At 48.5% G+C, this 57,671-nt stretch carries 26 protein-coding genes (2 of these 26 cut by a window edge); 3 read left to right on the top strand and 23 right to left on the bottom strand.

Annotation, left to right across the window (positions count from 1 at the left end):
- The 17 genes from LJE72_RS14435 to LJE72_RS14350 all read right to left on the bottom strand — a co-directional run.
- On the bottom strand, positions 1–678 hold the 5' portion of the coding sequence (locus tag LJE72_RS14435; RefSeq protein WP_229248380.1) for a DUF6449 domain-containing protein. Its footprint begins 1,341 nt before the window's first position; the window shows 678 of its 2,019 coding nt (coding positions 1–678); it begins with the start codon at positions 676–678; the stop codon falls past the left edge of the window.
- Positions 653–1,552 carry an ABC transporter ATP-binding protein gene (locus LJE72_RS14430; protein WP_229248379.1) on the bottom strand — a complete coding sequence of 300 codons (900 nt, stop codon included), beginning with the start codon at positions 1,550–1,552 and terminating at the stop codon, positions 653–655. The genes LJE72_RS14435 and LJE72_RS14430 overlap by 26 nt, the downstream gene beginning before the upstream one ends.
- A complete protein-coding gene (locus tag LJE72_RS14425) occupies positions 1,545–1,931 on the bottom strand; it encodes a GntR family transcriptional regulator (RefSeq protein WP_229248376.1) in 387 nt (128 codons plus the stop codon). The genes LJE72_RS14430 and LJE72_RS14425 overlap by 8 nt, the downstream gene beginning before the upstream one ends.
- Before the next feature lie 216 nt (positions 1,932–2,147).
- On the bottom strand, positions 2,148–2,723 hold the full coding sequence (locus LJE72_RS14420) for a Uma2 family endonuclease (RefSeq protein WP_229248385.1): 576 nt from the start codon (positions 2,721–2,723) through the stop codon (positions 2,148–2,150).
- A gap of 276 nt (positions 2,724–2,999) precedes the next feature.
- The gene (locus tag LJE72_RS14410) at positions 3,000–4,850 is read right to left on the bottom strand and encodes an acyltransferase family protein (protein WP_229248375.1); all 1,851 of its coding nucleotides are present in this window, start codon (positions 4,848–4,850) and stop codon (positions 3,000–3,002) included.
- A gap of 383 nt (positions 4,851–5,233) precedes the next feature.
- Complete coding sequence (locus LJE72_RS14405; protein ID WP_229248374.1) at positions 5,234–7,426, bottom strand: YcdB/YcdC domain-containing protein; 2,193 nt, start codon at positions 7,424–7,426, stop codon at positions 5,234–5,236.
- A gap of 529 nt (positions 7,427–7,955) precedes the next feature.
- Entirely contained in the window at positions 7,956–9,947 is a 1,992-nt protein-coding gene (locus LJE72_RS14400; protein WP_229248373.1) for a methyl-accepting chemotaxis protein, read from the bottom strand.
- A gap of 686 nt (positions 9,948–10,633) precedes the next feature.
- Complete coding sequence (locus tag LJE72_RS14395) at positions 10,634–11,824, bottom strand: biotin carboxylase N-terminal domain-containing protein (RefSeq protein WP_229248372.1); 1,191 nt, start codon at positions 11,822–11,824, stop codon at positions 10,634–10,636.
- A 47-nt stretch (positions 11,825–11,871) separates the two neighbouring features.
- Positions 11,872–13,437, bottom strand: coding sequence for an AMP-binding protein (locus LJE72_RS14390; RefSeq protein ID WP_229248371.1), 1,566 nt, complete (start codon positions 13,435–13,437; stop codon positions 11,872–11,874).
- Complete coding sequence (locus LJE72_RS14385) at positions 13,438–17,790, bottom strand: non-ribosomal peptide synthetase (protein ID WP_229248370.1); 4,353 nt, start codon at positions 17,788–17,790, stop codon at positions 13,438–13,440.
- A gap of 31 nt (positions 17,791–17,821) precedes the next feature.
- Positions 17,822–18,064, bottom strand: a complete 243-nt coding sequence (locus LJE72_RS14380; RefSeq protein ID WP_229248369.1) for an acyl carrier protein — start codon at positions 18,062–18,064, stop codon at positions 17,822–17,824.
- Between the two features lie 378 nt (positions 18,065–18,442).
- Positions 18,443–19,189 (bottom strand): 4'-phosphopantetheinyl transferase family protein, encoded by a 747-nt coding sequence (locus LJE72_RS14375; protein ID WP_229248367.1) that lies wholly within the window; start codon positions 19,187–19,189, stop codon positions 18,443–18,445.
- Positions 19,173–23,042, bottom strand: a complete 3,870-nt coding sequence (locus LJE72_RS14370; RefSeq protein WP_229248364.1) for a condensation domain-containing protein — start codon at positions 23,040–23,042, stop codon at positions 19,173–19,175. The genes LJE72_RS14375 and LJE72_RS14370 overlap by 17 nt, the downstream gene beginning before the upstream one ends.
- A gap of 21 nt (positions 23,043–23,063) precedes the next feature.
- A complete protein-coding gene (locus LJE72_RS14365; RefSeq protein WP_229248362.1) occupies positions 23,064–27,437 on the bottom strand; it encodes a type I polyketide synthase in 4,374 nt (1,457 codons plus the stop codon).
- Positions 27,437–29,863 (bottom strand): non-ribosomal peptide synthetase, encoded by a 2,427-nt coding sequence (locus tag LJE72_RS14360; RefSeq protein ID WP_229248360.1) that lies wholly within the window; start codon positions 29,861–29,863, stop codon positions 27,437–27,439. The genes LJE72_RS14365 and LJE72_RS14360 overlap by 1 nt, the downstream gene beginning before the upstream one ends.
- A gap of 22 nt (positions 29,864–29,885) precedes the next feature.
- Positions 29,886–35,459, bottom strand: coding sequence for a condensation domain-containing protein (locus LJE72_RS14355; RefSeq protein WP_229248359.1), 5,574 nt, complete (start codon positions 35,457–35,459; stop codon positions 29,886–29,888).
- Positions 35,460–35,497: 38 nt separating this feature from the next.
- The gene (locus LJE72_RS14350; protein ID WP_229248358.1) at positions 35,498–36,253 is read right to left on the bottom strand and encodes a thioesterase II family protein; all 756 of its coding nucleotides are present in this window, start codon (positions 36,251–36,253) and stop codon (positions 35,498–35,500) included.
- Positions 36,254–36,444: 191 nt separating this feature from the next.
- Here LJE72_RS14350 and LJE72_RS14345 point away from each other — a divergent pair, with 191 nt between their 5' ends.
- Positions 36,445–36,648, top strand: a complete 204-nt coding sequence (locus LJE72_RS14345; RefSeq protein WP_229248357.1) for a hypothetical protein — start codon at positions 36,445–36,447, stop codon at positions 36,646–36,648.
- Positions 36,649–36,670: 22 nt separating this feature from the next.
- On the opposite strand, the gene LJE72_RS14340 is transcribed toward LJE72_RS14345, so the two are convergent.
- From LJE72_RS14340 to LJE72_RS14330, 3 genes are all read right to left on the bottom strand, one after another.
- Positions 36,671–44,461 (bottom strand): non-ribosomal peptide synthetase, encoded by a 7,791-nt coding sequence (locus tag LJE72_RS14340; protein WP_229248356.1) that lies wholly within the window; start codon positions 44,459–44,461, stop codon positions 36,671–36,673.
- Positions 44,462–44,780: 319 nt separating this feature from the next.
- Positions 44,781–46,520, bottom strand: coding sequence for an ABC transporter ATP-binding protein (locus LJE72_RS14335; protein ID WP_229248355.1), 1,740 nt, complete (start codon positions 46,518–46,520; stop codon positions 44,781–44,783).
- Entirely contained in the window at positions 46,517–48,289 is a 1,773-nt protein-coding gene (locus LJE72_RS14330; RefSeq protein WP_229248354.1) for an ABC transporter ATP-binding protein, read from the bottom strand. Before LJE72_RS14330 ends, LJE72_RS14335 begins: the two co-directional genes overlap by 4 nt.
- Before the next feature lie 230 nt (positions 48,290–48,519).
- Between LJE72_RS14330 and LJE72_RS14325 the strand changes: the two genes are divergently transcribed.
- On the top strand, positions 48,520–49,110 hold the full coding sequence (locus LJE72_RS14325) for a TetR/AcrR family transcriptional regulator (protein ID WP_229248352.1): 591 nt from the start codon (positions 48,520–48,522) through the stop codon (positions 49,108–49,110).
- A 107-nt stretch (positions 49,111–49,217) separates the two neighbouring features.
- Here the strand turns inward: LJE72_RS14325 and LJE72_RS14320 are convergent, their stop codons facing one another.
- Positions 49,218–50,525 carry an MFS transporter gene (locus LJE72_RS14320; protein ID WP_229248351.1) on the bottom strand — a complete coding sequence of 436 codons (1,308 nt, stop codon included), beginning with the start codon at positions 50,523–50,525 and terminating at the stop codon, positions 49,218–49,220.
- A gap of 160 nt (positions 50,526–50,685) precedes the next feature.
- Positions 50,686–56,319, bottom strand: a complete 5,634-nt coding sequence (locus LJE72_RS14315) for a cell wall-binding repeat-containing protein (protein WP_229248349.1) — start codon at positions 56,317–56,319, stop codon at positions 50,686–50,688.
- A 330-nt stretch (positions 56,320–56,649) separates the two neighbouring features.
- Between LJE72_RS14315 and sfsA the strand changes: the two genes are divergently transcribed.
- Positions 56,650–57,339 carry a DNA/RNA nuclease SfsA gene (gene sfsA, locus LJE72_RS14310; RefSeq protein WP_229248348.1) on the top strand — a complete coding sequence of 230 codons (690 nt, stop codon included), beginning with the start codon at positions 56,650–56,652 and terminating at the stop codon, positions 57,337–57,339.
- 114 nt (positions 57,340–57,453) lie between these two features.
- Here the strand turns inward: sfsA and LJE72_RS14305 are convergent, their stop codons facing one another.
- Positions 57,454–57,671, bottom strand: the 3' end of a protein-coding gene (locus LJE72_RS14305; protein ID WP_229248347.1) for a methyl-accepting chemotaxis protein. Its footprint extends 1,516 nt past the window's final position; only the last 218 of its 1,734 coding nucleotides appear in the window; its start codon lies off the right edge, out of view; it ends in the stop codon at positions 57,454–57,456.

The following is a 57,671-nucleotide window of genomic DNA, read 5'->3' as shown; positions in this document are numbered from 1 at the left end:
GAAAAATAAGGGATGACTATCCTCGATAAACAGTGAGTAAGGGACTTCACCGAAGCCAAACAACAATTGCTCAAGGCTGAATTTAAGCATAACATAAATTCCTATGGGCAGTATTTGGACCAGATAAGTGAACACGATTTGGGCTACGGAAGATCCGGTAAACATCCCGACCAAGACAGCGATACTATAAAAGAACAGACAGAAAAAGATATTGAGTCCAAGCCAGGTGAAAATCTTAGGCAGCGTATAAAAGCTTCCCAGGACCGTAAAATAGTCTAATAATATCATAATCAAAGAATTTAAGACGGCGGGGATTATTAATAGAACAAACCCTGCCAGGCAATGGCTGGCATAATGAGAGCTCCTTTTCAAGGGTAGGCTGTGCAGCATAACGGCGGACTTGTCTACCTGCAAGTAACGGAATATCAAGACTGCCATAAGAACCGGTACAGTACAGATTAGAATTGCTTGAACGTCAGCCTGGAAAAACCTCAGCGTTCTGTCGATAGTGTCTTGGATCCAGGTAATGTTTTGGACCTCCATTCCCATGGCTTTCATAAGGTGACTGAAGGGAATATAGGCCATAAGAGCCAGAGTATAGAGAGCGCTTACCCACCAAAAACGTTTCAAATCGCTTAAGATCAAGGCCTTATTAAATAATGATATTTTGAATGTCATAACCCATCCCCCCTAATTCATAAATAAAAATTTCTTCAAGTGTCAGAGGCAGAACATCCAAAATAACCGGATTCGCTGATTTCATGGTTTGCAGCAATTGATTTTTATCCCCTCTGGCAATCAGCAGCAGTATGCTGCCTGTCTGGGTTCTGTGCAAAACTTCAGGACCTGCCAGGAACCCTTCCGGAATGTCACCGGCAAAACCCAGCTGAAACTTATGAACATCCGATTTCATATCGTCCAGTTCCCTCTCCACAACGATTTTCCCCTTGTGCAGTATGCCGACATGGTCGCAGACATCTTCCAGTTCTCTCAGATTATGGGATGATACCAAGACAGATACCTGCCTTTCCGCTACATCCTGAAGGATAAGGCTCCAGACCTTTTTGCGCATGACAGGATCCAGGCCATCGACAGGCTCATCCAGGATCATGACTTTGGGCATCGCGGAAATTCCCAGCCAGAAAGCTACCTGTTTCTGCATTCCTTTGGACAGTTTGACCACTCTTCTCTTGCTGTCAATGGGAAATACCTGCTTTAATTGTTCATACCGGTTCCAATTCCAGTCAGGATATAGTTTGGAGTAAAACTTTGCAGTTTCATCAATACTCGCTTGAGAAAAAAAGTGCAAATCGTCGGGAATATAAATCATTTGCGCTTTAACCTGAGGATTTTCGTAGACCGGCTGATCATCAATGGTCACTATGCCTTGATCCTGGCGGTATAATCCGCTTAAATGCTTAATCAGAGTGGTCTTGCCGGCACCATTAGGCCCCAGCAGGCCATAAACGGATGCCTTTTTGACCTTTAAATTCAGATCCTCAAGAACTTTATAGTTGCCAAAGGATTTCGTTAGTTTTTGGGCCTCAATCATTGTTCCTCTGCCTCCCTCTTCCATATAGTTCCTCAATTCTGGCAATGAGCTGCTCCTTGGGAATATTCATGTAGGCCAGCTCTGAAACCAGTTTCTCCAGCTCCAGCAGCAAGTCGTCTTTTCTTGCCTGGTTGATTTTATTGTAGATGGGTGTCACAAAACTTCCTTTGGCCCGGACGGAATATATGTATCCTTCCAGCTCAAGTTCTTTGTAGGCCTTATGAATGGTATTGGGGTTAATGGTGAGGGACTGGGCCAATTCACGAACAGAGGGAACTTTCTCTTCAGGTTTCATTGCTCCGCTGATGATGAGAGCTTTTATCTTCTCCTTAATCTGTTCGTACAAAGGGTTATGATCCATATAATCCAATTGAAACATAGTTACCTCCCAACTGTTCTAAATTATATAGTACAGTTAATACAGTTTGTATGCTAGCAGATATTTCCTTTATTGTCAATATGAAATGCCAGTCCCACTTTGAAAGACACCTTTCAAAGTGGGACTGGCATGGTGACAGAGCTGGTTAATTGTTTTCCAACTCCCCATAATATCCCTTGAATTTTGCTGAAACAGGGGTATCAATGTTGTCTAGCTTCAAATACCTTCAAACACAGGTTTTAAATCTACCGTGAAATCTGAGAAAACAGACATTTTCGCTTTATCCTTCTCCGTGTACGCTTCTGGGCGACCGTATCGTTTATTTTCTTGTAAAGTAAATACGCTTATATATTTACCGTCCGGTTCTACGATCCAGTACTCCTTTACACCAACTTTTTCATACTTATTAAACTTTATTACCCTGTCCTGTCTAGTCGTTGATAGTGAAGATATTTCAATGATTAGAGCAGGCACTCCGAAATATCCGGTTTTCCTTAGTTTAGTTTCATCACTCACTATTACAATATCCGGTTGTACAACATTTAAGATGTCATCATCGCTTTCTTCATATTCAACCAGGCATAAGTCAAAAGGAGATGCGAACACTCTGCAAGGTTTATCCATTAAATAGTTGGATATTTGTCTGTATAGCTCGCCAGATATGCTCTGATGTTGCCATTTCGGTGCAGATTGCAAATAAGGTACACCCTCAATTATCTCCCATCTTTCGTTTTCAGGCCATGTTAAGTAATCAGAATAGGTATGTTTTTTGTTCTCTTCTGGTAAAGACATAACCTGATCCTCTCCTTTCGCTTTTCTATATATTACCATAACAATTCCCTCGTTTCCATTAGAAAGCTATTTATAGGTTTTAAATAATAGACAAACTGACTTGAAAAACTATTAGTCCTAGCACGTTTTGTACTGTTATACAAGGCGAAGTAATCCGGTATAGCAATCTGTTTTGGACAGCCCTTTTCGCAATATCTGCAGGTTGTGCAAGGAATTGCAGTATTTTCATTGATAATTTCACTTACCTGATTAAAGTCACATTGCTCGTGTTTTTGATTATTCTCCATCGTTTTGATTAGAAATTAAGGCTTCGATTAGTACCTCCCCATAGGCTTTCATGCCCGACTGGGTCAGATGAACACCGTCTGGATAAAAATAATCCTCATGGCCGCTACTGATCAAATGCCAATCTATCAGCTTAGTATTTGGGTAGGACTCCGCTACCTTTGTCAGGGTCTCATTGACTTCTGTTTCCCAGGGCTTGGGGACGCGGGTATTCACCAGCAAGATTTCCTCGGTTCTTTGCAGGGAGTCCAGAGTTTCCTTTAACTGTTTTTCTGTAAAGGAACCGTTTGATCCTAATTCAATAATTACAATTTTTCCGAGCTTACCTTCTTTTTGGAGCCTGGAAATGAGATCCGGAGCCTGATACATCTGCCTGCCGAGTTGCGCGTCGATTACAATACCAGGCAGGCGATTATGCAAAACAGGCTCTAAATTGATCATTAAGGAATCTCCGATGATCGTAATATCATCCCCATTGATATCATTTTTCCTATCTGTCGCCTTAGGTCCCATGCCGACGATCTCATCTTTGTCAGCTACTTGAGCTTGTTTTTGAGTCACATGGCTCTTCGCTAAAGCTTTTTCTGAAATTTGCATACCTCCATTGAGGGTCACAAACAATATTAAAAACATCAACAATATACTCAATGAAATTTTGGTACTGAGGGCCAATGGCCTGTGCCACCACTGCAGGTCTGACCTCCGCCTCCGAACTTGTTTCCGTCGTCCGTACCGGATGGGCTCCTCGATTAAGTAGCGGGATAGAGCAGCCAGGATAATGCTTATGGCAATTTGCCAAAGTGAGCGGGAATAGTTCAAGCCTTCCCCATTCACAACCGGATTTGTCAGTACGATGACCGGGTAATGCCACAAGTAAATCCCATAGGAACATTCTCCTAGCCAACGCAAGGGGCCCCATCCGAATAACCTGCCCAGATAGCTGGCCGGGTGGGCCAGAACTGTCACCAGGCCAGCCGCCGCAACAGAGTAAAGCAAGAGTCCGCCCTGATAGAGAGAGGTCTGGTATTGGTTTGTTTTCCCGATCATTAAAAGTACGACCAATAACCCCAGGCTTCCGGCCAAATCCAGCGCCATTCTCTTTTTAGCGGACAGATCTGGGTTCATCTTCCAACTGGGCCATACCATCGCCGGGACTGCCCCGACAAGCAAAGCGAAAGCACGGGTATCCGTGCCATAATATACCCTGCTGGGGTCATGACCCGGTATGTAAATCAGCGCCATCGCCGCAGCGGAAGTCAAAGCGACAGCTATTGTTCCCCCGATAATCCATTTGCGCTGACGGAAACAACGTAGCCCCATTACTAAAAGAAGAGGCCAGAATAGATAAAACTGTTCTTCTACCGCCAAAGACCAGAGGTGTCCCAGAGGAGACGGGGGACCGAAGCTTTCAAAATAGGATACCTGATGGAAGATCAGATACCAGTTGCTGGTATAAAATACCCCAGCCAGCGCTTCCTGCTTCAAGACTGCCAGACGTTCCGGAGCGCAAAGCATAACCCAGAACATGACGACTGCCAGCATCACAAAAAAAGCCGGCAGCAGCCTCCGGGCACGACGCAGCCAGAAATCCTTCAAGTCGATCCCTCCGGATTGCTCCCATTGCTTCAGTAAAATATTAGTGATCAAATACCCGGATAGCACAAAGAACAAACTTACCCCTAAGAGCCCTCCCGGCACCCAAGTCAGCTTGAGATGGTAAGCAATCACGGCAAACACCGCCAATGCCCTCAATCCGTCTAATCCCGGCATATAGCCGATGGAATTCTGCTCCAATCCCCCTGAGCGTAAATTCACTTGATTTGTTTTCTTGCTGCAATTCATGTTCTCATCTTCACTCTCCAAATTATGCCAGGCTTCGGGTTTTTTCCATCATAGCCATTTCTCCTTTTCACAATACCAAGTTTAGAGTTTAAGTGCTTTACAAAAAGCTTAAATTTTATTACGAAAAAGTTACAAATATCGAATAAATGCAGATTCTGTAGGATAAAGAAATAAGAGCGTTTTAAACGCTCTTATTAACCTATTTCCTGATTTGGTCAGGTCTTCCTTTGTAATGCAGCCGTCCCCGTCACAATTAATGTGCCGTACCCTTAAGTAGGGCAACACCAGTAATGATTAATCCAGCCAGGGATCCCCCCTTATTGAACACACCTGTGATACTTTGGGCATCATTCCAAGTGATGGCGGTTGTGTTTGTTAAATATTTACTTCATATTAGTATTCTGTGGTTGCTCAACTGCATAAGCATGGACTAAAGCATAAGCGGCTTCAGCTCTTGTTACCGTTTGGTTTGGGTTTAAGGTATTGCCATCAAATTTTAAAATACCCAATCCCCATGCGAGGGCAATATAGCCCAGTGAATCAGGCTTAATTGTGTTGGCATCTGTAAAGGGAAGAGCATAGATACCTTGAGCCTTGGCCGACGGTTCCATTTTAATGAGACGAATCATTATTTTCGACAGATCATCTCGGCTTAATTCAGACTCAAGTTTTAAATCCTCATGGAGCCAACCACGCTCTTTGGCAATCTTCAATACATCCTCATCAGCCAAAACATCCCGATTGTTTCCTTCCAACGTAATCATTGCCCGCAAAAGCGAACCAGCGGTGATTTTTTCATTCGGGCGGAAGGTATCTCCGTATTCTCCAAAGGCCCTCGTCAGAGCCATGATGCCTATTTCCTTTTCTGCATAATTCCCCTGAATATCCGTAAATTTATGGGAACTAGACCACTGTGATTGGGTTTTTCCATACCAATCCATAGGTTCACCAGTTTTAGCGTTAATCATCCCAGGACCGTACATTATAAAGTTAGAATTGGGTTGATAGACCAAGCGGGCTTCCTGTTTTTGCCCATCCTGCTTGTAAATTAAGGTGTAACTCAGCTCTAAGGGGCGCATTTTTAAGAACCGATCTGTTGCTTCGTTAATAGGCAGTACATCAGCGGAACTTGGGAATTCAATGTTGGACCAGTTCATATTATAATTTATTACTTGTTTAGCGACCGTATCTACAGTTAGGTTAATTCCGTTACGGGAAACCGGAATACCATCGACGACCCTAACATAAGAAAACATCTGAATATAAGAAGGGATTTTACTACCATAGAACCTTTCAGATTCCAATTTAACAAGTTCAAAGCGTTCAGGCTGTATACGCTTGAGAAAGTCATCCGCAATTTCTTGCGCTTCTTTACGTGTAACGGTCTTAGCCTTGTCATCTGGTTTTGTATTGTAGGACATATGGAAACTGATCAAATCTCCAGTCTTAGCGTTTACGCTAGCACCAATGAAACGGTGTTCCCCCATATAAAAAGACTCAGTATTCCAATTTAAATCCCAAACTTGTTCACTAGGGTTTTGCCAGTCAGGATTCAGGCTGGAGTTTTGCATCACAAATTCCTTGGGAATTTTAATGGCTTTTTTGACGATCTCAACCGCTTCACTCTGGCTAATTTGTTGGGAATTTTCCGGAGAATCCTTACTGGTTGAAGCTTCTGTAACTTGGGAAGCGACTCCTGGCATTATTGTCGTCGATGTTGCAGCCGAAATACTGCTTACTGCACTCCTGGATTCATAGCCAACTGCCTGATCATCAAGAGTTACAGGCTTCCCGCTTAACGCATCAACGGCTCCTCCGTAGTAATTATTGGACAACTGGTAAACGAGGAGTACGCGTTGGGGTTCTGATATTTCAGGATTCATGAGTGGAGGTATAAAATACTGTAATTCGAGCATGGGAGTATCTGAAAACGTTTGACGCGCCGTTTCAGGGGAGATAACCTTCGACGCCGCGGGGAAATTAAGATCATGCGTCCAATTAAAATTGTAATCCCTAACTTGCCCATTATCACCCCTAACACTCACGTTCACACCGTTACCTGGAAACGGGATACCGTCTACAATCCGGATCCATCGGAAATTGTAGGCAAAGGGCTGTGAGTTGTTTAAATCCAATACCTGTTGGTCATCCTTTACAAGTTTCATTTCTGATTGATATTTACTTGCCAATTTCGAGATCAGATCGGTGGCTTTTTTTTCCGCATCTTCCATGGATAGGACAGGTAGTTTAAAAGACGGACTAAACGATTCTTCCCATTGATTAATGTTTAAAATGTCTCCGGTTGTTGCGTCAACCATTGCATTGAAACTCCCATGCGGTTGTTCCATTGAACTCCAGTCAATGTTATAGGTGGCACGATCGTTATATTTATTATATCCCGTAGACATTCGTGAATATTTCTCGGGTATACTAAAGTTATCCTTGACGATCTGCACGGCCTGTTCAACTGTAATACTTGCTTTTTCACTTCCAAGGGTATTGACGGGATAAACCGCTAATTGTAAAAGGAGAATAAAAATAACCACAATGTTCAAATGGCGAATCTTCCTAAACATTTTATCAATCCTTTCCACTTTGTCTCTATGCAACTATTTCTTTGCTAGTTTCTAAATACGGGATAACCTTGTGCATCCAGAACTTTCGCTTTGTTAATAAGTAGCGAGTGGCTGTTCCCCCCTCCTTCCTTTGTCATTGAATTTAAAAGCTATTCAACATCTGTTGTTCTAGGCTGGAATAATATACATATTCTTCCCTTTCTTATATTTACCTGCCAATTTTTAAACTATTTTCCTTTTCAACTGTTCGACAAAGACTTTCCGGACTTTTATTTTTGATGGCGATAGATAAAATTGAGACTCATCCCGAACACGCTCTAGCCTAATAGTCACTGCTGGCACTTCAGTTACCATAGCCAGAAATTAGTTACGACATCTTCTAGAAACAAAAGGCCGGTTTTCCTTTGAGGAAACCGGCCTTTTGTTTATTTAATACTTACACTATTTTTTTGCCAAGATTATTACAGCTTTGTAATCCCTTGTTTTAACAGTGGCATAGGACTTACTCATTTGATTTACATTCTCATAGTCAAACGACAAATTTCTTCACCATATTTTGAAGATCTTTAGCTGCCTCATTCATCTGCCGGGCGCTAAGGGCCATTTCTTCCATCGAGGAGGTTTGCTCTTGGGTAGCAGCGGAAGCCTCTTGAGTGGAAGCAGCGCTCTCTTCCGCTACTTCAGCAATGCTGTTCATAGTCTGTACCATGTTTTTGACTTCCCGGCCAAGCCCCAGCGCAGCGAAGGAGATGCTGCCGGTTTCCGTCATAACCTTCTCGACGGCACCTTGGATAGCGCGTAGGGAATCTTGTGTTTCATTGACTGCTGATTCCTGAGCGCTCACGGCTTCGCTTGCCAGCAGTACCTCCTCCTCGGTTTCAAAGATCTCTTTCAAGATTTCCTGGATCAGACCGGCAATTTCCCGGGTAGCAGCCGTAGACTTTTCCGCCAGTTTACGTACTTCTTCGGCAACGACTGAGAACCCTTTTCCATGCTCCCCTGCCCTGGCAGCTTCAATAGCCGCATTCAAGGCCAATAGATTGGTTTGAGCGGCAATGGCATTGATAACATTGACGATCTGTCCGATCTCATCTGATTTATTGGCTAAAGCATTAATTTTATTGACTACCACCGTGGAGGCTTTTTTGTTTTTTTCCATGGCGTCAAATTGGGTAGCAATGGCCTGGAATCCTGTTTCCATTGTTTTATGGGTTTCCCCGCTGACCTTAACCAGTTGGCCCGTACTATTTTTGATCGCTATGATTGCCTTATTGATTGCTTCAATCATAGCTGTTCCTTGTTTTACGGACAAAGCCTGGCTATTGGCACCTTCGGCCAAACGAGAGATGGTTAGGGCAATCTCTTCAGCAGCCTTACTGGTTTGTTCAGCATTGGCTGCCATGTGCTCTGAAAAAACGCTTACTTGCCCTGTCGAGCCACCAATACTCTTAACCAAGACCTGTATTTGTTCTACAAACAGGTTAAAGTATTTCCCCAATTCACTAAGCTCATCTTGGGATTGCTCCTCAACTCTTATGGTAAGATCTCCTTTTCCTTCGGCTGCCCCTTTCAGAATAGCCAGTAACCCACCCAGGGGCTTGATGACCAACCTTCGGACAATCAAAGCCATGGCAAGAACAAGGAAAACAGCTAAGACTACAGAAGTCAGCCCTATTCGTTTGGTTGTTTCCCCAATCAAGCTCTTGATCAGTCCGTTATCATCTCCGATGAATATCATCCCGGCAATTTTATTGTCTACATCAACAATGGGTGAGTAAACAGAGCTGTATTCGCTGCCCCTAATCACGGATTGGCCATAATATATTTGTCCTTTCGTTAACACCTCTTCGCTTATTTGCTGGTTATCCAGTTTAGTTCCGATAATCCGATCCCCTTTTTCATCCAGAAATGTAGTCATTATCCTCTCATCGCCACTGAAAACCGTGATTTCCGAATCAAACACTTTCTTGAACCTGTCGACAAAGGCTTCGCTGCCCAGTACATAGCCTGTGGAAATAGCTCCCATAATGTCACCGTTGGCATTTCTCAGAGGATAACCCGCCCGGATAGAAAGCCCAACTTCTTTTCCTTCTTCGATGCCAACACTTTTTTCACCCCGAAGGGCCTTCTGAATATTCATTTGCCCGGCAATACTGTCCCCTAATTTCTCCGGTTCATGAGTCCTGACAAAAACCTTGCCTTCTAAATCCGTAATCAGAAAATAGTCCAGTTCAAAAGACTCCATTGCTAATTCTCCGAGTTCAATAGCCCTCTGGCGGTCGCCCGCCTGATAGGCTTGGGACAGCTGGGCGGAACTTTCCAACCAACCTGCTGCATTCAAGGCCTTGGCTTTCATATTGTCTGTTTCCGACTGTAGTACATCTGCTTTTTTGTTTAAATTCTCCTGATAAAACTCGGAAAGGTTTTCCTTGATACTCCCATGAATGCTGTATCCCAAAAGAAAAACTGCGGCGGCCATTACGAGAACAACGGGGATAATGATTTTTTTACTTAAATTCATGTCTACTCCTTATCTGCATTCCAATACATCAAAACCTTAGAAAGCACCAAAATTTCACTTCAGCAATGCTGTCTGCGTTGATTTTTTCGCAGACGGCCGGGGGCCTGGATAGAAAAAACATTTATGCATAACACTTGATTATGATTCTCAATATCATTAGCAAGTAAATATTACCACTTGCTTTTTATTCCTGTCAATATGTATTTTCCAAAGCTCTTGTGAAATAAAAAAATGTCTACTCCTTTTGGAGTAAACATTGCGTACCAACATTTCTATCCTTTTGACCTAGGTTCACAAAAAATAATGCTAAACAAAACCGAAAGCCAGTTTTCCATACAGTTTTCCTTACGTACAGAAATAACCTTAATCATATCAATATATAACGTTACCCTTAGCCAAACCCCTCAAAAATTTCAACTTTGATATCTATGTAATCCATTCCTTCACTCCTCGTATTAGTAATAACACAATATGATGTATATTACCCATTACGATTCTCAGTTAACTTATGAGGCATAAAAATGCTCCCGGTGGAAGTAGAAAGTTTTTCTATCTAAACTGTCTTGCTTCACTGAGAGCATATCAAAAGTGGGAAAGGCATCTGTAAGGACTGACGGCAGTTATAATTCCGGATAATAATCGTTTAACTGACAGATATCACCTTGATATGTGGTCAATTATTTCTCCTAAGCCGGTTTAAGAATTGTACCGGAAACTAAATTCCGTGCCGGCTTCCTCTCCTCACAGCGACACAGCTCATCCTCCAAAACCTGCAGATGGTAGGGAATCGTAGTATGAATTCCCTTAATGACAAATTCCTCCAGGGCTCGTTTCATCCGGGTGACAGCCTCCTCTCTGCCGGCTCCCCAAACAATCAGTTTTCCGATGAGAGAATCATAGTAAGGCGGCACTGAATAGCCTTGATAAACGGCACTGTCAACTCGCACTCCCGGGCCGCCGGGCACATGATAAATCTGGATCTGCCCCGGTGAAGGCCTAAAGTCGGCGGCAGGATTTTCGGCATTGATCCGGCACTCCATAGCCCAGCCCCGCAGAGCAATCTCCTCTTGGGCATAGCCCAGGGGTTCCCCTGCAGCCAAGCGGATTTGTTCCTTTACCAAATCCAGTCCCGTTACCATCTCCGTTACCGGATGCTCAACCTGAAGGCGGGGGTCTAAGGCCAGGTAATAAAACCTCCCCCGGTTATCCAGCAAAAATTTAACGGTGCCGATATTGGCATACTTCACTGCCTTAACCGCTTTAAGGGCAGCTTTTCCCATTTGTGCTCTTAATTTGGCAGGTAAGGCGAAGGCCGGAGCTTCCGCTAAAAGGTTTTGGCGGTAACCCGGACCAAAGCAGCGGCGCTCTCCCAGGTGAAGGGCCTTTCCATAGCTGTCCCCTATTATCTGGACGTCTATCTGTCTGAGTTCCTGAGGATGTTTTTCAGCAAGCATCTGCTGGCCGATCTGCTCCCAGCCTTCGGGCAGCAGGGGAATACCGGCCTCCAGCAGAGCTTTTCGGACTCCGGCTTTATCTTCTATGGTTTTAAGCGCTGCCGAGGAGGGTCCGATAAAGGTGAAGCCGCACATTTCACAGATTTCGGCAAAACGGGCATTGGCCGCTAAAAAACCGTAGCCGGGATGAATGGCATCCACCCCGGTTAACTCCGCGGCACTGATAATACGGGGAATGTTCAGGTAACTTTTGGAGATTGCCGCCGGCCCAATACAGACGGCTTCCGTGGCGGCTAAGGCAGGCAAAGCATCCCGGTCTGCTTCCGAAAAGACAGCCACGGTCTCAATCTCCAGCTCCCGGCAGGCTCTAATAATACGCAGGGCTATTTCGCCGCGATCTGTGATCAGGACTTTCTTCAGCATACTATTTGCTCCTTATTTCTCCAGCACAAGGTTTAAACAGTATCTTTTCAGCAGCTTAAGGGGACTTGCCGGCGCTTAATCTTTTTCGAGGTGGTTTTTTCAAATTCTGTCTTTCTGACAATTAATTCATGAATATGCTTATAGAGAGGATTGCGGCGGTTGACAGCCTGAATAAGCTCTTGCAAGGCCCGGGAAATATCCGCGATGTTCTGCTCTCGGACATAAACTGAATCCGGAAAAATTTCCGCGATGATCCGGTCCCCTTTCTGATAGACCATGACTTCCCTGACGATCTCCCCTTCTTTCACCTGATTCTCCAATTGTTCCGGGGAAATATTTTCGCCGTTGCTCAAAACAATTAACGCGTTTTTCCGGCCTGTTAAATACAAATAGCCATCTTCATCAAAATAGCCTAAATCCCCGGTCTTTAACCAGCCTCCGGCAATGGTTTCCGCGGTTTTTTCCGTGTCCTTGTAATAGCCCAGCATGACGGTTTCCCCTTTGACCCAGAGCTCCCCGGCCACAATTTTGGCCTCCAGACCGGCTACCACTTTGCCCACGGAACCCTTTCTCGGTTCAAGGCGGTAGGTCTCCGCTATGTTGCAGGAAGACTCTGTCATGCCGTAGCCTTCATTGATTTCGATTCCGTAAGCGGCAATCTCATGTTTCAGTTCGGCTTTGACCAGGGCACCGCCCACGACAAAGTTTTTAATGCTCCGGTCCAGCAAGTCCTCGGCGCTTTCCCGCTTGCTCAAATGCGGATGCTTTTTGGCCGTAAGGCGCAGTTGACTGTTCAGAAATTCCAGAATCATGGGCACCATAATAATGGTATTAGCTTGAAAGCGACGGGCATTGGGAATAATATTCACTAAATCGTCATTGATATTCAAGCACACCCCCAAGCAGAGGGCCCATAGGAAATTCACGGACAGACAATAGATATGGTAGATGGGCAAAACCGCCAAAATACTGGTATCCTCTCCCGTCCAGCCCGTTTGGGCGGAGCAGATTCGGGCATTGACCGCCAGCCCCCTGTGAGTCAGCATAACTCCCTTGCTTTTGCCGGAGGTGCCGGAAGTAAACATAAGCATGCAGAGGGCATCCTTATCCAGGGGATAGCTGCTTTCCTCCCGATTCCGCATAAAATCCGCCAGACTGAGTTCCGGGGGGGGCTCCCCGTCAGATGAGGAAGCCCCGGACTTCCCCGGGCTGTCCCCTAATTCCACGCAATACTTAATCTGCGGACAGCTTCTTTTGATCTCCTCTGCTTCAGCCCTATAGGCTTTGTCATGCATCAACATAGTGACATCCGCAAAGCTAAGTTCTCTGACAATATCCCCCAAGGATAGATTAATATCAATGGGCACCGCCACATTGGCGCTGTTGACAATTCCTAAAAAAGAAACCCACCACAGATAACTGGTCCTGCCCATAATGGCAATATGCATCCTGCCCTGGCCCAGGGCCCGGATTGAGTTGCTCACTGCGGCACTGTCCCTTTTTACTTCTCTAAAGGTTTTGGTAATAATTTTTTCCTCAGCCAGATATCTCACCGCCGGTCTGTCCTTGTAAGTATCGGCCGCGTAGTCAAGCAGCTCTTTAATACTTTCCACTTACCTGTCCTCCTCGGCAACTGCCCCCAGATTGGTCAGCAAATCCGCCATCCTTTTAATGGTTGACTTCTCCAGAAAATCATTAATCTCAATTTTGCAGGAATAAATGGCTTCAATTTTAGTCTGAAATTTGATCATTAATAAGGAATCCCCGCCAATCATAAAGAAATCATCCTCAATGCCAAACTCCGTGCTCCCCAGCAAATCACTCCAGATCTTAAAAATTGCTTTTTCCATGCCCCGGCTTGGTTTCACAAAATCAGAGCTGTCTTTAGTTCTCCGGGGCTTGGGAAGCCGGGCTTGATCCACTTTGCCATTTTGATTCAGAGGGATTTCTCTTAATTGAATATACTCCTTAGGCATCATATAGGAGGCCAGTTTTGAGCTGGTCTCTTCTCGTACTTCAGCCAGCTCCTCTTGGCTCAGAAACCGGCTGATTCCCTCTTTCACGCCGAGAATAACGTGTTCTCCCAACGGGGCCTCTTCGCAATCGTCACGGGGAAAAAAGGCCGTTGTCGTAAAACCTGATTCCCGGAGCAAGCGGCTCCAAACCCTTTCAGGCAGGAGAGCTGAATGAGTATCCAGGCGAAAGTCCGTATATCCGGAAAACCCTTCCAGCAATTCAAAGGTCGTTCTTTGCAAATAAGATTCCCGGGTGATTTCGATCAGCAAAACCAAGCCCCCCGGTTTTAAGAGATCGTAGCTATGCTTAAGAGTCTCCGCCACATCTTTGGCATCGTGCAAAGCATTAGCGGCCAAAACAATATCATAGCTTTCCAGGGGGTAGCCTTGCTCCTGGGGAGAGACATCCAAGTCATATATCCCATATTTTATGAAATCATACCCCTTAAAAAGTTCACTTGCCTGCTTAAGAAAAAAATTGGAGAGATCCGTAAAAACATATTCCCGGACATAACCTTGAACAGTTTCCAACAGAGATTTGCTGGTGCCCCCTGTGCCGGCGCCCAGCTCCAGCAGGCTGATTTTGGAGCCGGCGGCCTGTCGGGCTATATAGTTAAGAACTAATTCCCCGACAATATGATTAAAATATCGGGCGGAAGGACTTTCCTGATAAAGCTCCCGGGCTATAGCCCAGCTTCCTTTGGGAAAGAGAAAATCTAAAGTAGCTTTTTCTCCTGTCAAAATATCCTTGCCATATAGCATACACTGTTCATAAAAACTCAGGGTATTGGAACCCTTCTCACTGATGAAAGGAAGATTCCCATACTTCTCCTTCAGCTTTAAGAACTCTGTCTGAATCTCCTTTTTGCTTTTGGCCCGGAGAGCCGTGAAATCGTAGCCGGTCTCCTTTTTAATCAGGTGACCGTCCCGAACTAAATCTTCCAGCCAGCCAAACACCAGTTTTTGATAGACTTCTTTAATCCCGGATTGTTCCAGAAAATCTTCCAGACTCAGGGTTTCCCTCAGCCCGTGGTTGGCCAGGAATTCCCCCAGGGTGCTTTTCAGGCTTTCCAGGGCTAACTGCTCCATATCCTTGCCCAGCTCCAGGAAGATTTCGTTTTGTAATTCCGGGGGAATTTGGGCACTGGCTTTCCTGCCGGCCTCCAATAAGGCGTCACTGGGCTGGGCAGGAATTTCTCTTTTTGGTGGAACCAGATAGGCGACAAGCCGCTGACCCTGACCTGTTTTGATATCCACAAAGGCGGTTTTTATATAGGGGCTTTCCTCCAGTACTTTTTCAATTTCCCCTTTCTCCACCCGGTAGCCGTTAATCTTTACCTGCTGGTCCAGACGGCCGAGAATATCTATATAGCCCTCCTTCCGGAAAATTCCCCAATCCCCCGTCTTATAGATTCTGCCCCAGGTTTCAGGCTGTAAAAAACTTTTCTCCGTCAGCTCCTGGTTATTGATATAGCCGTCGGCAACTCCCTTTCCGCCGATATAAATTTCCCCCGCCACTTCCTCCGGGCACAGCTCCAGCTCCGGATTGAGCACATAGCAGCTTTGGTTGGCTAAGGGGTAGCCGTAAGGAATACTGGCCCAATCCTTGTCCGTTTCCCGGACTTCGTAATAGATGGACCAAATGGCGGCTTCTGTGGCCCCCCCTAAGCTAAACAGCCTGGCCTCGGGAAATTTCTGCCGGACTTTGGCCGGCAAGCTCAAAGGAATCCAGTCGCCGCTGAGCATGACTGTCCTTAAATCATAGCTCCGGTCCGCCCCCAGGCTGTCTATAACCAGATCCAGAATGGCGGGGACACTGTTCCAGAGAGTGATTTTCTCCTGGAGAATCAGTTCCTTAAGCTCATGAATATCTCTGGGCTCCCGGGCCAGTATCAGGCAGGCTCCGGCTAAAATGCTGCCGAAAATATCATAGACGGATAAGTCAAAGCCAAAGGAGGAGACATTTAAAATCCTGTCCTCTTCCCCCACGGCAAAGCGCTGATTAATGTCATATAAAGTATTGCAAACCGCCTCATGACTGATAAGCACCCCTTTGGGCTTGCCTGTGCTGCCTGAGGTATGAATGACATAAGCACTGTCCCGGCCCTGAGCCTCCCTGCTTAGGCCCTCCGGGGTCATACTTTCCTGGAGCAGGCAATCTCGGAGCAGACCCTCCGGGAGTACACTTTCTCCGAGCACACTTTCCGAGGGGCGGCTTTTTCCTTCGCCAACCCGGGCAGCCCCTTTCCCCTCCTCCGCCAAATAGGCTTTGCAGCGGCAGTTAGTCAGTATATACTCCACTCTTAAGGCGGGATAATCGGGATTAATGGGCACATAGGCCGCTCCGCACTTAATAATGCCAATGATTTTAAAAATAGTTTCCGCTTCCCGGCTCCCTTTGACTCCCACAAAATCTCCCGGGCCAATCCCCCGGCAGCGCAGGGACTGGGCATATTTTTCCCCATGCTCATCCACCTCTGCATACGTCCATTCCCGTTCCCCGTCTTTTAGGGCCGGCCGGTTTGAGTACTTCTGAAAGGAATCCTCGACTATTTTCTGCAAGGTAGTCTCAGGAAAAGTCTGAGTGGTTTGATTATAATGTTTTACCAGATCTAAAATCTCCGGGCCGGCTTTAAAGGGCTTCCGATAATCCTCCCCAATCCCCTTTCCCGCCAACTCAATCAGAGCGGTGAATTGTCCGAACATATTCGCCAGCATGCCGCCGTCAAATTTTTCCTCCAGGTAATCCCAGGTCACCACCAGCCCGGCTCCTTCTTCATGGACCTGGCAATCCAGGTAAACCTGGGGGGTTTGACTCAAGCTGTAGCGCATTTCTCCCAGCTCCCCCAGTAAGGATGCCGAAACATCCTCAGTACTTCCGGCGATTAAGCTGGTGAAGACAATGGGAAAAAGCGCCTGATTTTGGGCTGACCGGTATTTCATGACATCTCGTATCACCTCTATGCCGTCATAAGCCCCATGGCTGTACGCTTCCAAGAAGGATTCCTGCACTGCCTGAGCCTTCCTCCAGAAGTTTTCCTTCCGGCTTTCCAAGTGGAGAGGAACCAGCATTAAAGAGGTAAAATCACCGATGACATTCCGACAGCCCCGCAGCTTGCCCCGGTGGGATAACGTGAGGTTGAGAGAAAAATCACTCTCACCGCTCCAATAGGAGAGGACTTCTCCATAGCATGTGCACAAAAACACGCTGGTCAAAATTCGTTCCCTGGCCAATTCCTCCTTGACCTTTGTCCAAACTTCCCGGGGAAAGCAATGTTTAAGGCGTTTAAATTTGACCCGACCTGCCTGTAGGGCCTTGCCGGGCAAGACAGGAGCCGGGGGCAGGTCCTTAACTTTCCCTTGCCAGTAAGCTCGGTCCTCTCGGTACTTTTTACTCTTCTTTATGTTTTGCATATATAAGACATGCTCTCGGAAGCTGACCGGCGGCAGGGGTTTTTCCAGCTCCGGGTTCCGGTAATACTCCAGTATTTCCTGAAACATCAGGGTCAGACTGCCGGCGTCGGCAATTAACATGTCCAGACTGATAAACAGATACCGGCGGGTTTCTGAAAGCCGGGCTGTCTCAATAGTGAACATGGGCCAAACCACGGGATCGTAAACCTGGTGGGACAAGACAGCTCTGCGCTTGAGGATATGCTCCTCTTGTCCTTGGACGGACAAATTCTTTAGGTCATAGGTTTTGATTTTATAATAGTCAGGAATCTCAATGGTTTTCTGCTCACCCTGAGGGGATACAACCGTATGGAGCATGGGATGGCGGGCGATGACTTTATTGACCGCCTCTTCCAAGCGGGGGATATCCATACTGTTTCGGAACTCGTAATAAACATGGGGGGCGATGCCGCCGGATCTGTAGGCTTCATTGCGTCCCATCAGATAAGCCCACTGAACATCGGTCAATGGAAAAGGGGCGTTATTCTCGCTCTTCATACTTCCATTCCCTTCTTCTCAGGATTGCTTTCTAGCTGATGGCTCCGCTGCCCAGCAGTTGTTTGTCCAGGCAGGCGGCCATTTTTCTCACCGTATCATACTGGTAAACGTCGGAGGTGGGCAAATCACAGCCGTATGTCTTGCTGATTTCATTTAAAATCATCAGCAATAATAAGGAATTGCCGCCGATGTCGTAAAAGTTTTCATCATTGCCGATTTCCTCTGTCCCTAATATTTGGCACCAGATTTCCTTAATTTCTTCAAGGGTTACCATAATAGCTTTTGTCCTTTCCGTATTAGAGTAGGTTTTGGTGCGTCCTGGTCGGGCAGCTTCACCACATCCGCTTACCGCAGCATTCCGAGGCTCGCCTACTCGCCGCTACGGGACTCCGCCAAACCTCCGGGTAGTACCTGATGTGAACCCGTGGCTCCGTTTCCCCGCACCGTCTTGTAGGCTTTTACCGCCTCTCCATGCAATGGGTTCGCTCCTGTGGACGAAGCTGCCCTGCTTTGGGGTCTAGGGTTCCTTTGCTGCAGGATTATGGGTCTTTGGATTCCTTTTTTCAGAATAGAATAGGACCGAGGGCACTCTTCCAGCGCCAGCTTCCATTAAGCTAAGCTTTGTCAAAATGGCCCACACAGGCTATTTTGCTCATACTTGACTGATGCCACTGCCTATACCGAGCTGGCTTGCTGTCAGGAAGACAGCCTCGTGGGGGTCGGGCAGCTTCTGCCTGACCTCCTCTAAGCCTCCTACCCTCCTGTATTCAATTTCCCTGGGGCTTGAGGTGCTCGTCACCAGGTAATAATCTCCCAGCCTCTCTTCGGCGAAGAAGCAGGCTTCAAATGCTCCCCCTGCATGAACAATCCCGCCCGGGACAACGGTTATGGCAGGGAAAGGCAGGAAGAGTCCCAGGCCTTTCAGCTTGGCGTAGCTCTCCTTGTAGGTCCATTGTTTGATGAGGTAGGCGGCGGCCTCCCGGGGTTTTAAGGTTTCCCACTCACTGAGTTCACGGGCTGAGAGTATTTTTTCGGCACAGCCCTTTTCCAGGGGGACCATGGTTTGCACATCCGTCCCCACGGGAATGTCCGTTATGGCACAAACCAGGTAATCCCCGGAATGGGAAATGTTAAACTGAAAAGCCAGGTCGGTTTTAAGATAGGGTTTCCCTTTTTCCCCGGCTCTCTTTTCCACCTCTGCGTAGGGCAGGCCATACCTCCGGGCAAAGGTCTGCTTAACAAAGTACTCTCCCAGAGCACAGCGCAGTTTGTCCTCGGGGAATTTAAACCGTTGGATTCTCTCCAAGGTCTGGGGCGTCATATAGCTGAGGAGAGTTTGATAGTCTCCCGGGCTGACGCTGCGGATATTTAGAATATAGACCTCACACTTCCCCGGCATATTCTCGCCCCGCAGCCATCAGATCCCGGACCGCTAAGCTCGGCTGGGCTAATACCCGGCTGACAATTTCCTGGAAAGTCTTAGTGAATAGTTTAATATCCTGAACCGTAAAATAGCCGGGGTCATATTCAACGGATACCATGATGACCTTCTCGCTCTCATAAATAATCAGAGCCAAGGGGCACAAGGCTGACCGTTCGTTAGTAATAAAGGTGGTGAATTTCAGACCCTCTGCTTCTATATTTATCTCACCAAAATTCTGATAGACAATCAGGAAGGAAAGCAAATCATCCAGAGCCGCCCTTTCCTGAGGGCTGACTTCTGCCATGGCCTCCTGAAGGGAGCAGTGCTGGTTTTCCAGGGCCTCCGTGGATTTTTGCTTAACGGTTTTCAGGAGAGTCTCCACACTTTCCCCAGCGTTTATCCGGATTCGGTTGGGCAAGACTCTGGCCAGCAGGCCCAGGGTGGCGGCAAATCCTTTGTTATTTCTGTTGGCAGCCATCATACCGATACAGGAATCCCTGATCCCCCAAAGTTTGGCCAGACTTAAATGATAGGTCATGAGCAAGGCCTGAAAAACCGAGGCCCGCCGTTCCTTAACATAGTCCCGCAAGCTTTGAGTGGTTTTCATATCCAAGATCAGGTACTCCACGTCAATCACACTGGTGGCGGGGTTGGCCTTTTTCACAGGGAATTCCCGGGGATAGTGGAAACCGTCCATTTCCTTTTGCCAGTAGTTTCGTTCCCTTTGCCCTTGTTCTTCCCGGGCCAGACGGTGTTCATAGTCTACAAATTCCCGAAAGGACACAGACTCTTTCCCCGGCTTATAGTCCGGCTGAACGTAATATCGGCACAGTTCCCTGAACAAAATGCTTAAAGCCCAGCCGTCGGCAATAATGTGGTGAATTTTTAGGAGTAGGTAGGCGGCATCTTCGGCTAAGGTATAGATGACCAGCCTGGTCAAAGGACTGTGATATAAAGCCATAGGCTCCATGGCTTCTTCTTTAATCAGCCTGCGCACAGAGGCTTCCTTTTCTTCGTCGCTGCCTTCCCCCTCAGCCAGGGAAATCAGCTCCAGATTATTCTCCGGCGGGGAGAGTTTAAAATGCTCTCCATCTTCGGTTTTGACAATAATGCAGCGCAGCAACTCGTGGTTTTCTTCGACTTTTCGCATAGCTGCCAGCATCCGCTCACCCTCCAGCCGGCCGCCTACCTTTAAGGCAATTGACAAGTTCCAGCTGGCCCGATCCGGGTATTTTTCCTGAGAGTACAAAATGGTTTTCTGCATGGAAGACAGGGTGAAGTCTGTTTTGTCTGCTTTATCTGCCTTGACCGCTCTGTCCGCTTCGTACGTCTCGTCCGCTTTGTTCGCTTTGTTCGCCTTGCCTGCCGGCTGCCTTGGTCCTGTTCCCCTCTTGCTCCGGATCAGTTCCAGTTGTTTGGCAATGGTGTTGTAATCGTAAACCTGAGCCACCTCGATTTTCACCCTGAGTATCCGGGCAATATCCTCCGTGAGCATGGTGATCAGCAGGGAATTGCCGCCTAAGTCGAAAAAGTCTTCCTCATCCCCGATCTCTTCCCCATACTCTAAGACATCCTGCCAGATCGTCTTTAAGATCAGAGTTTCTTCCTCGGGATTTCCTGACCCGGCCAACTCAGGTGATTCAGGGGCAGTAGTTTCAGCAGGCCGATCCTCTTCCTCTGGCCGGCGGGGATTTCTTAATTCCAGCCAATGCCTGGTCTTATCAAAGCAATAGCCGGGCAAAGAAACTCTTTTTCGGGCCAAACCCTGATAATAATTGTCCCAGCAGATATTTCGGCCGCTGTTGTACACTGCAACCAAGAGCTTCTCCAGTTGAAGACAGCTGTCTAAACGGAATTCTCTGACCTCATGCCCGTATTCCGCCTCCGGAGCCAAGCCCCTGCCGCCCATATTCACCAGCAGGAGAGGATAATTCTCCCTTAAAAGCCGGATCTGTTCTAAAATCTTGGGGACGGCAGAGCCGTTTTCAGCCGCCTTAGAATCCGTTTCTGTCGGTTTAAAATCGGTTTCCTCCGGGTTAGAGTCAGTTTCTGACAGCTTCTCCACCTCGGCCTCCAATTCATGCTCTGTGATCTCACCCCGTCCGTATTGAATAATCCTTTTGCCCGCGGCGTCGGCCATGACATAGTCCGCTTCCAAGCCTAAATCCTTTAGGTACTGATACATCGCCGCTTTTGTCCTGGCCCGACCCCGGGCCTTTTCCCAATAACTCTGAAACAGCGGGGACATCCGGCAGAACTCCTCCCCCGGGTCTGGCTCCCCCTCTTCCGGAGCGGTCAGCACAAAGACCAGTTTGCCGGCCTCTGTTTCCCGGACATAGGCCGCCATATCCAATTGTTCCAGGAGATCTTCCCGATCCCTCACCCGCAGGAGCCTGCGGAAGGGATAGTCATCTCTGCCTGTATTCAAGGTATACAGGGCGTGGTTGAAATTGACTTGATGCCCGGCAAAATAGCTTTTCAAATTGTGCAGCGTTGCATAAAATGCCGTCGGCGATTTGGCGGATACCTTCAACAGGCGGGTCCGTTCCGAAAACGCCTCTTCCTTTTCTTCCCGGTCATAAGTTTCAATGACCAGATGGGCATTGGTTCCGCTCAGGCCGAAGGAATTAATCCCGGCAATCCGCTTAACTCCCGGTTCCCAGGTCAGGACTTGGGTTGTGGGCTGCAGGGGACTGTTCTCAAAATCGATGAGGGGATTAGGCTTTTTATAATGAACAAGGGGATAAACCTCATGGTATTTAAAACCCAGCAAAACCTTGAGGACGCCGGCAATCCCCGCCGTATAGCCCAGGTGGCCGATATTGGATTTTACACTGCCTAGATGCACCGGCCGGCTGACCTTATAGGCGTTCAGGCTTTCCGTCACACTGGTGACTTCTATGGGATCCCCCAATTTCGTGCCGGTGCCGTGAGCTTCAATTTCCGTAATCTCCCTGGGATCAATCCTTCCCGCCTGCCAGGCCTTTAAGATGGCTTCTTTCTGCCCCGGCACACTGGGAGTGGTAATACTGCTGCAGCGAAAACCGTCGCCATTGATGGCACTGCCTTTGATAACCCCGTAAATATGGTCTCCCTCCGCAACTGCTTCTTGCAGTCGTTTTAAGAGGAGGTAGCCTCCCCCTTCGCCAAAGCCCGTACCATTGGCTTGAGCGGCAAAGGACTTGCAGCGGCCGTCGGAGGATTCGATACCTAAAATATCATTGCTCCCGGCGTTGGCTTCAGCCAGGGTCAGGCTGACGGCAATGCCGCCGGCCAGGGCATAGTCCACTTCCCCGCTGATTAACTTCTGGCAGGCTTCGTGAATTCCCACCAGAGTGGAGGAGCAGCCGGTATCGAGAATGATATTCGGCCCGTGCAAATCAAAATAGTAAGCAATAATCCCGGAAGTCATGGATTTCAAGCTGCCTAAGAAGGATAAACTGGTCCGGTTTTTTAATAGGCCTTCATATTCGTTATCCGAGCAGGAAACAATCAGCCCACAGTTCTTACCCCTGAAGGCTTCCAGAGAATAGCCCGCATCCCAGATGGCTGCCGCCACCAATTCCAAGCTCAAGCGCTGCTCCGGGCTCATGTAATCCGCCTCTTTGCCGGAGATATTAAAAAAGGCGTGATCAAAGTATTCAATGTCGTCAATAAATCCCAGCTCCATATACTCCCGGTCTTCCGCCAGGCCCAATAGCTTCAAGCGTTCCCTGGGAGCCGGGGTTATGCAGTCCCTGCCTTCCCGCAGGTTTCTGCGGAATTCCCGGAGATTTCTGGCCTTGGGCAAAATACCGCTGATGCCGATAATTCCAATGTCCCTATCCATGAAGATCCTCTCCTTATCTCCTTACGCCTTTTGGGCCTCCGTCTTGACTTTATTAAATAAATCAGCCAGACTCCTGAGCTGGGGTTTCGCCTGAGATTCAGATTGGGGGGGCCCTTGATGCTTAGATTGAAGGGGCTGCATATCCGAATTTAGTTCACCTTGGCGTTCCGCCACCAGGGCAGCAAATTTCTTGATGGTGCGGCAAGCAAAGATTTCTTTGACACTTAAGTCGCAGCGGAAGGATTTCTGCAGCTTAGCCTTAATGATTAAAATAGACAGAGAGTCCACCCCGATATCGTATAAGTCCTCCTCCAACCGGATGTTTTTTTCGCCGACAATTTCCTGAACCAAGGCGATGATTTCCTCTTCCGCCCCGGACAGGGAAGGATCGGAGGCTTTCGGTTCGGGACTCTGCTTAAGGCTTTTCTCCCTTAAGTCCTCAAAAGGCAGGGCAACGATCTCTTGAGCATACTCTTCCAGGTAATCTCCTCTGTTGGCCCGGGTGATTTCATCCTTAACGGGGCTGAGCTTATTGCCCATAATCAAGCCTGCGTCATTTCTGGTCCCGTCGTAGCCGCCGCTGACGATATGAATATTAGTCAGCCCGGCGGTGTGGAAAAAATACTCCCATTGGGGGGCGGGGAAGGCTAAAGCCGTCCCTCTCCGTTCCTCATCCTTTTGGAAATTCCACCAGCCGGGGGCAAAGCCGTAAATCATAGAGACAATATCGTGGAGCCAAAAGGATTGGAGCATAATCATCAGGCCATTATTCTTCAAGACCTGATATAAATTCTCCATGACTTTCTTTAAGTTTGCAGTAGCCTGGAGTACGTCAAAGCCGACAACCAAGTCAAATTGCTCTGCCAAAAAGCCTGCCTCGGAGAAGGGCTTTTCCACATCAAAGGTGCTGAATTTCACATTCTTGAGCTTTCTCTGCTTGGCTTCTCCTTCTGCCTGGGCCACAAAGCTGGGGCCGATATCCGTAAAGTAATACTCCACCTGTTCTGCCGGTAGGGCTTCCAGCAGCGGCCAGGTGATAAGGCCCGTGCCTCCTCCCACTTCCAGGATTCTGATTCGCCTTTGGGTTTTGCCGGTAAGATGCCTGACCAGGGCGGGCAGAAGGCGAATGTAAGTCCAGGTGCGCTCCAGATTGGGAATCTGTTCATCCACACTATTGAGGAAATCAAAATTCCCCTCGGGATAGAGGATGGAATTCCCCTCGACTTTCCCCCTGAATACCTGATCATAGCTGGCCGCACAGGTGTGAAACAAGTGAATGTAAGGAGCAAACTGAGGCTGTTCCCGGCAGGCCTTTTGGCACTCAGCCTCCAGGTCATTTATCTCCTCGAGTTGACTAAAAAAAACAATCCTCTCCCCCTCAATTTTCGCGTAGCCCCACCGGGTCAGAATCGACATAAGGAACATGACAAATTCCCGGTAGTCTTCCAGCACTCCCCAGCGGGCTATGAGTTCAGGAATGGAATAAGAAACTTGGCAGGCAGGGCCTTGCCGGCGGAAGTAAGCAGCTGCCCCGCTCAGGCAGAGCTGCCAATAGGTTTCATTTAAACCGGGATAATCCTGGATTCTGCGGATATTGTCAGCCTGATCCTGTTTCCTTTCCAACTCTTTAAAATAGGCAAAGTCTTCTGATTGAATCACCAGAGCCGAATCCTTAGCCTGGCCGACTCCCCTGCCCTCCAAGTCAGGCTCTTTCCTGACATAGGCATCTACTTCGGGAGCCCGACCGGGATTTAAATTGACAAAGGCCTGCCGCTCCTCAGCACCTGACCTGCTCTCTGTCCGGCAGGTCTGTTTCAGGACATTGAATTCCCGCAGCTGAAAGCTGTAAGTGGGCAGACTTACTTTTTTCTTTTGACCGGCGGCATAAAAGTTTGCCAAGTCGACAGGCTGACCTGTTTTCCACAACTCGCCCAGGACAGTCAGGAATCCCCTCCATTCCTGGACTTCCCCCTTCCCGGAGCGCATAATGTCCAAAAGCACAGCTGAGCCGGGGGCTTTTAGGTTTCTTTTCACTAAGCTGACCAGCTGATTGCCGGGACCCACCTCAATGAATACTTTTTCCCGGTCACCGGCGGTCAGGACCTCCTGAATGGCCTGAGAAAAATTGACGGGATTGATCATCTGCTCCAGCCAATAGCCGGGCCGGGAAAGTTCGTCCCGATTTACTTCTCTGCCCAGGTAAGAGGAAACCAGGTCGAATTTTCCGGTTCGAAAAGGGATTTTGGCTAAAATTCCGGCATAGTCTTGCGCAATCCCCTCCATGATGGGAGAATGAGCGGGCATGTCGCTGTTTAAAACAACATAGCGATAGCCTTTTTCTTTTAGACTGCTCTCCAGGCTGGGAAAATCCTCCTCCAGGCAGACCAGGAGAGTATTCTTGGGGGCATTGACTGCCGCTATATGAACCCTCTGTCCCAGAAGTTCCTCCAGCTTTTCCCGCTCCGCAGCCACGGAAATCAGCTTCCCGCCGGGCAGGGCGGCAATGAGTTTGGCCCGTTGATAGACTAATTTAACCGCTTCTTCCAAGGTGATGACTTCCGCCAGGGCCGCCAGGGTGTATTCCCCCAGGCTATGTCCGATGAGTTTAGCGGGCCTGACACCGGCGTCCATGAGAGTCCTGCCCAGGGAATAGCTGCAAATCAGTATCTTGGCAGCCGTCAAGGTCTTTTCTCTTGTAGCCAGCAAGTCCGTCTGCCTGCCTGTTAAAGCGTTGAGAATCTCATTGCCTTCTTGGAAGTATCTCCTGAAAACTTCACACTTCCGGTACAAATCCCTCCCCATCTGCTCATAGTCGGAACCCGTTCCCGGAAAGAGAAAGATAATCTCCGCCGGCTTCTTCTCTTCCCCTTCTTTAAGCTGGTAATCTTTCCCGGTTTTAACTGTTTCCCCGCCTCGCAGGACCAGATAGTTCCGGTGCTGGTAGTGTTTTCGGCCGGTGAGCAGGGTATAGGCAGCTTTCTCCACATTGCCTGGATAGAGGCTGAGATAGGCCGAATTTTTTTCCGTAATCTCAGTGAGAGCCTGAGGGCTCTTGGCGCTGAAGACTAAGAGCTCTTCCCGCTCTTCAGGTTTTTGAACCATATCCTCTTCCCTGTATTCCTCCAGTATCAAGTGGGCATTGGCACCGCCCACGCCAAAGGCGCTGACTCCCGCATGCCGCTTCCTCTCCAGCTCCTCTAATTTCAGGGGCTGCTTAACCACATATAAGGGGGAATCCGGACTGAGCTCCTCGTTGTTTTCGACATGATGCAGGGATGGGGGAATGGTTTTGTATTTGAGAACAAGAGCCGCCTTGATTAAGCCGGCAATACCGGCGGCAATGTTGAGATGACCGCAATTGCTTTTTAAAGAACCTATAGGAAGGGAGGCGGTTGGGACCTTCCCGGCAAAGATGCGGCTTAAGGCCCTGATTTCCACTGCGTCCCCCAAGGGGGTGCCGGTGCCGTGGGTTTCAATATAATCTATCTCACTCTCTTGGAGCTGAGCAAAATCCAGAGCCTCCCGGATCACCTCATATTCCCCCTGGAGGCTGGGAGCGGCAAAGCCGATTTTGCGATTGCCGTCATTGCCCATGGCACTGCCTTTGATGACGGCATAAATATGATCCCCCTCCAAAATCGCCTCTTTAAGACGTTTTAAAACAACCAGGCCCACACCGTTGCCCGGCACCAGACCCCTGCCCTTTTTGTCAAAGGCCCTGACTACCCCTTCCCGGGAGATCATGCCCTCAATGGGAAAATAATAGCTCTGATTTAAGGAAACGTTGGCTCCCCCCGCCAGCATGATACCGGCATCATAGTTCTGCAGCATCCGCGCCCCCAGGTGTACGGCGGAAAGAGAGCTGGCGCAAGCGGTACTGACAATCAGGCTGGGACCGGTGAGATTTAATTTATAGGATATTCTGCTGCACAAAGACGTCCCGGCATTGGTAATCTTCTCCGTCTCAACCAAAAGGGGATTATTCCGTTTATTCACATACCGGTCTTCCAAATAGTATTCATTTTCCTGAGCACCGCAGACAATGCCGATTTTCCCCGGGTAGGTCTGAAAATTGCAGCCCGCATCCTCTAAGGCTTCATAAGCGCATTGCAGTAAAATTCGTTCCTGAGGTTCCATAGTTTGGGCATCCTGAGGAGACACGCCGAAAAACTCATTGTCAAAGTGAAAGGGACGGTCAATAGCCCCAAAGGCACGGACAACTTCACAGCCCTTTTCCCTGGTGAGCAAGGGATGTTCCCGGCCGATGCAGTCCTTTCCCTCCAGTAAATTGTCCCAGAATTCCGCCACACTATTGGCCCGGGGAAAACGCCCCGCCATCCCGATAATGGCAATATCAAAATCGCTGCTGCTTTCCGGTTGGATTGTGCTCTTCATCAGCGGGCTCCTTTCTGGGCCTTTGCTCTTCTCTCCCTCATGGTGTAGAGATTAGCTTGCCTTTTAATCACCATTTTCTGCTTTTCCTGCCGGCTTTCCCCGGGGACTCCGGTCTTAGCCAGATTCTCTTCCAGGTAAGCGCTGATCCCGGCAATGGTTGCCAGCTCCATAAAGTCAATGGGCTTGATTTTGACCTTGAAGCATGCCTCGATTTCTTTGCTTAATCTGAACAGGGTCAAGGAATTGCCGCCTAAATCAAAGTAATTGTCCCGGATGCCCACTTCTTTAAGCTCCAGAATTTTGCACCAAATTTCCGAGAGGGTTTGCTCCGTTGTACTGAGAAAATCATCCCGCCCCCTTCGGGGTTCGGCCTCCAAGCGGGCCAGCAAAGCCCGGCCGTCAATTTTCCCGTTCTGGCTTAAGGGGAATTCCTCCAGTTCAGACCATTTTAGGGGCAGCATAAAGCGAGGAAACCAGTTTTTCAGCTCCTGGACCAGGCCATCCAAGGACAGGGGGCTACCTTCCGGGGTGTAAAAAGCATAAAGCTGCTTGTGACGTACCAAGACTTTGCACTTGTCAATTCCGGGATAGCCGGCAATGACTTGTTCAATCTCCGCCAGTTCAATCCGGTAGCCGTTGATTTTAACCTGGTTATCCAACCGGTCCAAAACCACCAGTTCACCCTTACGGTTCCAATACCCCTGGTCTCCCGTCCGGTAAACATGATCCCCCTTTTGGAAGAAATCCTCGAGAAAGACCCGGCTGTTTCTCTCCCGCCGGTCAAGATAGCCTGCCGCCGCTACCCCCAGGCCCCCCAAATAAATTTCTCCCGGTACTCCCTGGCCGCAGAGGAAGCCATTTTGGCTGCAGACAAAAACATTTTGATTGTAGATGGGAACCCCTGCCGGGATGGTTCCCTTAGGTGCCAGGATTTCCTCTTCCGTTAAATAATGAGTTGCGGAATAATCCGTGGCCTCCGTGGTTCCATAGACATTGGCAATGGAGAATCGGCCCTGGCGGTGGAGATAGAATTCGGGAATATATTTGCCGAAAAACTTCTCTCCGCCAATATTGGCACTGATAACCGTCTCCAAATCCCGGTAGCCATTGTCTCTCCCCGCTGTCAGCAGGGCATCGAAAAGACTGGTGACCCCCTGGACATGAGTGCACTTGGTCCTGCCGATATAGCGGCAGATTTTCCGGAAGTCATATTCCTTATCCAGGTGAATAACAGCCACTCCGCCTTGGATCAAGGCCCCAAAGACATTTTTAAAAGAAGTGTCAAAGGCAAAGGAATGGAGGGAGATCAGGCGGGAAGCCTGATTAATCTTAAATTCGGCGCAATACCAGATTAATAAATTCAGTAATTGCCTGTGCCTGATCTCTACCCCCTTGGGACGCCCGGAGGTGCCGGAGGTAAACATGACATAGCCCGGAGAGTCCTCCTCCTGGAGAATCTCTCCCTCGGAAGTGTCCCCGCCCTCCAGTTGATAATAGGGAATTCCCTCCCCATTGTTCGCTCTCCAGCCCACAGTAAATTTCACTTTGGCGCTCTTCATAATGTGTTTCTGCCGTTCCTCCGGATAGGTATAATCAATGGGCACATACCCTGCTCCCACCTTGAAAATTCCGGCAATGGCCACAACGGTGGCAAGGGAATTGCTGACCATCAGGCCGATCCGGTCATGGGGCCGGACCTGCTGTTTTAAGAGGAAATTAGCCACCCCGTTAATTCGTTGCCCCAATTCACCATAGGTGATTTCTTCTTTTTCGTCGATGAGGGCAATTTTATGGGGAAATTCCCGGATTCTGGCGTAGATCAGTTCCATAATGGACTCCTTGGGCAAAGGCTGCTTTTTCCCGAACATATATCCTTTATGTTCCATCAGGAAGGTATTATATTGTCTGCGGAATTCTGCAATCCTGGTCTTCTTATCAGCCTTGATCTGCACCAGGCAGTGGCGGAAGAAATTGGTGAGGGTGTCCATATAAGTTTCCGAATAGCGCTGACGGTCATACTTCCAGGAAAGCTCCCTCTTAAGGGAAAGCTCCATAACCAAGGGGGCCGGATAGTCTGAGTTCTGTTCCGAAGGAAAAAGAGAAAGAACCAGGTCTGCTTCCGCCTCCTCCTCCGGCAGAAAAACCGTCTGATAGGTCAGCCGGATTTTAGCTCCCATCTTGTCCAGAACTTCCGCCCAGGTGCTGCCCTGGTCTAATTCCTCGGCAACAGGAACCAATCCCCGGCGGGAGGAAATTAAGACCGTGGGTTTTTCTGCCCGGCTGAAGGCCCAAACCGTAACATATAAGGCGGAGAGAACAACCGCCGGCAGGTAGTTATCCTTCTGTTGGGCCAGGCCTTGAATTTCCAGGTCTGCCAAAACCCGCCGCCCATAGGCATAAGTGGTGTTTTCATTATTCGTATCCATTTAGCTCTCCTCTCTGACATCCTTAAATCTCAATCATGACCGCTTCTTGCTCCGGGACGTGACTTCTATTTAAATAAGCCGCCATGGCTCGAATGCTGGAATAGGTAAATAAGTCAACAATGCTCAGGCTGCGGCCTAAGAGGGCATTCATTTCTGCCACCAATTTGATACTCTTTAAAGAATTGCCGCCGATACTAAAGAAATTGTCAGTGACTTTAATGTTCTCCTGTCTCAGTACCTGAGCCCAAACCGAGATCAGTTTCCGCTCTGTGGGATTCAGGGCATCACTTTTCCCCCCTGCCCTTTCCTTCAGCTTTTGAATTCTGACCCCCTTATAGGTCGGCAGATCAGGCTCTCCTTCCTCTTCCGGGTGATGGTAAACAATCTCCAGCTGCAAATCCTTAAATTCGGCGGCCACTTCCCGGTAATTGGCCAGACTGTCCTTTTTAAGATCCAAACCGACAATTGCCCGTGTGTACCCTCTGGCTAACAGGCCTTCCAGAGAGCAGAAGCCGGATAGAAGATCAATGATATGATAGCCGGATTGTTCTGTAGCCAGGCGCTCCGCCTTGCTTTCCCCTGCACTCATGCCGATATTTTTCCACTTGCTCCAGGCTAAAACCCAATAGCTGTTGGCAGGGTTGCGCAGCTGAAAGTGGTACAAATAGCTGCTGATGCCGGCATAAGCGCTGTAGGTGCGCCCGCCGAAAAATGCGGCGGCGCTGGAGAAGACCAGAACCCGGATACCCTCCTTATCCAGCAGGAATTCATCAATCTCTGCCATCATGGTCAGGCGGGGCCGGATAATAGCTTCCATCTGTTCCTTTGTCAGGTTAGCCAGGCCGTAGGGATCGCTTTCCGCAAAATGAAGGCCGGACTTTTCTTCCCCCACCAGACTGATAATTCCGCTAATGAGCCGGCCTTGCCCGTAAATCTGCTGCAAAAATCCCTTTAGCCTGCCCTCCATGCCTACATCCAGAGAATGGTAGGAGACCTCTCCCAGTTCCTGCAGCCTGGCCAAATCCTGTCTCTTCCCGGGACTGTCCTCCAGTTTCGTTCTGCCGATCAGGATTAAGCTGCAGCCGTAGTTTGTCAAAAGCCTTCTGCTTAGCTCTCTGCCGATACCCCCCAGACCACCGATGAGGATATATTGACCCCCAGCTTGAAAAGGGGGAGAGGTTTTCCTCTGCTGCAAAAGGAGTTCACTCGTGATTACTTCCACAAATCTGGCTCCCATGAGGTATTTAACGGCTTCGAACTTTTTGTGCTTCATATCGGCAGCCAACACTTCTCCTTTAAGCTGAGCCAACAGGCAGCTGGGATCGGTGTAAGTGATGCATTTGACGGCGATGTTTTCATACTCTAAGGGTATGGAGGAACAAAAGCCTGCCAATAAGCTGTGATAATCTTCCTCATAATGGGAGAGCACCAGCAGGCGCAGGGGTTTAGTCTCATTTCTGTTGGCCTTCAGGATATCACTGATTTGAGCAAGATCGGCCAACAAAACGGCCGGCCCGGAGGGATCTGAGTCTCCGCCGGCCAGATAAATCCCGCAGCCGGGGATGGTTAGATCAGGGGCCGAGTATTTTAAATCAACCGGGTCCTTTGATCCGGCGGATGCCTTTAAAGGGGATTGCTCTAAGGTTATGTCACTTAACCTTAAGTTCTTAAAATCTACGATTTCCCCTTGGCAGAATTCAGGGAAGCCCCCTTGGCAAGACCCCGGAAATCCCCCTTGGCCAAGACTCCCCTGGATTTCCAGGGCCAGGTTCTTATTCCCGGCACTGCTGAAAATCTTTACCCTTGGAGAACCGGCCTCCAGACGCAGGATATTCTTTCTCACCAGCTCGGCTTTGGCAAACCAGCGGGGAACCCCCTTATCTTTCTCTAAGGCTATGGAAGTCAGCTTTCCCTCCTGCAGCTGTTTGACCAGCTTGTGTTTTTCGATTTTGCCGATGGAGGTTCTGGGGATGTCCTCTCCTTTGACGGGCACCAAATAACGGTAATTAACTCCGAAGTGTTCCAGCAATTGCCGGGCAACAGCTTCTTTGAAGCCCTCTCTTTGGGATCCCGGGTTTTCCCCGTAGAAAATGCAGATCTCGTCTTCATTGGTCTCCGGGTTGGGGATAGCCGTGCAGCCCACGGTTCCGGTGAGGATTTCAGGAAGTTCTTCCAGGGATTTTTCGATTTCCAGGCAGCTGTGATTTAAACCGTTGACGATGACAATCTCTTTGGCTCGCCCTGTGATGACCACTTCATCCTCCAACAGCAGGGCAAAATCTCCGCTGTCGAACCAGTGGTCTTGGGTAAAGGACTTTTCGGTTTCTTCCGGCTTCATGTAGTAGCCCTGATTAACGGTTTCGCCGCTGATCTGCAGCCTGCCCCTCTGGCCTTTGTCCACCGGGGTGCCGTCCTCAGCCACAATGCGGATCTTTACTCCCGGAATAGGCTTGCCCACAGCCACGGAGTTTTTATAGAGCAGTTTTCCGAAATGGTCGGAGAACAGGACGCCGGAGGAGGTTTCTGTCATGCCCCAGGAGGGTTTCATGGCCGAGTAACTCAGGCCTTTTTCCCCCAAGAGGGTCATAAATTCATGGCAGCTGTTATAATTAATCGCTTCACCGCCGTTGAGAATAAATTTAAGACTCGTTAAGGAGATCTCCAGTTCTTTAACCCCTTCCCTCTGTTCCGTGATTAAACCATAGGCAAAATTAGGCGCCCAAGTATTCGTTACCTTAAATTCGGCCAATAACAGCAGCCAGCGCAGGGGGTCCTCGATGATCAGCCGGGTTTCCACCTGAATTTGCTCCGCCCGGTTTACCGTGTCCAGAATATGAAACATGACAATCCCGCCCACATGGCTCAAAGGCATCCAGTTCAGGGAAATCTCCCGGTCATGAAAGTGATTGTGGAGAATGGTTCCCTGGCTCCGCTTCAAGACATTACGGTGACTGAGCATCACGCCTTTAGGGATGCCCGTACTGCCGGAGGTGAAGAGCATTAAGGCAATGGTGGATTCCTCCAGGCAGACTCTTCGGTAGTCGCCCCAGCGCTCAGTTAACAGGTCCTGACTCAGCAGAATACGTTTCTTGTCAATCCCGGGCAGCTTGCTGAATTCTCCTTTTAGTGTCTCATCGGCGATAATCCGGGGAAAACCGCTGACCTGAGCAATATCCATAAACCTTGCGGCGGCGGGAGAACCCTCATCCACGCTGAGGTCCGCCGGGATATCCAGAGGAATCACCGTAGCTCCCGCTAATAGGCAGCCCCAGAAAACCTGGATAAATTCGTCCAGAGGATTGATTTCCAAGATAATCTTGTCCTCAGCCTGAATGCCCAGGGACTGCAGATTGCCGGCCACAGTTTTGGCCCTGGCCAGCAATTCCAGGTAACTAAATTCTTTCCTTGGCTTTCCCGAATTGATGGTGGTGATTTTTCGGAGGTTGCCCTCATCCTCCCGGGGCAGTAAAAGCATGTCGACCAAGGTCTTATAGGGCAATTCCTTCAGGGGGCTTCCTGCTAAGACGGATTTTCCTTCCGGGAGGGATTCTTTAACCGGGGATTTTTCTGCCGGAGACTCTTTAACCGAGGACCTCTCCCCCAAATAAACTTGCGTCAGAAGCTTCTCCACAGGGGACCCATCTGCGGGAGACTCACCAGCCAAAGATTCCTCTGAAGGAAACTCCTCTGGGAGAGGCTTCCCTTCAGTCAACTGCTCTGCGGGAGACTCCGCCGGGCGGCAGCCTTTAGCCAAGCCCTGCTTCTGAGCCCCCTGCCCCCAATTATCCCTGCAAATCCACTCTGCTCCGGCACTGAGGTCTGCCCTGGGATAGAAACTTGGCTTTTCCTTGTCGATGTGAAAACGCACATCCGCGTCTTCATCCCAATCTATCTCAGGGTCTCTTTTTCTCAATTCCGCCAGAGCTGCCAGCATATTCTCCAGGTAAGGAGCACAGGTTTCCCTTAAAAAGGTACTGTCTACTTCTCCCTCAGCAGTTAAAGGATAGCCGGGTAGTCTTAAGGCGATAATCCGCCTTCTCATCCAGGGAGCCAGGATATTTCGAAAGTACTTATTCTCTAATTCGGAGGGGCTCAGATAATAAACCAAACAGGTATCCTCATTGAGCTGAACCCGGCAGTCGCTGATACCGACACTCTGCTCAAGAATCAGGTCCGCCAACCTCCGGCTATATTCCCCGGCAACCCTGATGTTTCGTCCGTAATCATCAATGCGCTGCTCATCCCCAGCCAGGATTTCCTTGAGGATGGTCTGATAAGCTTCACAGATATCCTCAATCCCAGCCGGCGAAAACAAGGCTTTTTTTAAGGCGAAATCCAACTCGAAGTGATCTTCTTTTTCAATAACCGTACAAAGCATATCAAACTGTACCCCGGCACCCTGAGTGCCGGTATCCAGACTTATCCCCAAATTCTCCAGCTTCTCCTTTTCTTCACAAGCGGAGCCCAGGAGAAGATTATTATGCAAGGAGAACATGACCTGGAAAACAGGATTCTCTTCGCCCCTGCGTTTCACTGCCAGCAGATCTACCAGCCGGTCAAAGGGCAAGGCCCCGTGATCCAGCCCTTCCATAACCCTTTGCCCGACGGTTCTAAAAAATTCCTCTAAGGATTCTTGTCCCTGAATCCGGACATTAAGGGGTATAGAATTGGAGAAGTATCCCATCAGAGAATTCAGTTCCTCGCTATTGCGGTTGAGAATGGGGGTTCCCACCGTCAGGTTATTCTGGGCACAGCATTTTCTGAGAGTCAGGTAATAGACACTTAAAAAGAAGCTGAAGACTGAGAGTTTATATTTTTTACACAAACGGCTGATCTCTGCTTTGTCGGCAACGGTATAGCGAAAAAAAGTCCCTTGGGTATCTTGAGATTTTCTTCGTGGCTGATTGAGCGGCAGGTTCAAGTAAAAGCTTGCCTTCTCCAATTGCCCCAGCCAGTAAGTTTTTTCTTTGGTTCTCTCCCTGAGGTAATCCCTTTTAGCATAGTCCCCATACTGGAAAGCCGGAATTTCCGGGACATAGGACTCCTCTCCGGCAAAGGCCCGATAGAGATCTTTGAATTCCTTGTAAAAAAGCTTTATGGACCAGCCGTCTATAAACATATGGTGAATGCAGACATGGAGGTGATACCTGTCAGCCTCCCTCTGAAAAAGGCGAAATCTTACAGGCACCTCTTCCTCTAAATCAAAAGGAGTGTTGATCTCAGCAGCGATTTTCTCCTCCAGCTCCCCCTCCTCAATCCATTCCGGAATCAGGTCCGGGCAGAGCTCTTCGCTGAGATATTGAAAGGCTTCTCCTTCCCAGGAGACTATCTTCGTGGTCAGGACTTTATGACGCTGCATAATGGCCTTCAAGGTCTTGTTTAAAATTTTCATGTCCGGCTTTCCCTGGATATGAAGGGAGATGGGCACGTTGTAGTAGGGATTTTTCCGGTCCAAATTGTACAGATACCACATTCTGGCCTGCTCGGAAGAGAGAGGATAAATATTGTAATCCTCCCCATGCTCTCTAATAGCCCGGATCAGGAATTTTTTCTCTTTGGAGTTTAAACTCATGGCCATCTCTTTAAATCGATTCATTGTTCACTCCTCTTATCTGCCTTTTCCTAAACACCGGCTTACTTTGCCGACTCAGCCGCAGGACGGCTGCTTCTTATCAGTTCATAGACTTTCCGGCATATTTCCTCTTCTGAAGATTTGACATAGAAATGATCTCCCTGAAAAAAAGTGATTTCAAAATCATCCGTATAGTCAGCCAGCCTCAAGGTTTGCTCATAACCAATTTCCCTGTCCTCTTTGCTGGCAAAGGCATGAATTTTGCATCCTATTTTGGGGACAGTAGAGATGTAGGTTTCCGAGAGTTTATAATCATTACGAATAATGGGAAAATAGCATTCCCGAAACTCCCGGTTTTCCAGAAGCTCTGCGTAGGTTCCGCCGGAATTAGCCAGGTGCCGGGCTAATTCTTCCTCACTGTATTCATAAATGTTTTTTTCCTTAGGCGGCATTTTCAGGGTTGTGGCCGACATAAATAAAATCTCCGGGTACCTGTTTTCATGCCATTTAATGATTTGACTTAATTCATAGGCAATAATCCCGCCCATACTGTGGCCAAAAATATAAAAATGTTCCCCCAGCTCACTTTGGATTCCGTGATATATTTCCTCAGCAATTTCAGCCGCGTCAGCTATTAAGGGTTCGCTGATTCGGCTTTCCCTTCCCGGCAGCAGGATGGGGCAGACTTCAACATCCCAGCCAAAATAGCGGTGCCAATTGGCATAGGCCATGGCGCCTGCCCCGGCAAAGGGCAGACAGAATAGTTTTGCCTCGGCATTTTTTATCTTTTTTGTGGATTTTATCCATTTACTTGGCATAGAAATTCCCCTTTCCTCCGCCCTGCACAGGCTCCAAAATTAACCCGGCTCATCAGCCTTCTTAATTAACCTTCTTCTTTATCTTGAAAATCTATAGGCTCTACCCTGAAAAAAGCCCCCAAAACCAAGCATAAAAAGAACCCGTAGACCCGCAAGCAGGGCAGCTTCGTCCACAGAAGCGAACCCATTGCATGGAGAGGCGGTACAGCCCACAAGACGGTGCGGGGCAGCGTAGCCAGTGGTTCACATCAGGTATTACCCGGAGGTTTGGCAGAGCTCCCGCAGCGGCGAGTGGGCGAGCCACGGAATGCTGCGGTGAGCGGATGTGGCGAAGCTGCCCGACCCAGGAGTACTCTGGTTTTTCATCCTCTGCCGGTGCCGCAGATGGAGCATGAGGTTCTATATAAGCTTCCTCTTTTAAGCTCCTGCCTGCCCCGCTCCCGTAACTTTATCCAACAGTGCCTGAAAATAAGCGGCCAGCTCCCGGACCTTAGGCTCGCCGATAAACTCCCGGCGATAGGAAAACGAACACCAGCACTCTCCCTTCCTCCATTCAATGGTTAAGCCCAGGTTATTGAGGACGGTATTGTTTAAATATTGGATCTCGGAAAAAGAGATTTCCTCATTGGAGGTCTCCATTTTCTGTTTTTCAATGTAATTAAAGGTTAGATGATAGGGCAGGTAAATCTTGTCCGTATTAATGCGCAGGCGGCGGAGCATTTGGGCGAAAGGAATCTGCTGCAGCTCAATGGCCTCGAGCACCTTGGCTTTGACCTGGTCTAAAAGGGATGGAAAGCCCTCTTCTGCCTCAATATGGATAACTACCAGATCCACATTAACCAGCAGGCCAAAAACATCCTGCAGATTTTCCCGATTGCGAATAGAGACGGGAATCCCTATGGGAACGGTGGTTTTTCCCGCCAGTCGGGAAAGGGACATAGCAAAGAGAGTCAACAAGCCCATATACAGGGAACTGCTCTGCTGCGTGCATAAATCTCTTAAAGTCTTGATTTTTTCCCCATCCACCGGGAACTCCCACAGCTTTCCCGTCAAGGAATCCCAATTCCCCGGACTTCCCTCTGAAAATTTCAGATACTCACTCTTGGCGACCATGTCCCGCCAGTAGTCCGCCCGGGCTATGGGCTCCTTAAGAATAGCTTCCTCTCTGTGGCAATAGTCCAGGAAGGAATTAGACTCGGCAGAACCTGACAGTTCCTTTGAGTTGCTCAAATTCCCAAAGGTTTGGGGATTTGAAGCATAGCGCCTTTCCCTATCCTCTGCCTCAGCTGATTTATCCGACTTAGCTTTTTCATCTGAGCTATCCGCCTCATTCTCTTTATCTGCCTTATACCCTCTATTCACGCCTCCTTTATCCAACTTATCCCCTTGACCCGCCTTTAACTCCAGATAATTGGCAATTAAGTCATTGATAAATAAGCGTATAGAAAATTCATCGCAGATAATATGATGGAGACTCATAATAAACCGGAATTCCTGTGCCCGAAGGCGAACCAGGCTGAACTTATGCAAAGGCCCCTTTTCCAAAGCAAAAATGTGACGCCCCTCATTGCGGAAATACTCTGCCAGCCGCTCCTCGCCGTCATCCTCCCGGCTATAGTCGATAATTTCCAAAGCGATCTCCCGGTCTTGCTGCAGCTGTTGATAAGGCTGATAGATTTCATCGATTTTTATAACGCTTTGCAGCAGGTTATGCCGGGCCACGCTTCTGACCAAAGCCCGATAGAAAACTCCTTTAGCCAAGAACCCCCTGATATTCAGTCCGGCGGTTAAGGTGTACCTGTAAGTAGGCTGCTCTTCGTTGACACACTCAAACCAAATCCCTTGCTGCCCTGCCGAAAGGGGATTCCTGATCCTCTTCCTATCCGCCTCCTCCGTCTTAACCTCTGCCTTCTCCGGTCGGATGCGTTTTTTTTGTTTAACCTCAATATAATCTGCCAGTTCCTCTAAGCAGGGATAATTAAAAATATCCGGCAAGCTCATGTCCACCTGAAAAATCTCCTTGATTTTATGGAGAATTTTTAAAGCCCCCAGAGAATCTCCGCCAATCATGAAAAAGTTGTCTCTGATCTGAAGAAAAGGGACTTCCGTAACTTCCCGGACAATCTTCAGGATCTTTTTCTGGGTTTCCGACAATGGATAGTCCTGTTTTTCCCCCTTATCCTGCCAAGTGTAGGCGAGAAGGCCGCGATTGACCTTGCCGTTAGCCAGGAGGGGAAACTCCTCCAGTCGCACATAATAATGAGGGATCATATAGGCGGGCAGGAATTGCTGCAAGTAGCCGCGCAGCTCTTCGGCGGGGTATTCCTCCGCTGAAAGGTAATAAGCTGCAATCCGGTTGTTCTCCGCCTCGGCCTTGATGATAACCTCCAGCATTCCCGGGTACTGCCTCAACTGATGCTGAATCTCCTCCGGTTCGATTCGTTTGCCGTTAATCTTGACCTGCAGGTCATTCCTCCCCAGAATATCGATGCTTCCGTCCCGACGGTAGCGCCCCAAATCTCCGGTGTTATACAGGCGCAGCTTCAACTCCGGATGAAGGATGAACCTTTCCTCCGTCAGTTCGGCATCGGTATAGCCCTTGCTCACTCCCAGGCCGCTGTTGTAAATTGTGCCGGTCACTCCCACGGGCACAATTTCCAGCCGGTCATTGAGTATGTAATATTGAGTATTCCAGGCCGGTTTGCCGTAGGGTATGTGCTTAGCCCGGATATCCTCAGCCGTCACTTCGTGCATAATGTTCCAGAGGGTTGTTTCCGTAGGACCGCCGGTATTATACAGCCTGACCAAAGGGGCGGCCTTTTTCAGCCTCTCGCAAATAGCTACCGCCAGAAATTCTCCCCCCAAAACAACCCTGCGCAGCTTAGGAAAGCTTGCCGCCGGTTTTTCTGCTGCCAGCTGCCTGAGAAGCATTTCCATAGTTGTCGGTACTGATTCCCAAAAGGTAATGCCCTCTTTTTTCAGCAGTTCCATCCAGTGAGCCGGATCTTTAGCACGCTTTGCTTCCGGCATGACCACTCGGCCACCGGCTAAAAACAGCCCCAGCAAATCGTAAATGCACATATCATGGCAGAGATTGGAGACAGACAGAATGCTGTCCTTTTCCCTAATCTCCAGGAGATGATTGCTGTACTCCAGACAATTTAAAACCCCCTGATTTTCCAGAATCACCCCCTTGGGATTGCCCGTAGACCCGGAAGTAAAGATAATGGCAAAGGTATCTGTGGCTGCATTGAGGACGGGAGCCAGGTCCTGATACTGATTATTAAAGGGGATTTTCTCAAACTCCAGGACATCGATCTCGCAAAGATCTTTGAGAACCTTCCCTTTCTCGCTCACCGTAATCACATTTCTGACCCGGGCCTCTTGCAGGGAGTAGTAAATGCGCTCCGGGGGCAAATCATACTCAATAGGTACATAGGAGGCTCCCGCATAAATGATAGCCAGGACAGCGATGAGCTGCTCTGAGCCCTTCTCAAACAAAACCCCCACCCGGTCATTTATCTGTACTCCCGCTGCCAGCAATAAACCAGCCAAATATTTCACTCTGCAGCCCAGTTCCCTATAGGTATAGGAGCCATTGGCGGCGACTACCGCCACATTGTTCGCATATTTTTCCATGCTCTCTTGTAAAAGCCGGCCCAGAGGCCGATAGTTTATCTCCCGGTAGGTACTGTTAAGAGCCCAAATTATTTGCCGATCCTGCTCGGGAAGACTGATTGCCACCTCTTCCTCCCAAGCCCGACCCTCTGCCGCCAGGAGACGCAGGGTATGGATAAAGGCTGTTTGCATGGCTCTGACCATCTCTTCGGCAAAAACCCCTTCCCGGCAGTCCCAGAGGAACTCCACCCCCTGATCCGTTAACAGGGCAATGGCATCCATCCAAACCTGGCTGGTATAGGACTCAAAATATCCGCAGGAAAAGCTCTCTGTCTTTACCTCCGGAGTTTCAATCAGACTGGTAAAGACAATGGACACCACTCCCGCGCCCAGGTTGCCGGACAGACGATTCATTTCCCGCAAGAGGTCAAGCCCGGTAAATTCCCGGTTTTCAATGAGTTCATAGAGGTGATGCTGAGTTTCCTTAACCAAGGATTTAAAAGGAACCTGGAAATTTTCATAGTCAAATAAGATAAAGTTCGAGGTTTCTCCAATGACATTTGCCATATCCTCTTCGTAGCCGTTGCGGTCAATCAAGGGGACATTGATTAAAAAGCGCTGCTCTTTGCTCCAGCGGGCAATCACTTGACAAAAGACCGTAAAGATCACGGCAAAACTTGTCAGATCAAATTCCGCCGCCCGTCTTTTCAGCTGCTGCCACTCTTTCAGACTAAGGGTCTGTTTAAACTGGATGCTTTCCTTATTGGCCAGGTCTACTTTCTCGCTGTTAACCGGGAGTCCCGGTATCGGCGGAAAATCCTTCAGCCGCTCTTGCCAATAGGCTTTGCTCTTTTGATAGCCCGGGGAGTTTTTTCGGTTTTGATGATAGTGACGAATATAATCCCGGAACAGCGCTTTAGGTTTCTCCAGCCCGGAGAAATCTCCGCCATATAGGGCATCTAAATTGTTTAAGAAAACACTGCGGCTGAAACCATCCATAATTAAGCCGTCGTAATAGAAATGCACCAAGGCACTTTTCCTGGCCAGGAGAGTGACTTTCATCTGAAAGAGGGGTGCTCTTTGGCAGTCCAGAGCCAGCTGATTCATATCCCTGCGCACTTGATCCAGATGAGCTGCAAGTTCCTCCCTGCTTTTGGCCGCCCCATCATAATACTCCAGGGGAAGTTTCTCTAACTCTTCCTCGACACGCTGATAGCCGTCACTGCTGAAATAGCAGCGCAGCATGTCATGCTCAGCGATCATTTTCCGGAGAGCGGCTTCAAACTTCTCCCCCTCGAAGGCCGGAAAATGGAGCTCCATATAACAATGAGTAGGAATCTGACTAAAGGGCAGCCGGCTTTCCCGGGCTATTAAGTAAGCCTGCTGCAGCTGGCTTAGTTCAAAGGGCTCATAACGCTGTTCCGGATGAGCAACAATTCTTCCCGGGGCTGGGCACCTTTTTTTAGTGCCCTTTTTGATTTCCCGGCTTAAATATTTAATCGTAGGATTTTTCAAAAAGTCAGTCAGGCTGATATCTGCACCATACCGCTCCCCTAAGGCAGAGAGGAGCTGAATGGCGGCCAAGGAATGTCCGCCCACTCCCCAGAAAGAATCCTCTATGCCAATGTCTTTGATTTTTAAGAGGTTTTCCCAGAGGGCCAGGATTTCAGCTTCTAAGGTTTCCCCTTCAGCGGCATTACCCAAGTCCCTTTCAGCTGGAGAGAAGGCTAACTCTCTTAAAGACTTGCGGTTGATTTTTCCATTGGGCAGTTTGGGAAATTCCGCTACAACCCTGTAAAGAGCCGGCCGCATATAGTCCGGCAGCAATTCCGAAACATAATTTTTCAGATTTGCAATGATAGCCGCCTCAGCCGCCCCTTGATAAGGTAGATTGGTATAAAAGCCCTGCCCCTCCCCAGGTTTTTGCAAAACTTCTTGCTCTTGGGGAAAGACATTAAAGACCCTATCACGGCTGAAGCTGACCTCCAAGGTGGTGGCATCCGTTAGTTTCACGGCGCAATTGAGCCGGTTTCTAGCGGCAATCCCATAAAAATCCCCTGGAGTAAAGCCTTTTCCTTTAAAATCCTTTAAGCTCTCTTTAAAAGCAACCACCCCGGTGTCGGGCTCGGCTTCCTTTAACCTGTCCAAACAATACTGATCTTCTGACAAGAGGCGATTGGGTACATTCTTAAGAGTCAGGTCATACTCGGCCTTCCTCAACTGGGCTTCCAATTCCTCCATAGTCCAGGGATTGAGGGAATAATCCAGTAGCTTTTCCCTCGATGAAATTTTTTTCTTTCTATATATAATGACATCATAACGAAATTTCGTTAGTTCATTAACTGCGGCTCCCTGCTTGGCCTTTACTTCCACTCCGGATATCGGCAGGGAATTCATCAGCTCGCCAAAAAATCGGGGGTCAACCAGCAGCTCTTTTTGCAGGTCGCACTCATAGTCGATTTTAGCTTTTAATTCCCTTACTTCACCGGACTGGGCCTGATAAACGGCAGTGGAGGTTCGAAAGAGTCTGAGCAGGCGGTAATCCATTACATCCCCGATAAAGAGACTGCCTTCTTCAGTCAAAAGTTCCATGCACCTTCTGATGACATCCTCTAAATACCGCCGGGAAGGAAAATACATAATCACTGAATTGATAATAATCGTGTCAAATTTTCGGCCCCGGACACAGCTTAAATCGTCGGCACTGCCTTGATATAATTCCACATTGGCCAATCTCTTTCCCGAGGCCAGAGCTGTTTTCAGGCTCTTAATTGCAATATCCGACAAATCCGTTCCCACGTAGTTCTCAACCTCCGGGGCCAGGCGATACATGAGCAGGCCTGTGCCGCAGCCTATTTCCAGAACCGATTTTCCCTCCAGGCTTTTTATTCTTTCTACCGTTGTGCTGACCCATTCCCGCATATCCGAATCGGGAATGGCTTCTCTCGTATAGCTGCTGATCCAGCCGCTGAAATCAGAAGCCCCCGGCTTAGCCGGCATTTGGCGCCGGTAGGTTTCATTGAAGACATTCTGCCACAGCCCAACCCTTCTCCGGCTATCTCCCCCGTCTTTATTCAGAACCAGAAAGGACACCAGCTGGTTATTCACCCCTTCCTGGTCCGGCCGGGCCATGACCATAGCATCCCTCACCTGGGGATGGGCTTTGAGGCATAATTCAATTTCTTCGCTTTCAATTCGTTTGCCGTTGATTTTGATCTGTAAATCCCTTCGGCCGGCAATTTCAATTGTACCGTCTGGCCGATATTTGCCCAGATCCCCTGTGTTATAGAGTTTAATTCTCCACTCAGGATGAATAATAAATCGCTCCCGGGTCAGTTTTTCATCCGTGTATCCCCGCGCCACTCCAATGCCGCTGTTGTAAATGGTTCCCAGCACACCCAAAGGGGCCGGCTGCAGGTCCTCACTGAGTATAAAATACTTGGTGTTCCAAATAGGCCGCCCATAGGGAATTACCCCCTCAGCGATATCCTTTTCCTCCACTTTGTGCACGATATTCCATACGGAAGTTTCCGTAGGCCCTCCTATGTTGTAAAGGGACACCCGAGGGGCAGCAGCAGTCAGCCGCTGGAATAAAGACAGCTTCATGAATTCTCCGCCCAGCAGCACGGTCTTTAAACTGTCTAAGGAAAAAATCTCCGCTCCCTGCCTGTTTTTCCGGGCTTCCAAATAAGTCAGCAGCATTTCCATAATCGTCGGCACGGAGGCCCAAAAGGACACCTTATACTTCAAGATGAGTTCCGTCCAAACAGCGGGGTCTTTGGCGGAGGCCGCCTCCGGCATGACAATAGCCCCGCCGGCCAGCAGCATGCCCAGCATGTCGTAAATGCACATATCATGGCAGAGCTCCGTCACTGACAGCATCCGGTCCTCCCGGGTAATGGCAAAGGTCGTATTGGTATAGACCAGACAATTATGAACCCCCCGCTGCTCCAAGAGCACCCCTTTAGGTAAGCCTGTGGAACCGGAGGTGAAGATAATAGCAAATAAATCCCGGGGCCGGGTGACAAGGGGCAAAAAATCATCCGCCTTGTCGGCATACCGAAAAGCTTCAAAGGAGAGGACAATCACATCCTTTAAGCCTGCCTCCTTTAAATACTGCAGGGTCTTGGCTTTGGCCGCCAGGGTAAGGACATAACGGGTATCCGACGCTTCCAGGCAATCCCGGATTCTCCGGACAGGAAAATCATATTCAATGGGGACGTAGGCCGCCCCGGCATAGATAACCCCCAAAACCGCAACGACCTGTTCATACCCTTTGGGAAATAAGACCGCAACCCGGCTGTTTCTGCCCATCCCGGTATCGGCAAGTACCTTGGCTATGACTTTGGCATTCTGAAAAATGTCCCTATAATTAAATTCTCTGTCCTGCATTAAAATGGCGGCATTGTTGGCATGCTTTCGAAAACTTTCTTCCAGCAATTCACCCATGGAACTATAGGGTATCTCTTTGTCCGTTGCATTTAACTTGTTGATGATTTCTTCATCGGTTGTCAGGCTATGGCCCTTTGGCTGTATACTCAGGGCTTTGCAGCCATTCACTTCCGGCAGCGAACTTACGGGGAGATTCATGGTTACACCTCCAGTTGAGAAGCTAGTTTGGATTGGGGTGAGGATTTTTGTTAGAATGCTCTAACAAAAATCAAATGATTATTTAAATTGGTCGGCGCGGGGAGCTTTGCCAAACCTCCGGGTAGTACCTGAGGTGAACCGTGGCTTCGCTTCCCCAGGTCAGATTTGTGGGCTTTACCGCCTCTCCATGAATTCGTTCACTTCTGTGGGAGAAGCTGCCTTTCGGGTCTACGGATTTTTGGGAATGTTTTTCAGAGTAGGGCGATCGCTGGAATCGCTCTGTCAAATTGACCCGCGCGGGCCATTATTAAGACATTCTTTAAGCGGTGACCTGCCATCCCCGGGCCTTTTCTTGTTCTGTGTACATTCGGGCATACCAGCCCTTTTCCAGGAGGAGCTGGGTGTGATTTCCCGACTCCAGAATCTCACCCTGGCTGAGAACCAGAATTTTATCAGCCTTAATAATCGTATTTAAGCGGTGGGCAATCACCAGCACCGTCTTGCCCTTCATCAAGCGGTCGAGGGCCAGCTGAATTTCCTGTTCGTTGTCGGCGTCTAAGCTGGAGGTTGATTCATCCAGCAGGACAATGGGAGCGTCCTTCAGAAAGGCTCTGGCAATGGAGATGCGCTGTTTTTCCCCACCGGAAAGGGTGGAACCCCCCTCGCCAATCATAGTGTCATAACCATGCTCCATTTTCAGGATAAATTCATGGCAGTTAGCGGCCTGGGCGGCTGTTATGACCTCTTCCTTTGTCGCCTGAGGCTTGCCGATTTTAATATTGTTAAAGACCGTGTCATTGAACAAATAGACTTCCTGAAAGACAACGGTCATTTGTTCCGTCAGGGAGTCCGGCGCAAAGGTTCGGATGTCCTCATCGCCGATGGTGATACGGCCCTCATTGACATCCCAGAAGCGGGAAATGAGACTGATGATGGTGGTTTTGCCGGAACCGGAGGGCCCGATTAAAGCCGTAGTGGTGCCTGCCGGGGCTGTAAAGGAAATGTTTTTAAGCACATCCAGATTATATGTGTAGCGAAAATAAACATCTTCAAATTTAAGATCATAGCCTTTTAACTCAGCCCGGTCATATTCATAAGGAAAAGGCTTCTCATTTAAGATGTCTAAAATATTGCCGGAGGCTCTGGTTAAAAACTTCATTTGCGGGTACAAAGCACTTAGCCCTGTCATCATGCTGGAAATGGAAATGGCCAACATGATGATGGCGAGAAAGCTGATGGTATTGATGGTTTGCCGGGTCAAAAAGTAGGTCCCCATAATCAAAGCAAGGGGAATAATGCAAGAGGTTATGGTGGAAAAGCTGATGGTATAGGGAAGAACGGATAGTTCGCTGTGGGTAGCTTCTTTTTTTAAATTCTTTAAGGACTCATCTAATCTCTCGAATTTCTCACCGGTGAGATTGTAAAGGCGGAAGGTCTTGATTCCGCTTATGTATTCCACGATTCGCGAAACAGCCATTTGCATGGCCCTGCTCAGTGCCGCAGAGTTCTTGGCGGATACCTCTCCGGAAAGAGTTAAGAGGGGTAAAGCAATCCCAACCAGGAGAACAATAACCAAAGCGTACTTAAGGTCAATGACCAAGGCCACACCTAAGGCGACTAAGGTAAAAACGATAATTTTTATAAAATCGCAGATGGAGTGAGTCAGAACCGTTTCAAAATCGCCGATATCCGTCATCAAAGTACTATTCAGCCTGCCGATGCTGTTTTTATTGAAAAATCCTAAATTAAGGCAGCGAATGTGATTTCCCAGCCGCAGCCGCAATTCCCTGGAAATATCCGCCCCCCGGCATTGAGACAGGATGCCGGCCCCGGCCAAGACAAGACAACGGATGACAAAGAGTCCGGCTAAGGCCATGAGATAGGTTTTCAGTTTTTCCATGGTAAAGCTGTCTTCCGCTAAATCCATGAGGGTCAGGATCATCATTCCGAACATGGAAGCGTTAAGTAGGGAATCAATGACCGACAGCAGCATTTGAGGAATAAGCAAACTGCTTTTCCCGCCGAGAAGTTCTTTGGTACACCTAAGCATACTGATCATACTGCCGCCGCCTCCTTACCGGTACCCGTATAAATGCGCCACATCCGTTTATAGAGTCCGTCCTTTTTCAGGAGCTGCCCGTGACTGCCGATTTCTTTGATTTCCCCTTCATCAAAGACGCAGATCTGATCGGCCTTGACTATGGTCTGCAGTCGATGGGCAATCATAACCGTGGTTTTGTCTTTTAATAAATTGCTGAGGGCTAACTGGATTTTGCACTCATTTTCAATATCGCTGAAGCTGGTAGCCTCATCAAAAATAATGATCGGAGCATTTTTCAGAATGGCTCTGGCAATACAAATACGCTGTTTTTCACCGCCGGATAGCTTGATCCCCTTATCTCCCAGATAGGTTTCATAACCCTGGGGTAGACCGGTTATGAAATCGTGAATTTGGGCGGCCTGGGCAGCTGTCTCCACTTCCCGGCGGGTGCAATCTCCTTTGCCAATGGCGATATTCTCGTAGATTGTGCCGTTGAGCATAAAGGTTTCTTGAAAGACAAAGGATACCAGATTCATCAGGTTCTCGTTTTTCAGGTTCTCCACATTAATGCCGCCAATGGTGATTTCCCCCCTGCTTACTTGCCAAAATTTCGGAATGAGTTGGGCTGCCGTGGTTTTGCCTGCGCCGGAGGCCCCCACAAAGGCTGTCAGACTGCCCCGAGGCAGGGTGATATTGATATCCCTTAAGACTTCTTGTTTATCATAAGCAAAGGTCACATTCTTGAATTCCACATCATAACTCCCCTCTTTGGCCAGCTCAGCATCCCGACCCAGCGCTGCAGGAATATCCATAATTTCTTTAATGCGCTCCAAGCCGGAAGAAATCTGGGTAAAGACCTGGGCAAAGCTGAGCAGGTTACTGTAGGAATTAAGAAAAACCATGCTCATAATCATAAAGAAAACAAAGGCGCTGAGCTCCAAACGCTGGGTTAAATATAAATATCCGCCCAGGGGTAAGGTAAAGGCAATACCGGACTCTATAATCACCGTACACACTGCGGCAATAGGTGCAGCCATTCGGGAAAGTTCTTTCCAGACCCGGTTGTACTCCCCTATGGTTTCGGAATAATCCCGGTAGGAATCAGCGGTCAGGTTAAAGGTTTTCATAACGGGCATACCATTGATAAACTGGATAATTACAGAATTTAATTTCCCGGACAGACCATTAAAAACCCTCATTTTGGATTTTGTACCGACAACGATCAGAACTTGAATCCCAATGGTCAGCACCACGGGAACCAACAGGAAAAGAGCCATTGCCACATTGACTGTCAAGAGATAAATCAAGACCGTTATAGGCACAATAATAGCGACGACAATATCCGGTATCTGATGAGCTAAAAACTTTTCAATTCGTTCCACATCTTCGATAAGAACCTTTTTAATTTCACCGGAGCTGTTATCTCCGAAAAATCCCAGGCTGATTTCCCCAATATGGGCACAGAGGCGTTTTCGGACAACATACAGGGTGTTATAAGCACCGATATGCGTCAGACTCAGGGACACAGCCTGAAAAATAAAGCGCAGGACAATAGATACTGCCGCAATAAGGCCATAGCCCATAACCTCAGACATTCTCCCCGCCCCGTTAAAAAGGAACAAAACTGTTTTATAGACCATGACATAAGGTACAAAAGTGCATAACCCGGAGATGATACTAAACCCAATGGCTAGATAAAGGAAATTTTTATTACTGCCGACCATTCCCAAAAGGTATCCCAGGCCGGATTTATTTTCGTTTTCGTCTTCGGCTTTTTCTATTTTCATTAAAGGCTCTCCTTTATATTATTAAGTTCACTCCTTGTGGGACCCTGCCCTGCTCTGGGGATTTTTTTGCGCTACTCTAAGTTAAACATTAAAGCTAAGTCTGCTCTAAAATAAGATTAAATTTCAAGTCCCAGCACAAACCCAAGGTCATGCTTGTGACATTTTTCTTTATATGCTATTCTTGGCAATAAAGGAAAAATAAGTTGAATGCCGGGTATAAGGAGGTCTCTATGAAGCAAACAGATGATCTTATCCTCAATCAATCTCAGCAATGGTTTATTGATGCCTTGCTGGCCTTAATGAAAACGAAACCTTTCCATAAAATCCAAATTAAAGAGCTTGCTGAAAAGGCAGGTCTGGACCGCAGAACCTTTTATCGGTATTTCAAGTCCACAGAAGACGTTCTGTTCCTGCAGTGCAGAGTCGTCATTGAGGATTTTGCTAAAAAGGTTCTGGCTAAAAATGAATTGAATTTTAAAACCGTCGCCGTCTCCTATTTTGAGTTTTGGAATGACTATCTTGATTTTCTTAGGCTTTTGAAAGAAAGCAACATGATCTACTTCTTTGCCGACAAGATGGATAAGCTCTATTATGAACATGTAACGTCCAAAGTTAAACAATATTTGGATGGCGTGGAATTAGACCATAAAACCAGATACCACTTTTTCTACGGAATGGGCGGCCTTTGGCATGTGATGAATTGGTGGCAGCTGGAAGATCCCCGGGAGACGCCGGAAGAAATGGGGAAAATCATTAGGGAATATATTACCGAGATTTACGGTTCTTTAGATTTAAAGACTTCTTCTCTTCAGGAAGTTTAGGCATCTAGACCGACTATTATAATCCTGTCGCAATTCCCTGTCTGAGTCGGTATTCTAATTTGCAGGGAGATCTGTGCCCTCCCCATTTTCCTCTTTTCGGCATCAGGTTAATATTTGGGGCTTAAACGTTCATATTTGGAGGTCATATAAAGAACTGCGCCAATCACTGCCAACACACACATAACCACTAAGGCACCGTTATAGCCGAAGGTTGAATCCACCATAATTCCCGTGACAATGGGACCCAACAGGGAGCCCAAATTGCCGATGAAACTGTAAATTCCGCCAACCCCTCCGGCTTGGCCGTAAGGAGCTACATCACTGGGAATAGCCCAGACATTGGAGGCCCCGAAGGAGAAAATTCCCATGGAGCAGGTCAGCCATAAGATGGTCAGCGCCGGCGAAAGGGCTGCTGCTTGAGTAGCCATATAGAGGAAAATCGCTCCGCCGATCATCCCAACGCCCATCCCTACACGGCGAACTAAGGTGATGGTCGCCCCTCTTCTGAACCAACGATCAAAGACAAAGCCGCCCAACAGTTCCATAAGAACTCCGGCAATATAGGGCAGCATGGCGGCAAAACCCATTGCCGTCAGACTCAGTCCGCAGACATTCATCATGTAGGAAGGTATCCAAGCGTTAAAGGTGGTCCAAAAATACATGTAAAGAGCGTAAGCGCAGCATAATTGCAGGATCATGGGATAGGAAAAAAGTTTCAGCAAGGGAATCGTCTTTACCACCACCTGACCTGCCTCACTTAGGACTTCGTCCTGGCGAATGTAGTCCAGCTCCGCCTTAGTCACTTTCGGATGTTTGTCAGGATCCTTATAGCTGTAAAGCCAGATGAAACTGTAGATTACCGCCAGGGCTCCCGAGACAAGAAAGGAAGCTTTCCAGCCCCAGGTCACAATAACCAAAGCCACTAAGGGAGGGGCGAAAGCGTTTCCCAGTCGGGCGCAGGAGTCAAAGGCGGCAGAGGCCATGGTGCGCTCCCGTTTCGGTACCCACACCGACACTACTCGGGGAGCAGTGGGATAGCTGGCGGCTTCCGTCACTCCCAAGCCAATGCGAACCGCCAGCAGGGAACCAAAGCCGCTCACCAAAGCAGTCAGCATTGTAACCAGCCCCCAACCCAGACAGGAGAAAAACATCAGTAATTTAGGTCCGAATTTATTCAAAAGAGCACCGACAGGGATCATCATTAGAGTGTAGGACCAGAAAAAGGCCGACATCAGCACCCCCATCTGAGAAGCCGACAGGCCAAACTCCGCCATCAGAGTGGGTGCCGCCACGGAGAGATTAATGCGGTCGATATAGTTGATGGTGATAGCCATAGCGATGAGGAATACGGCAAAATAACGGTAACGAGAATTGGGCTTAACTGGCCCGGAAATGTCTTCATCCCTTAAACTCATAGCCTTGGCTCTCCTCTTCAGCATATTCAAAACCCAATTTCCCGGCGCAGAGGTCAATTACTGACTGGTCTTTAAACATTAGTTCCTTATTTTCGGAACCGATCCAGCATTGCTGGATCGGTTCCGCTGGTTATAGGCTTTTTCTGTGGGTCTGTCAAGCTTACTGTCCCAGGAGAGCTTCGATAGCTTCCAGGGTGGACTGAGGAACAGCCACGATGCCTCCGAAGACCCGAATTTCTTCCACGTTCTCTTTGGCTGACTGCAGCAGGACTTCCTGCTCCCTTGTCAAACCGTTGCTTCCCCCTTCTCCCTCATAGCCCGCCAGAAGCAGCCAAGCATTGTTTTGAGCTGCTACAGCCGCTGCGGACAGAGCGTCGGCAAAATCACGACCGCTGACCACATAAATGGCCTGGGGATTAGGCTGCAGGTTTTCCAGAACCCGGACATTAGTAGCGTAACGGTCGATTCCGTCATAGCGCTGGGCGTTGGGAACGAGGCTTTCCAGGCTTTGAGGCAGTACTGCCGTTCCGCCGATGAGGAGGGTTTGATTGATGCCCAGTTCACTGAAAGCCCTTGCCGTAGCCTCCGGCAACATTTCGCCTTCCCCGCCTGCATAAAGGATTGGTACTCCCTGGTATCCTGCCCAAGGGGCAATGGACAAAGCGTCGGCGAAGGAGCCTTGACCGCTGTTGCCGTTGACCAAAACGGCCCGGCCGCCGGCACTGTTCAGTGCTTTGGCAATTTCATAGGCTGTTTCATACTGGGTTGTTCCGTAGATCCGTTCCACACTGATTCCCTGAGCTTCCAGCCGCTCAGATACGGCTGTCTTGACAGCTCCGGTGCCGCCGGTAATGATCACCTTTTTAGTGCCCAGTGCCTGGATTTGGGCCAGAACATTGTCCGGCAGGTTATCCGGAGGAGTAAGCAAAATCGGGGCGTTAAGTTTCTTAGCCAAGGGTACTGCCGGCAGAGCATCGGCAGAGACGTCTCCCCGGGCGAGGATGACGGTGTCGGCACCATCTGAGAAGTAAGCTTTGGCGATTTCCACCGCCGTGTCATAGCGGCTCTCTCCATAAGTCCTCTCCAGGCCAACCTCTTTAACCGTCAGTTTTTGGGTAAGCAAAACATAGTCAGAGCAATGATCCTGGTTAACTGTGACAAAGCCTTGGGAGTCCACACTGACGCTTTGCCTGAATTCCAACTGATCTGTGCTTTCATTATAATAATAGTAGTGAAGGGTCTGGCCTGCATACCGGCTGCCAGCCTTAACCGTGATGGCGGCTTCTCCCGGCAAAGCTCCGCTGTGTTTAAAGCTTAAGACCAGGGCCAGATTGTCGGCATCTGCCTCCGGAAGATTTAGGCTGTCGGCATCAACGCCGATTTTAAGACTAAAGTCAATGCTCGTCTGTCCGGCAGAGGTTTGCATGCTGCCCTTGGCAAAGGTTATGGTATAATCGGGGCCGTTAAAGACAATGGGTTTGTCCTCATTCTTGGCAATGAGTTTTTTCAGCTGAGCAGAAGAGATTTTAGAGGAACTGCGGGTAAGGGTAACCTTCACTCCATCGGCTTTTTCCACAATTGAGGAGTCGGATACATACTTATCAGCGGAAGATGAGCCTGAACCTCCGCTTGAACCGTTGTCCGAATCATTGTCTCCATCATCATTGTCGTCATTGTCCGAACTGCCGCCAGGAAGAGATGGGACAGTCAAGCTGTACAGTTCTCCCTCATTGTTGGCGTGCCTTAAGAAGTAATGGTTCTTAGCCAGAGGAACCGCGGCGTCGCTGCCGGACACCTTTCTCCCGTTGGCTGTATACACCCCGGCAAAGGTGTCGTAATTATACATGGGGAAAGCCGCGTAGCCATTATTTAAAACTGTTTCCATCCCGGTGCCCTGAGCATAGGCCAGGGATTTGTCGAAACACATATTGAGCAGGTCGCTCCGAACATTATTTGCCACGTACTGCTCAATGGTTACAGAGGAGCCGGAATTGATGACCACAGGAAGTTCTTCATAGGTCTCTCCGCCATAGGTGAGATCCACGTAAACCGTATAGCAGCCCAACTCAACCTCACCGTCACTGGTCAGCCCTCCGCCCTCTGTCAAAGTAAACTCAAAGCCGCTTTCCTCTTCGGACTTGGTAAAGGTTGCTCCGGTCAGAGCTTTTCCCTCCCGGTACGCCCTGAGAGTTGTACTGATGGAAGTTCCGCTCTCACCCGACGCCACCAAGAAATCTTCCTGAGCAGGCTTGACGGATAGGGAATCTTCATGGTTCTCTGCCACCCGTTTAAAGGTTGCGGTGAGAATGGTATCCTGAGTGACGGCAAGAGTATAGGTGCCGTCAAAGGGACCGACGAGAGGAATGGGACGGCCGCCGGTTGTCTCCGCTTTCGTACCAACGGATTCGATAGTTCCCTTGCCGTCCTCCATGGGATAAGCCAACATATAAAGGGTATCCCCAATAGCTATCTGCACATTTTCTCCTACGGGCAGCAATTTCACATCTTTGGAATTGAAAACGGCAAGAGCCCCGCCTTTAACATTTTCAATGTAAACTGTGGCATATTCCGGCGCTTTTCCTGCCAGCAGGACCACCGGGCTGAAGGATTCCAGGGTAAAGCTCAGGGTATCCGTATCCTCGGAAACCTCGCAGCGAATCGCTTCCGTGGTTTGACCGTAATGAATGGCCGTAATCTCCTCGGCATCCGCCAGAGCCGTGGGAATCGGCATGGTGATGACAACCCCATAGGAGCCGACGGTTCCCGAGACCAGGTCAATATCCAGCTGAACGGCTGAATCTACGTCCGGCGAGGTAATATTTAAGGCGACGGCATCGGCAGCCAAAGTCTCGGTGCTTTTTTGATCTGTCAAGGCCCGGACAGATAATTGGGCCATCTGCCCGGCTCCGCCAAACTTAATTAAGGGCAGGGTTCCGCCAAACAAGCCTCTGACATTTTCATCAACGGCGGCTGTGTTGGTTCCTTTCCACTTAGCATCGAATTGGACGAGTTCTCCGTAAATGTGATCACCAGCCTCCAGCTTCTCACCCTCAAAGTACCAGCCTTCGAAGGTATAGCCGGGTCGATTCGCCAGTTCGGGAATATCCTCAGCAGAGATGATGCTGTAATAATAGTTTTCCTCATTCAGCTCTTGAGCAGGGAAAGCAATCTCCCTGGTTTCAGTTGTGCCATTATTCGCAAAGGTCCCGCCTTTAGGATCAAAGAAGAGGGTTACTGACTCCCCCGGAACCGTGAATTCTTTCTCGCCAAACTCTTTGGCTCCAGAGCTGCCGCCGCCGGGCAGAGATCTGACAGTCAAGCTGTACAGTTCTCCCTCATTGTTGGCATGCCTCATAAAGTAATGGTTTTCGGCCTGGGGTATTGGGTCATCGCTGCCGGACACCTTTGTCCCGTCGGCAGTATGCACCCCGGCAAAAGTGTCGTAATTATACATGGGGAAAGCCGCATAGCCATTGTTTAAAACCGTTTCCATCCTGGTTCCCTGAGCATAGGCCAGGGATTTGTCGAAACACATATTAAGCAGGTCGCTCCGCACATTATTTGCCAAGTATTGCTCAATGGTTACAGAGGAACCGGAGTTGATGGACACAGGCAGCTCTTCATAGGTCTCCCCGCCATTGGTGACATCCACGTAAACCGTATAGCAGCCCATTTCAACCTCAGCCTCACTGGTCAGCACACCCTCCTCTGTCACCGTAAACTCAAAGTCACTATCCTCTTCGGACTTGGTAAAAACAGCTCCGCTCAGAACTTTGCCGTTCCGGGATGCAGTGAGAGTTGTATTGATCGAGGTACCGGTCTCACCTGCAGCTACAGGGAAACCTTCCTGGTTAGGTTGGACAGATAGGGAATTATCGTCGTCCGCTGCAACCCGTTCAAAGGTTGTGGTGAGAATGGTATCCTGGGTGACGGCAAGGGTATAGGTACCGTCAAAGGGACCGACGAGAGGGATGGAACGTCCGCCGGTCGTCTCCGCTTCCGTGGCAACGGACTCGATGGTTCCCTTGCCATCCTCCATGGGATAGGCCAACATATACAGGGTATCCCCAATGGCAACCTGCACATTTTCTCCTACGGGCAGCAATTTAACATCTTTGGAATTGAATACAGCTAAAACCCCACCTTTGACATTTTCAATGTAAACTGTAGCATATTCCGGCGCTTCCCCTGCTACCAGGATCACCGGGCTGAAGGATTCTAAGGTAAAGCTCAGGGTATCTGTCTCTTCGGAAATCTCGCAGCGAATCGCTTCCGTGGTTTGACCGTAATGAATGGCCGCAATTTGATCCGCATCTGCCAGAGCCGTGGGAATCGGCATGGTGATGACAACCCCATAGGAACCGATGCTTCCCGAGACAAGATCAATGTCCAGCTGAACCGCTGAATCTACGTCGAGCTCTGCAATGCTTAAGGCAGCAGCGTCGGCAGCCAAAGCTTCGGCACTTTTGGGCTCTGCCAAGGCTTGAACCGCCAGTTGAGCCGCTTGCCCGGCCCCGCCAAACTCAATCACAGGCAGAGTCCCGCCAAACAATCCCTCGACATTTTCATTAACAGTAGCTGTGTTGCCTCCTTTCCATTTAGCGTTAAATTGAACGAGTTCTCCGTAAATGTGGTCGCCGCCTTCCAGCTTCTCACCCTCAAAGTACCACCCTTCGAAGGTATAGCCCGGTCGCTCCTCCAGCTCAGGGATATCCTCAGCGGAGATGATACTGTAATAATAATTCTCCTCATTCAGCTCTTGGGCAGGGAAAGCAAGCTCCCTGGTTTCTGTTGTGCCATTATTCGCAAAGGTTCCGCCTTTGGGATCAAAGAAGAGGGTTACTGACTCCCCCGGAACCGTGAATTCTTTTTCGCCAAACTCTTTGGCTCCCGAGCTGACCGCCGCTAAAAGGTTAGCTGCTACAGCCTCACTCCATTGTGCCTCAAAGGTCATGCCGGCAAAAATGTGGCTGCCTTCCTCCAGCTTTGTTCCCTCGCTATACCAGCCTTCAAAAACATAACCTGGTCTTTCTTCCAAAAGTGGTATATCTGCAGCTGTGAATATTCCATAATATTGATTATCATTATCAGTTCTATCGGCAAAAAAAATAGTCTCCCTGGTTTCCCCTGTCCCATCGTCCTTAAATACTCCGCCTTGGGGATCAAAGGCGACGGTAATCTCCTCACCCAGCTGGGTTGCCTCCGTATCCTCTAGATTCTCCTCCTCAGAATTGGTATCTTCAGATGGAATCTCTGTGTCGGAGTCGGTGCCTGTATCAGTGCCGACATCACTATCGGTGCCGGTTTCATTGTCAACATCACTATCAGGGCCGATTTCAGTATCGATGTCACTATCAGTACCAGTGCCGGCATCAGTGTTGCTGTCCATCACGCTCCATTGTGCGTCAAAGGCGACATCAGCAAAAATACAATCCCCGTCCTCCAACTTCTGTTCATTAAAGTACCAGCCTTCAAAGGCATAACCGAGACGTTCTTCTAGTTCAGGAATATCAGCATCTTTGATTACTTTGTAGTAATGATTATCATTATCATCACTTACGGTAAAAAAAATAGTCTCCCTGGTTTCCGTTGTCCCATCATCCTTAAATACTCCGCCTTGCGGATCAAAGGTAATTGTCACTGTCTGGTCCGATCCCTGAAGATTCTTGTCGCCGTAATCCGTTGCCAAAGCATTCATTTCACAAGCGAAGCTCATGTAAAAGGCCATGATTAAAGTCATGACGAATGCTAAGGATCGACTCAGGGTTGTTACATTTTTTCTCTTCCTTTCCATTGATACCCTCCTCTGTTTATTCTGCCCTTTTCTTTTGAATTTATTGTATATATCATAAAAGCAAAAATCAATAGCAAGACCACAAGTGCTACATATCTTGAATTATGAGACATGAAGTCTTGGTGTGGTAGACATTGACAAAAAAGTTATCACTCACTCTTTCCTTTAGGAGGCTGGCAAAAATTCTGAATAGCTCCAAAGACTATGGCACATTATTCAAAAATCTATTTCTTTTTTGAGGAACTAAAAGCGGAGCCACCGGTTCACATTAGGTATTTCTTGATAGAATGCTATCGGTAAGCTATGATCTAATGATAAAGAGGTGCAAGCATGAAGTATACATCAGTTAAAGTCGCAAAATTTATAAAACGTCCTAATAGATTTATTGCACATGTTATTCTAGACAATAAGGAAGAATTTGTTCATGTTAAAACTACGGGGCGCTGCAGAGAGTTGCTCCAGGAAGGAAATTTGGTGGTTTTAGAAGAAGCAAAAAATCCAGAACGGAAGACAAAGTACTCTATTATTGCCGCATACAAGGGAGATGTTCTGATCAATATCGATTCACAGATTCCAAATATGGTTGTCTATCATGGTATAACGGAAGGGAAAATCAAAGAAATACATGATGTTACAAAGCTGTCCAAAGAGATTGTTTACGGTAATTCTAGATTTGATTTGTACTTTGAAACCAAAGAACTGAGAGGGTTTATAGAAGTAAAAGGTGTAACCCTTGAAACCGAAGGTATTGCCATGTTCCCAGATGCCCCTACTCAGAGGGGCTGCAAGCATATCTATGAAATGATCAAAGCTGTGGAAGATGGGTATGCTGGGTTCATTTTCTTTCTCATTCAGATGAAGGGTGTAAAATACTTTAAGCCCCATGAGATAAGAGATCCGGAATTTGCACAGGCTTTGAAGCTTGCCAGTGCAAAAGGAGTGACGATTCTGGCTTATGATTCTATCGTCGATGAAGACGGGATAACCTTAGGAACTCCCATCGAAGTCCGTCTTTTTTAAGCTTTCAGCTTCATTATTCCTGATCTCTCAGATTAACGACTTGAGCCTTTTCTGTAGGTTGCTGAGCGGTCAATGGGTCTCCCACTTGCAGAAGCGGGAGACCCATCCCATTGGTTAAATTTTGAACTTCTCCACCATTGTATTCAAGTTCAGAGTGTGTTCGGCCTGGGTCTGGGCAACCTTGGTCACTTGATCCATAGCCTTGGCCATTTTACCCATATTTTTGGCGATTTCCTGGGAACTGCTCGTCGTTTCTTGAACTGATGCTGAAACGGTTTGAATTGCGTTATTCACTTGTTCGATAGAGGTAAACATTTGTCCTGAAGTCGCAG

The organism is Desulfosporosinus shakirovi, from assembly GCF_020595055.1.
Taxonomy (GTDB): domain Bacteria; phylum Bacillota; class Desulfitobacteriia; order Desulfitobacteriales; family Desulfitobacteriaceae; genus Desulfosporosinus; species Desulfosporosinus shakirovi.
The sequence above is the reverse complement of the archived record's forward strand: the minus strand, read 5'-3'. Positions and strand labels throughout refer to the sequence as shown.

Excerpts from the sequence above, each read along its gene's own strand:
- LJE72_RS14430 (WP_229248379.1), bottom strand. The coding sequence starts at position 1,552 with ATGATTGAGGCCCAAAAACTAACGAAATCCTTTGGCAACTATAAAGTT.
- LJE72_RS14425 (WP_229248376.1), bottom strand. The coding sequence starts at position 1,931 with ATGTTTCAATTGGATTATATGGATCATAACCCTTTGTACGAACAGATT.
- LJE72_RS14420 (WP_229248385.1), bottom strand. The coding sequence starts at position 2,723 with ATGTCTTTACCAGAAGAGAACAAAAAACATACCTATTCTGATTACTTA.
- LJE72_RS14410 (WP_229248375.1), bottom strand. The coding sequence starts at position 4,850 with ATGAATTGCAGCAAGAAAACAAATCAAGTGAATTTACGCTCAGGGGGA.
- LJE72_RS14405 (WP_229248374.1), bottom strand. The coding sequence starts at position 7,426 with ATGTTTAGGAAGATTCGCCATTTGAACATTGTGGTTATTTTTATTCTC.
- LJE72_RS14400 (WP_229248373.1), bottom strand. The coding sequence starts at position 9,947 with ATGAATTTAAGTAAAAAAATCATTATCCCCGTTGTTCTCGTAATGGCC.
- LJE72_RS14395 (WP_229248372.1), bottom strand. The coding sequence starts at position 11,824 with ATGCTGAAGAAAGTCCTGATCACAGATCGCGGCGAAATAGCCCTGCGT.
- LJE72_RS14385 (WP_229248370.1), bottom strand. The coding sequence starts at position 17,790 with ATGAAGAGCGAGAATAACGCCCCTTTTCCATTGACCGATGTTCAGTGG.
- LJE72_RS14380 (WP_229248369.1), bottom strand. The coding sequence starts at position 18,064 with ATGGTAACCCTTGAAGAAATTAAGGAAATCTGGTGCCAAATATTAGGG.
- LJE72_RS14375 (WP_229248367.1), bottom strand. The coding sequence starts at position 19,189 with ATGCCGGGGAAGTGTGAGGTCTATATTCTAAATATCCGCAGCGTCAGC.
- LJE72_RS14370 (WP_229248364.1), bottom strand. The coding sequence starts at position 23,042 with ATGGATAGGGACATTGGAATTATCGGCATCAGCGGTATTTTGCCCAAG.
- LJE72_RS14365 (WP_229248362.1), bottom strand. The coding sequence starts at position 27,437 with ATGAAGAGCACAATCCAACCGGAAAGCAGCAGCGATTTTGATATTGCC.
- LJE72_RS14360 (WP_229248360.1), bottom strand. The coding sequence starts at position 29,863 with ATGGATACGAATAATGAAAACACCACTTATGCCTATGGGCGGCGGGTT.
- LJE72_RS14355 (WP_229248359.1), bottom strand. The coding sequence starts at position 35,459 with ATGAATCGATTTAAAGAGATGGCCATGAGTTTAAACTCCAAAGAGAAA.
- LJE72_RS14350 (WP_229248358.1), bottom strand. The coding sequence starts at position 36,253 with ATGCCAAGTAAATGGATAAAATCCACAAAAAAGATAAAAAATGCCGAG.
- LJE72_RS14345 (WP_229248357.1), top strand. The coding sequence starts at position 36,445 with ATGGAGAGGCGGTACAGCCCACAAGACGGTGCGGGGCAGCGTAGCCAG.
- LJE72_RS14340 (WP_229248356.1), bottom strand. The coding sequence starts at position 44,461 with ATGAATCTCCCCGTAAGTTCGCTGCCGGAAGTGAATGGCTGCAAAGCC.
- LJE72_RS14335 (WP_229248355.1), bottom strand. The coding sequence starts at position 46,520 with ATGATCAGTATGCTTAGGTGTACCAAAGAACTTCTCGGCGGGAAAAGC.
- LJE72_RS14330 (WP_229248354.1), bottom strand. The coding sequence starts at position 48,289 with ATGAAAATAGAAAAAGCCGAAGACGAAAACGAAAATAAATCCGGCCTG.
- LJE72_RS14325 (WP_229248352.1), top strand. The coding sequence starts at position 48,520 with ATGAAGCAAACAGATGATCTTATCCTCAATCAATCTCAGCAATGGTTT.
- LJE72_RS14320 (WP_229248351.1), bottom strand. The coding sequence starts at position 50,525 with ATGAGTTTAAGGGATGAAGACATTTCCGGGCCAGTTAAGCCCAATTCT.
- LJE72_RS14315 (WP_229248349.1), bottom strand. The coding sequence starts at position 56,319 with ATGGAAAGGAAGAGAAAAAATGTAACAACCCTGAGTCGATCCTTAGCA.
- sfsA (WP_229248348.1), top strand. The coding sequence starts at position 56,650 with ATGAAGTATACATCAGTTAAAGTCGCAAAATTTATAAAACGTCCTAAT.